At 59.9% G+C, this 51577-nt stretch carries 50 protein-coding genes; 23 read left to right on the top strand and 27 right to left on the bottom strand.

From position 1 onward, the window contains the following. Positions 1-402 precede the first annotated feature (402 nt). From chrA to AB9K35_RS20305, 4 genes are all read right to left on the bottom strand, one after another. The gene (gene chrA, locus AB9K35_RS20320; RefSeq protein WP_009175531.1) at positions 403-1695 is read right to left on the bottom strand and encodes a chromate efflux transporter; all 1293 of its coding nucleotides are present in this window, start codon (positions 1693-1695) and stop codon (positions 403-405) included. 3 nt (positions 1696-1698) lie between these two features. Then, a complete protein-coding gene (locus AB9K35_RS20315) occupies positions 1699-2517 on the bottom strand; it encodes a sulfurtransferase/chromate resistance protein (protein ID WP_009175426.1) in 819 nt (272 codons plus the stop codon). Between the two features lie 653 nt (positions 2518-3170). Further along, positions 3171-3809, bottom strand: coding sequence for a hypothetical protein (locus tag AB9K35_RS20310; RefSeq protein WP_009175410.1), 639 nt, complete (start codon positions 3807-3809; stop codon positions 3171-3173). A gap of 19 nt (positions 3810-3828) precedes the next feature. Then, entirely contained in the window at positions 3829-4551 is a 723-nt protein-coding gene (locus tag AB9K35_RS20305; RefSeq protein ID WP_009175342.1) for a HupE/UreJ family protein, read from the bottom strand. Between the two features lie 494 nt (positions 4552-5045). On the opposite strand from AB9K35_RS20305, the gene AB9K35_RS20300 reads away from it, so the two are divergent. The 4 genes from AB9K35_RS20300 to AB9K35_RS20285 all read left to right on the top strand — a co-directional run bounded on the left by AB9K35_RS20300 (position 5046) and on the right by AB9K35_RS20285 (position 9334). Beyond that, on the top strand, positions 5046-5306 hold the full coding sequence (locus tag AB9K35_RS20300; RefSeq protein WP_009175446.1) for a metal-sensing transcriptional repressor: 261 nt from the start codon (positions 5046-5048) through the stop codon (positions 5304-5306). 7 nt (positions 5307-5313) lie between these two features. Continuing rightward, positions 5314-6639: an MFS transporter gene (locus AB9K35_RS20295; protein WP_009175485.1), complete on the top strand. Its 1326-nt coding sequence runs from the start codon at positions 5314-5316 to the stop codon at positions 6637-6639. 1 nt (position 6640) lies between these two features. Beyond that, complete coding sequence (locus AB9K35_RS20290; protein WP_039982078.1) at positions 6641-7069, top strand: YqaA family protein; 429 nt, start codon at positions 6641-6643, stop codon at positions 7067-7069. A 1329-nt stretch (positions 7070-8398) separates the two neighbouring features. Next, the gene (locus AB9K35_RS20285; RefSeq protein WP_369928951.1) at positions 8399-9334 is read left to right on the top strand and encodes an Abi family protein; all 936 of its coding nucleotides are present in this window, start codon (positions 8399-8401) and stop codon (positions 9332-9334) included. A 73-nt stretch (positions 9335-9407) separates the two neighbouring features. On the opposite strand, the gene AB9K35_RS20280 is transcribed toward AB9K35_RS20285, so the two are convergent. The 5 genes from AB9K35_RS20280 to AB9K35_RS20260 are packed head-to-tail and all read right to left on the bottom strand — an operon-like array spanning position 9408 to position 16166. Next, positions 9408-10589, bottom strand: coding sequence for a GIY-YIG nuclease family protein (locus AB9K35_RS20280; RefSeq protein WP_369928949.1), 1182 nt, complete (start codon positions 10587-10589; stop codon positions 9408-9410). After that, the gene (locus AB9K35_RS20275; RefSeq protein WP_369928947.1) at positions 10582-12624 is read right to left on the bottom strand and encodes a DEAD/DEAH box helicase; all 2043 of its coding nucleotides are present in this window, start codon (positions 12622-12624) and stop codon (positions 10582-10584) included. The genes AB9K35_RS20280 and AB9K35_RS20275 overlap by 8 nt, the downstream gene beginning before the upstream one ends. Positions 12625-12637: 13 nt before the next feature. Continuing rightward, positions 12638-13165: a HEPN domain-containing protein gene (locus AB9K35_RS20270; protein ID WP_369928945.1), complete on the bottom strand. Its 528-nt coding sequence runs from the start codon at positions 13163-13165 to the stop codon at positions 12638-12640. Then, the gene (locus tag AB9K35_RS20265) at positions 13162-15891 is read right to left on the bottom strand and encodes a class I SAM-dependent DNA methyltransferase (RefSeq protein ID WP_369928943.1); all 2730 of its coding nucleotides are present in this window, start codon (positions 15889-15891) and stop codon (positions 13162-13164) included. The genes AB9K35_RS20270 and AB9K35_RS20265 overlap by 4 nt, the downstream gene beginning before the upstream one ends. Then, positions 15888-16166, bottom strand: coding sequence for a HigA family addiction module antitoxin (locus tag AB9K35_RS20260; RefSeq protein WP_369928941.1), 279 nt, complete (start codon positions 16164-16166; stop codon positions 15888-15890). The genes AB9K35_RS20265 and AB9K35_RS20260 overlap by 4 nt, the downstream gene beginning before the upstream one ends. A 311-nt stretch (positions 16167-16477) precedes the next feature. On the opposite strand from AB9K35_RS20260, the gene AB9K35_RS20255 reads away from it, so the two are divergent. Together AB9K35_RS20255 and AB9K35_RS20250 are read left to right on the top strand one after the other, a co-directional pair. Further along, a complete protein-coding gene (locus AB9K35_RS20255) occupies positions 16478-18619 on the top strand; it encodes a DEAD/DEAH box helicase (protein WP_369928939.1) in 2142 nt (713 codons plus the stop codon). Next, positions 18616-19287 carry a DUF2290 domain-containing protein gene (locus AB9K35_RS20250; protein WP_369928937.1) on the top strand — a complete coding sequence of 224 codons (672 nt, stop codon included), beginning with the start codon at positions 18616-18618 and terminating at the stop codon, positions 19285-19287. Before AB9K35_RS20255 ends, AB9K35_RS20250 begins: the two co-directional genes overlap by 4 nt. A 126-nt stretch (positions 19288-19413) precedes the next feature. Here the strand turns inward: AB9K35_RS20250 and AB9K35_RS20245 are convergent, their stop codons facing one another. From AB9K35_RS20245 to AB9K35_RS20230, 4 genes are all read right to left on the bottom strand, one after another. Next, positions 19414-20013, bottom strand: a complete 600-nt coding sequence (locus AB9K35_RS20245) for a recombinase family protein (protein ID WP_369928935.1) — start codon at positions 20011-20013, stop codon at positions 19414-19416. A gap of 207 nt (positions 20014-20220) precedes the next feature. Next, the gene (locus AB9K35_RS20240) at positions 20221-20589 is read right to left on the bottom strand and encodes a hypothetical protein (RefSeq protein WP_369928933.1); all 369 of its coding nucleotides are present in this window, start codon (positions 20587-20589) and stop codon (positions 20221-20223) included. Beyond that, entirely contained in the window at positions 20586-21815 is a 1230-nt protein-coding gene (gene repC / locus AB9K35_RS20235) for a replication initiation protein RepC (RefSeq protein WP_369928931.1), read from the bottom strand. The genes AB9K35_RS20240 and repC overlap by 4 nt, the downstream gene beginning before the upstream one ends. Positions 21816-22135: 320 nt before the next feature. Then, positions 22136-22900, bottom strand: a complete 765-nt coding sequence (locus tag AB9K35_RS20230) for a hypothetical protein (RefSeq protein ID WP_369928929.1) — start codon at positions 22898-22900, stop codon at positions 22136-22138. Positions 22901-23196: 296 nt separating this feature from the next. Between AB9K35_RS20230 and AB9K35_RS20225 the strand changes: the two genes are divergently transcribed. The 15 genes from AB9K35_RS20225 (at position 23197) to AB9K35_RS20155 (ending at position 36711) form a co-directional block, all read left to right on the top strand. Next, on the top strand, positions 23197-23466 hold the full coding sequence (locus AB9K35_RS20225) for a hypothetical protein (RefSeq protein ID WP_211785601.1): 270 nt from the start codon (positions 23197-23199) through the stop codon (positions 23464-23466). A gap of 115 nt (positions 23467-23581) precedes the next feature. Further along, entirely contained in the window at positions 23582-24154 is a 573-nt protein-coding gene (locus AB9K35_RS20220) for a lytic transglycosylase domain-containing protein (RefSeq protein WP_369928927.1), read from the top strand. 12 nt (positions 24155-24166) lie between these two features. Next, positions 24167-24454, top strand: coding sequence for a TrbC/VirB2 family protein (locus AB9K35_RS20215; RefSeq protein WP_369928925.1), 288 nt, complete (start codon positions 24167-24169; stop codon positions 24452-24454). Between the two features lie 19 nt (positions 24455-24473). Beyond that, positions 24474-24803, top strand: coding sequence for a type IV secretion system protein VirB3 (locus AB9K35_RS20210; protein ID WP_066013902.1), 330 nt, complete (start codon positions 24474-24476; stop codon positions 24801-24803). Further along, positions 24803-27157: a VirB4 family type IV secretion/conjugal transfer ATPase gene (locus tag AB9K35_RS20205; RefSeq protein ID WP_369928922.1), complete on the top strand. Its 2355-nt coding sequence runs from the start codon at positions 24803-24805 to the stop codon at positions 27155-27157. Before AB9K35_RS20210 ends, AB9K35_RS20205 begins: the two co-directional genes overlap by 1 nt. Continuing rightward, a complete protein-coding gene (locus AB9K35_RS20200; RefSeq protein WP_369928920.1) occupies positions 27154-27870 on the top strand; it encodes a type IV secretion system protein in 717 nt (238 codons plus the stop codon). Before AB9K35_RS20205 ends, AB9K35_RS20200 begins: the two co-directional genes overlap by 4 nt. A gap of 9 nt (positions 27871-27879) precedes the next feature. After that, positions 27880-28143, top strand: a complete 264-nt coding sequence (locus AB9K35_RS20195; RefSeq protein WP_369928918.1) for an EexN family lipoprotein — start codon at positions 27880-27882, stop codon at positions 28141-28143. 30 nt (positions 28144-28173) lie between these two features. Beyond that, positions 28174-29067: a type IV secretion system protein gene (locus AB9K35_RS20190; RefSeq protein WP_107978587.1), complete on the top strand. Its 894-nt coding sequence runs from the start codon at positions 28174-28176 to the stop codon at positions 29065-29067. A gap of 46 nt (positions 29068-29113) precedes the next feature. Beyond that, entirely contained in the window at positions 29114-29314 is a 201-nt protein-coding gene (locus AB9K35_RS20185; protein WP_369928916.1) for a hypothetical protein, read from the top strand. Further along, positions 29311-29997, top strand: coding sequence for a virB8 family protein (locus AB9K35_RS20180; protein WP_369928914.1), 687 nt, complete (start codon positions 29311-29313; stop codon positions 29995-29997). The genes AB9K35_RS20185 and AB9K35_RS20180 overlap by 4 nt, the downstream gene beginning before the upstream one ends. Further along, positions 29994-30845, top strand: a complete 852-nt coding sequence (virB9, locus tag AB9K35_RS20175; protein WP_369928912.1) for a P-type conjugative transfer protein VirB9 — start codon at positions 29994-29996, stop codon at positions 30843-30845. The genes AB9K35_RS20180 and virB9 overlap by 4 nt, the downstream gene beginning before the upstream one ends. A gap of 2 nt (positions 30846-30847) precedes the next feature. Continuing rightward, a complete protein-coding gene (gene virB10 / locus AB9K35_RS20170; protein ID WP_369928910.1) occupies positions 30848-32014 on the top strand; it encodes a type IV secretion system protein VirB10 in 1167 nt (388 codons plus the stop codon). Between the two features lie 32 nt (positions 32015-32046). Then, positions 32047-33048 (top strand): P-type DNA transfer ATPase VirB11, encoded by a 1002-nt coding sequence (virB11, locus tag AB9K35_RS20165; protein WP_369928908.1) that lies wholly within the window; start codon positions 32047-32049, stop codon positions 33046-33048. Further along, complete coding sequence (locus AB9K35_RS20160; RefSeq protein ID WP_369928906.1) at positions 33045-35171, top strand: type IV secretory system conjugative DNA transfer family protein; 2127 nt, start codon at positions 33045-33047, stop codon at positions 35169-35171. The genes virB11 and AB9K35_RS20160 overlap by 4 nt, the downstream gene beginning before the upstream one ends. Further along, entirely contained in the window at positions 35164-36711 is a 1548-nt protein-coding gene (locus AB9K35_RS20155; RefSeq protein WP_369928904.1) for an LPD7 domain-containing protein, read from the top strand. Before AB9K35_RS20160 ends, AB9K35_RS20155 begins: the two co-directional genes overlap by 8 nt. A gap of 274 nt (positions 36712-36985) precedes the next feature. On the opposite strand, the gene tcmP is transcribed toward AB9K35_RS20155, so the two are convergent. Together tcmP and AB9K35_RS20145 are read right to left on the bottom strand one after the other, a co-directional pair. Next, complete coding sequence (tcmP, locus tag AB9K35_RS20150) at positions 36986-38125, bottom strand: three-Cys-motif partner protein TcmP (RefSeq protein ID WP_369928902.1); 1140 nt, start codon at positions 38123-38125, stop codon at positions 36986-36988. A 12-nt stretch (positions 38126-38137) separates the two neighbouring features. Then, positions 38138-38893: a DUF5131 family protein gene (locus AB9K35_RS20145; protein WP_369928900.1), complete on the bottom strand. Its 756-nt coding sequence runs from the start codon at positions 38891-38893 to the stop codon at positions 38138-38140. 51 nt (positions 38894-38944) lie between these two features. Between AB9K35_RS20145 and AB9K35_RS20140 the strand changes: the two genes are divergently transcribed. Further along, positions 38945-39208 (top strand): hypothetical protein, encoded by a 264-nt coding sequence (locus AB9K35_RS20140; RefSeq protein ID WP_369928898.1) that lies wholly within the window; start codon positions 38945-38947, stop codon positions 39206-39208. Positions 39209-39258: 50 nt separating this feature from the next. Here the strand turns inward: AB9K35_RS20140 and AB9K35_RS20135 are convergent, their stop codons facing one another. From AB9K35_RS20135 to AB9K35_RS20100, 8 genes are all read right to left on the bottom strand, one after another. Further along, positions 39259-40440 carry a relaxase/mobilization nuclease domain-containing protein gene (locus AB9K35_RS20135; protein ID WP_369928896.1) on the bottom strand — a complete coding sequence of 394 codons (1182 nt, stop codon included), beginning with the start codon at positions 40438-40440 and terminating at the stop codon, positions 39259-39261. Next, positions 40437-40991, bottom strand: coding sequence for a hypothetical protein (locus AB9K35_RS20130; RefSeq protein ID WP_369928894.1), 555 nt, complete (start codon positions 40989-40991; stop codon positions 40437-40439). The genes AB9K35_RS20135 and AB9K35_RS20130 overlap by 4 nt, the downstream gene beginning before the upstream one ends. A 243-nt stretch (positions 40992-41234) precedes the next feature. Next, a complete protein-coding gene (locus tag AB9K35_RS20125) occupies positions 41235-41522 on the bottom strand; it encodes a hypothetical protein (protein WP_211785581.1) in 288 nt (95 codons plus the stop codon). A gap of 12 nt (positions 41523-41534) precedes the next feature. Continuing rightward, on the bottom strand, positions 41535-42575 hold the full coding sequence (locus AB9K35_RS20120; RefSeq protein ID WP_369928890.1) for a ParB/RepB/Spo0J family partition protein: 1041 nt from the start codon (positions 42573-42575) through the stop codon (positions 41535-41537). A 3-nt stretch (positions 42576-42578) separates the two neighbouring features. Further along, on the bottom strand, positions 42579-43319 hold the full coding sequence (locus AB9K35_RS20115) for a ParA family protein (protein WP_211785583.1): 741 nt from the start codon (positions 43317-43319) through the stop codon (positions 42579-42581). Continuing rightward, a complete protein-coding gene (locus tag AB9K35_RS20110; protein ID WP_146178904.1) occupies positions 43294-43482 on the bottom strand; it encodes a hypothetical protein in 189 nt (62 codons plus the stop codon). The genes AB9K35_RS20115 and AB9K35_RS20110 overlap by 26 nt, the downstream gene beginning before the upstream one ends. A gap of 234 nt (positions 43483-43716) precedes the next feature. Beyond that, entirely contained in the window at positions 43717-44601 is an 885-nt protein-coding gene (locus tag AB9K35_RS20105) for an ArdC family protein (protein WP_369928887.1), read from the bottom strand. A gap of 432 nt (positions 44602-45033) precedes the next feature. Continuing rightward, complete coding sequence (locus AB9K35_RS20100; protein ID WP_369928885.1) at positions 45034-45186, bottom strand: hypothetical protein; 153 nt, start codon at positions 45184-45186, stop codon at positions 45034-45036. A 1012-nt stretch (positions 45187-46198) separates the two neighbouring features. Between AB9K35_RS20100 and AB9K35_RS20095 the strand changes: the two genes are divergently transcribed. Beyond that, positions 46199-46498 (top strand): hypothetical protein, encoded by a 300-nt coding sequence (locus AB9K35_RS20095; RefSeq protein ID WP_369928883.1) that lies wholly within the window; start codon positions 46199-46201, stop codon positions 46496-46498. Between the two features lie 183 nt (positions 46499-46681). Here AB9K35_RS20095 and AB9K35_RS20090 read toward each other — a convergent pair whose 3' ends face one another. From AB9K35_RS20090 to AB9K35_RS20075, 4 genes are all read right to left on the bottom strand, one after another. Beyond that, entirely contained in the window at positions 46682-48526 is a 1845-nt protein-coding gene (locus AB9K35_RS20090; protein WP_369928881.1) for a ParB/RepB/Spo0J family partition protein, read from the bottom strand. A 110-nt stretch (positions 48527-48636) separates the two neighbouring features. Beyond that, positions 48637-48888: a hypothetical protein gene (locus tag AB9K35_RS20085; protein ID WP_369928879.1), complete on the bottom strand. Its 252-nt coding sequence runs from the start codon at positions 48886-48888 to the stop codon at positions 48637-48639. Between the two features lie 400 nt (positions 48889-49288). Further along, positions 49289-49894, bottom strand: a complete 606-nt coding sequence (locus tag AB9K35_RS20080) for a hypothetical protein (protein ID WP_369928877.1) — start codon at positions 49892-49894, stop codon at positions 49289-49291. Beyond that, positions 49891-51231, bottom strand: coding sequence for a DUF3560 domain-containing protein (locus tag AB9K35_RS20075; protein WP_369928875.1), 1341 nt, complete (start codon positions 51229-51231; stop codon positions 49891-49893). Before AB9K35_RS20075 ends, AB9K35_RS20080 begins: the two co-directional genes overlap by 4 nt. Positions 51232-51577: the final 346 nt, after the last annotated feature.

Here is a 51577-nt window from a genome sequence, read left to right as displayed (position 1 = left end):
TTGCCGTGTGGCTTGTTGCGTTGATCTGACATTCCATTCGGAAAATCAGGGCTGATTTGCAGGTTCAGTCGGCGAAGCCGCCTGTTCCTGCTGATCTGCCACGTGGCGAACGCGGGAGGGGGCGAGGCAATGCTATTCGACCGGGTAGGTGCGGCCCGCAGGCGTAGCCGAGGACACGGCCCGGTCTAATCGGATTGCCCGAGGGGGAGGGCAGCGCCCTCTCCCTGACGGCCAGGGGCGTTTGGCTTGTCCAAATCCCGCTGGCCCACAAAACAGAAGCGGCGGGGCCATCAGCCCCGCCTCCGTGTTGCGATCATTCAATATTGAAAACTGAGTTCACAGGTTTGGGACATAGTTAACTTACGCCGCGCCCACACCAAAGTCCGGATTTGGGTTGGCGCATCAGAGCAGTAGCCTAAGCGCTGCGCCCATAACCGAGGCGACAAGCAGAATTCGGATGATGCCCCAGTGCAGTCGAAAAGCCAGTAGGCAGCTCAGGCCAAATAGTAATAAGGCGAGCCATTCGATGGTGGCAAGCTCCGGCATCCACAGGGTGAATGGCCCCCTCTGTTCGCGGGTTACGGTGGTAAACAGCACATGAAGTGCAAACCAGACCGAAAGGTTCAGGATGACGCCAACGACCGCCGCGGTGATCGCCTTGAGGGCACCCTGCAATTTGGGCTGGTTCGATATCCACTCGATGTAAGGGGCACCGGCGAATATCCACAGAAAACATGGCGCGAACGTCACCCAAAGTGCGACGATTGCAGCGATCACTCCGAGACCGAGCCCCCCGTCCTTGAAACCAGCAAGGAAGCCCACGAACTGTGTCACGAGGATCAGCGGGCCGGGCGTGGTCTCTGCCAGACCCAAGGCGTCGATCATCTCGCCTGCGCTCAGCCAGCCGAATTGCACCACGACATCCTGCGCCATATAGGCAAGGACTGCGTAGGCACCACCAAAGGTCACGATGGCAAGAGTGCTGAAGAACCTTCCGACTTGGATAAGGAGGTCAGGCGCGCCCAACCAGGTAAGCGCCAGCAGCGGAAGTAACCAGATCGCAAGCCAAAGGATGATCGTACCGACCGTTTTCCGGGCCGACACATGGGTCATATCGACCGTATCTTGCGACACGCGCGCGGGTGCCGTGATCAAACCATACAGACCTGCCATCAGGACGATCAACGGATAGGGGATGGTCAGGAAGAATATTCCGACAAAAGCGGCACCCGCGATGACCCAATGCTGCCTTTGTCTAAGCGCCTTCTTCGAGACGCGCAAAAGCGCTTCAACAACGATCACTAGAACAGCGGCCTTGATCCCATAAAACAGCGCTTCAACGAGCGGGACATTCCCGAAAATACTGTAGATTGCCGCCAATGCCATGATGACGGCGACTCCTGGGATAACAAAGAGCAATCCGGCAATCAGACCGCCAATTGTTCCGTGAAGCCGCCAACCGGCATATGTTGCAAGCTGCATGGCTTCCGGCCCCGGAAGCAACATGCAAAAACTCAATGCATTCAGGAACTGTTGTTCAGACAACCACTTACGGTCGTCAACCACCTCCTTATGCATGAGTGCGATCTGGGCAGCTGGACCGCCGAAAGACAGAATTCCGATTTTCCACCACACGCGCGTCGCGTCGGCGATAGACGGAACCATATCCGTCTGGATATTACTCGTACTGCTCATGATTTATGCCTTTGTCGAAGCTGCTGGCCAATCATGCCCTTCGTTCGTCGCGTCACGTGCCCATCTATAGAATGCATCGTAAAGCAACATGCCGGCGTCGAGCTGTTGCAGATCATCGCGAAACATGCGCGACAGACCCAAGGATGCTGCCAGAAGGCCAGCGGCCTCCGGGGCGAGATCATGTTTGTTGGTGTCGGCCCCCCGCACAATCATGGCTAGTCTTGTCAGTGCGTCATGTCCAACGCCAAACTCTTCGATCATTGTGTCGAAGGTGCAGATTTCGGCCCGATGGCTCCAGAAGACGTCTTCGATATCGAAGGGCGTCGCGTTGAAGCGCTCTGCCACATTACTCACTTGAGAGGCTGAAACGAACAGAATTTGGGCCTTCGGGTCGATAAAACGACGAATGAGCCACGGACAAGCAATTCGGTCGATTTTCGGGCGATGGCGCGTGACCCACACGGTGCGGCCAGACGAGTCCAACGGCGGCAGTTTGGTTGTCGTGACCATTGGGAGCTTCGCATCTCTCCATGCGAATTGCCCGCCTTCGAGAACTTCTGCTTGCACTCTGGATGCACGAAGAAGTGCCGCCGCGCCCTGGCTGATCTTGAGCCCCTTCTGACAATAAACAACGACCGAGCGGCCCTGAAGCTCATTCGCTAAATCGGGAACATCTTTGAACGGATAGCGAAATGCGCCAGGAATAAACCTTGGATCATCGTCAAAGTCTTCATCAATGCGCACATCAAGAAGCACTGGACAGTCGGGGGTCCCGACCAGGCGAGCTAGAGCAGATACCGAAATTTCATTGTACGACGCCATGAAGCATCCTCCTCGGAAAGTAAGGGAATTGGAAGGATGCAAGATTGGGCTGGCGCCTCACGAGGTTCTTGCGCACCCCTGAGCTACAGAACTAAATTGAAATGCCTCTACTGTCAAACACAGGAACAGCCATTGGCTGCGTCGCAGAAATTTTGAAGTATGGGCTGATTGTGTTGAAAACACTCTGTCATGGCACCTGACAGGCAATCATTGTAGGATAATGTTCTGAAGGCGCTTCAAAGTAGCCAAAAATACGGCGCCCGGCACGTGCATTGAGAACATTGTTCTGCATTTCGGAGAGCGCTGAGAGCTTCAAGGACTTTTTCAACACAATCGGCTCTTCGCCAGCATCCGCCGAGGTCCGCTTGAATGGCCGCTGTCGATTTTGGGTCAGAAATGCTTGGCATCTAGTGTGGAAATGCCTGACTTTCTACAGCGGCGGGGCCATCAGCCCCGCCTCCGTATTGCGGTCATTCCATTTTGAAAACAGAGTTCACTAGTTTGGGACTGAACCGCCCTTTCTGGTGCTGGCATCGATGGCCGCAGCCAGCACACACGCGACATTCATACTGCACTTGCAAAAGATGGCCTTGCCCACTGCCCGGGCGGAGCGCTGCCGTTCGCCGCGCGGCCTACGAACGGCAGTTTCGATGTCAGCTTGCGTCTTTGAACTCGGCGTATTCGCCGCGGACTTGGACTGTCACTGTAACGTCCGAGCTGTCGCGGTTGCGCCAGAACCAGCCGTGTTCACCGTTGAATTCGGCGACTATTTCACCCTCCGCGCCGGTAGAGCCGCGCCCCTTTTCATAGGTGACTGATTTGCCGCCGCCATGGCCGTGCAGGTCGAAATTGACCTTACCGCCCTCGACGACCATTCGGTATTGTGCAGTCTGGCCCTTCTCCATTACCAGTTTCCACTCAGCGGAATCACCCGGAGCAAGCGTGAAGGTGGTCTCGTCACGCCATGTTTCGGCGGTTACGGAAGTGGCGTCCTGCGCATAAGCGGCTCCGACAAAAAGGCCAAGCACGTCGTTCAACAAGCTCGACTGTTCTTCGGCGGCCTGCTCCATCAGCCGGTCAGCCTCTGCCTCGTCTGCGAGCTGGGTCTTAATCTCACCCATTTCCTTGAGACCGATGGCACGGCCTATGCCGGTCGGGTCGATGTTGTATTCGGCGGGTAGCACCACGGTAACGAGGATCGCCACCGCCGAAACACCGGCGATCACCGTAGAGCGAATAAGCTGTTTCGAACTGGGGAGTTGATCGAGACTCGGTTTTTCTGCGTTGAACATAGGGAAATCTCCTGTCGGTTCAGGCGGCCACGAAGAGGCCGGTGAGCTGGTAGCCCGTGAGAATGAAGCCAAGTGTCATCATGATGACGTTGGCGGTGTAGGCTTGCGCGAAAAAACGCGGAGAGCGGCGCCAAAACCCCATAACGATAAGGATCACGGCCAAGGCCATGAGCTGGCCTAGTTCTACCCCGACGTTGAAGGCCAGCAAGTTGGCCAGCAGTCCGTCTGAGGCGATGTCGTAGTCGAGAATCTTGGTGGCCAAGCCTGTGCCGTGGAAGAAGCCAAAGATCAGCGTCGCCAGCTTGGTATTAGGCTGGAAGCCGAACCATCGCTGGTAAGCACCGAGGTTGTCCAGGGCCTTGTATACTACCGAAATGCCGATGATGGCGTCGATGATATAGGCGTTGATGCCCCAGCCGAACCAGACGCCGAGTAGCATCGTGGTCGAATGTCCGACGGCGAAGAGGCTGACGTAAATGCCGACGTCGCGCATCTTGTAGAGGAAGAAGACGACGCCGAGCAGGAACAGGATGTGATCGTAACCGGTCACCATGTGTTTGGCACCGAGATACATGAAGGGGATGATGTTGACCCCCCAGATCTCCTGAATATAGCCGGCATCGCCCTCCGTGACGTTGTGGGCTGCGGCCTGCGTTGCGCCGAGTGCAAGCAGGATAAGAATTGTCAGGAACACCGGCTTGCGCAATGCGGCGCGGCGCGTGTCCCGAAAGACTGCGGTCATGTTGATCTCCGAAAAAAGTGTGAATTCTGCGTGGTGGCCGCTTCGGGCGGCACCAGTTCACACGCGCGGAGGTCTTTCGTGGCGATACACCAGACCCGGTCGCCAGAAATGCCGAGCTGAGAAGCCTGCCGCTTCGGGGACGTCCCAAGTTGCGACGTAGGAGCCGCGCAATAGAAGTGCCGGGCTGTGGTCATGATCGGCAACATCATGGCTGTGGCCGTGTAGCGCCCAGGCGAGATCTACCTCGAACCCATGGCTATGGCCATGAGACTCGACCATCTCCGCATGGTCCTGAATAGTGGCAAGGACATCTGGGATGTGGGACGTGACCGGCTGGGATGACCAGAACACAAGACACAGGCAGAGGAGTGCGGCGAGGCCTCGCTGCATCAATCCCGTCCATTTCTTGGCAATCCTTACCTGCACCATGTCCCTGCTCGTGGCTCGCTAAACGCCATCTTGCTTTATCCTCCCTAGGGGGATAACTCGTTCTTATGATAGAACCACACCGGCATGCAAGCCACCCCAAGCTCTCCGCACGGCTGAAACGCGCCGAAGGGCATCTGCGCTCAGTCATCGACATGATCGAGCACGGGCGCCCCTGTCTCGAAATCGCGCAGCAGCTTCAGGCGGTGGAAAAAGCCGTCCGCAACGCCAAACAGGCGCTGATCCATGACCACATGGATCATTGCCTCGACGGAGAAAACTCCGAATCGGACCGGGCCGAACTCAAGGCCATCTCACGTTACCTTTGAGGCAATCATGATGGACATCCTGTCTGACCGCACCTACCGGCACCTCTTCCTTGCCCAAGTTGTTGCATTGCTGGGAACGGGCCTTGCGACAGTTGCGCTTGGGTTGTTGGCCTACGATCTGGCAGGAGACGGCGCAGCAATGGTGCTGGGCACGGTCTTCACCATCAAGATGGTGGCCTATGTGGGGATTGCCCCGGTTGCAGGTGCCTTTGCGGACCGGGTGAACCGCCGTCGGCTGCTTGTTGCGCTGGACCTGATGCGCGCTGCCGTGGCGCTGGCGCTGCCCTTTGTAACCGAGGTCTGGCAGGTCTACGTGCTAATCTTCCTGCTACAGTCTGCCTCGGCGGCCTTCACGCCCACTTTCCAGGCTACGATCCCCGATGTGCTGCCCGACGAGGCGCGCTACACCCGTGCGCTTTCGCTCTCGCGTCTGGCCTATGATCTGGAAAACATCATCAGCCCGACATTGGCGGCGCTACTGCTTGCAATGATGAGCTACAATACGCTTTTCCTAGGAACTGTGGCGGGCTTTGCCGCTTCAGCGCTTTTAGTGGTTTCAGTGATACTGCCGAGCCCTCAGGCCGCGGAACCGCGGGGAATTTATGACCGCACAACGCGTGGAATGCGCATTTACCTGGCAACCCCGCGATTGCGCGGCCTACTTGCGCTCAACCTTGCGGTCTCGGCAGTCGGGGCGATGGTTCTGGTCAACTCGGTCGTTCTGGTGCGCGGCCTGCTCGGCCTGCCGGAAAGCGCGCTGGCCTGGACGATGTTCGCATTCGGCACAGGCTCCATGGCGGCGGCACTGCTGCTGCCAAGGCTTCTGGACCGGCTTCCCGACCGCCCCGTCATGCTCTCGGGTGCCTGCCTCATGATCCTCTCCTTGCTTGGACTCGCGGGAAGCATCGCCGCTTCGGATCTGCACTGGGGAGCTCTGCTTCTCGCCTGGCTGATTGCGGGCTTCGGCTATTCCGCAGTGCTGACCCCCTCTGGTCGGTTGCTGAAGCGTTCGGCGCATGCCGAGGACAGGCCCGCAGTGTTTGCTGCACAGTTCGCGCTGTCGCATGCCTGCTGGCTGGTCACCTATCCGCTGTCCGGCTGGCTGATGACACAGTTGGGTGCCATCCCCGCGCTGGTCACCTTGGCCGCGCTGGCGGGAATTGGGATCATGGCCTGTCTGCTGCTGTGGGCTAGCGGAACGACTGGGGAAATCGAGCACACGCACGACGATCTGCCGCTTGACCACCCGCATCTGCGGGATCACGGGGTAACCGGGCACAAGCATGAGGTCATCATCGACGATCTGCACCGCAGCTGGCCCATGCGCTCCTGACATGCTGTCCATCGCCGGTCTGTTTACGGCGGCTTTGGTGGCTGCAACGCTCGTGCCTGCACAGTCAGAGGCTGTGCTCGCTGGGATAGTGGTTGTCGGCAGTCACCCGGTATGGTTGCTCCTGGCGGTTGCAACATCAGGAAATGTCCTGGGTTCAATCCTCAACTGGGCGGCCGGGCGGTATCTAATGCATTTCTCGGATCGCAGCTGGTTCCCGGTATCTCGTGCGCGACTGGATCAGGCAGCGGCTTGGTACGGCAAATATGGGCGCTGGAGTCTTCTCGGGTCTTGGGTGCCAGTGATTGGAGATCCACTGACGCTGGCGGCAGGTCTCCTGCGCGAACCGCTTTGGCGCTTCGTGCTTATCGTGACCATCGCAAAGGGCGGACGCTACCTTGTTGTTGCCGGCGTTGCATCCGCTGCCGCCTGACTCGGGTCAACTTGCAGTCAGACGGCTTGCGTGAACTGGACGATTGCAACGACGAGCAAGATCACCCCGGTCAAAAAAGCGCGACACGGGATACCCGACTTGCTCCAAGCCAGGGTTGAGTGGGGCGCAATGTCCAGTCCGGCTGGTGGCATCGCGGCATAGCTGGTTGGACGAAAGGTCGGCTTAGGGCCGTTCGCGCGCCCATGCTCCCGGTCAGGCCCGGATTTTGCAAATGTCGCTATCTGCGCTTCGCTTCTATTCGAGCGAAGCGCAGCATTTGGTAAAGTGGGCTCTTCGCCAGCTTTCGCCGCGATCGGCATGAATGGCCGCTGTCGATTTTGGGTCAGAAATGCTTGACGTCTGGGTCAGAATTGCATGACGCGGACGAGTTGTTCCCTCAGGTTTTGGCCGCTGATTGGGTCAAAGGTGTTCGACGTTCCACAACGGACAGTCAAAGGATCGGAGCCGGGGGGTGGTGCGGCCCGCAGCGCGTAGCGCGAGGACACGGCCCCCGGCGGAGACGACGCCGCAGGCGGCGCTTGTCTTTTGACTTTCCGGGGCAGGTCTGTTGGGCGGACAAAAAACAGGATCATGTCAGACTGGGGGTGAGCGGGCGTAGCCCGTCGATCCCCCGGCATGTCCCCTGAACTCATGCGAGACGCGCGCCCCGCGCGGCTCTCTCAATCCTCAAAGGCCAGAGCTTTCCAGCCCGATCCCGGCCCAGGGGACGGGACGGGCCTTGCATGTCGACGAGCTGGACGCGCCATCACACAGCGAAGGATAGCGAGGCAACTTGTGGGAAGGTCTAGCCCTACTCAACCTCCCATCCGGTTGCCCACAGGCCCTTGCTCAATACTTGGGGTCTCGCGCGGACCTGCTTCGGCCCCGCACCTGCACTCCCGAGGTCGTTCCGGCACGCGGCTGGACAACCGGACTACCCGTGCAAGCGATCGTCACCCGAATGGGCCGAGACTAGGCCGCTGAACCGACTATTGCGCCCCGCGCGGACTGGCTCGGAACGAGACTGACCGGGCGGGAGAAAGCGCAAAGGAGGGGCAGGGGGATAGGCTCGGGTGGAAGGCCGGTACAGCCGGCCGGAGACTAGAGCGCGGTCCTGACCGTTCGTGACCCCGCGCAGTGGCGCGCGGACACGAACGGTCAGGATGGACCATGCAGTTTGGCCTTCTTGCACTACCGTTCGCACATACCCTTCGGGCGCACATACGTTGACATTCACCCAAACCGAACATATAGTTCCCTCAACAACACCCCCCAGGCGACCGGTCGAGAGGCCGAGCTCAATACCGGGGGGTTACTTATTTTAGGGGTATGCTCAATACTTTGAAGTTCACGAAGACGCCTTCAAGCATCGAGCAACAACTACAGCTCCTCATCCAGCGTGGCATGGATGTCGGCGACCATGACACTGCAAAGCAGTGGCTTGAGACAGTTGGATACTATAGGCTGAGCGCCTACTGGCTCCCCTTCGAAAAACCTCCCGAAAACGGAAACGCGCGCAGCAAGGTCTTCGAAAGCGGAGCAACCCTCAGTGCAGTAACCGATCTGTATGTCTTCGACCGCAGGCTGCGCGTTCTGGTACTGGAGGCAATCGAACGTGTTGAAGTACATGTAAGATCGCGTTGGACCTACCATATGGCACATGCCCACGGTGCCCATGCTCATCTGGATCACCGCCTGTTTTCTGGCTTTTTGAACCATGCCGAACAGCTCGTCCGTCTCGCTCGGGCCGTGGAGAAATCCGAAGAAACCTTCATTTTATACCACAAAGGCAAGTACACGGACCCTTATTCCCCACCCCTTTGGTCAGCAACCGAATTGATGACGCTTGGCGAACTCTCGAAGTGGTTCCAGGCAACGAAGGACAATTCAATCAAGTCGCAGGTGGGACGTGATCTGGGCTTGCCGACCAAAGAGACCGTGGAGGGAACTCTACAGGTCTTGGCGCTGACCAGAAACATTTGCGCACATCACGGACGGCTGTGGAACCGCCGGACGGTCAAACGACTACCCAAGATCAAACGCTTCAAAAAAGACCTGGTACTGGTGACTGAAGGCCAGCAAGAAGAGAATGACAATCGGCTGTATAACATATTGGTCGTTCTACTTCACATGATGGACAAGCAAGCGACGGACAGCACTTGGCGAGATCGGCTGCGGAATCTTGTCGAAGCACAATCTGATTCCGACCGATCGAAAATGGGTTTCCCCACAGACTGGCGGACACGACCGGTCTGGAACCCATAAACGGCCACTTCCTAAATGTTCGCCCCAAAGGGGCGAACATCAAATCGCTTCCAGAGCTATAGCAACCCACTCTTCAGCTGGAGACGAGGCTGGCCTTCTCCGGGTCATAGCGAAACTTGGTAATCGTCCCGTCTTTGATCTTTTGAACAGCCTCGTCGATGACGAAGAGCGGTACCAGGAACCACTCTCGGGGCGTTATCGGACGACCAAACCGATCCGGAATTTCGATGTCGAGCTGTGCGGTCCCGAAAATCCGGTGGATGAGGTTTTCAAGTCGGGTCTGATTGATGTTGTAGAGCTCATAGGTCGCCACGACCTCGACCGGCGCCATCAGGAAGGTCGGTTGAAGATGCGCACCGGCAATCCTCTTCTCGACACCCAAGGTGGTCACGCCGATCTTGTGCACGAGGTCCCGGTTCTCAGACACCATTGGATGATCGGACTTGCTGCGCAGGACATAGATCGTGCCAGTGGTGCTGTCGCCCTCTTCAGGCGCGTCCGCGAACAGCGGCCCCGCGACGGACTCGGTGATCCTTCGGCCGGACTCATCCTTGTTCAAAGCCCGCTGAAGCGAACGCATCAGCATTCTGCTTTCCGTGCCGTTATCGAAAATCACGCGCAGACGGGCATCTGTCCGACCTTGATCGGTAAGAGTCTCCTCGCCCATCTCCGCGACATAGGCCTTTTGCCCCTCAACGATGAAGAAGCGGCCCCTTTGGATCTCAGCCTTCAACTCAAAGGGGCGGGTTTCACGCTGCCCGGACTCCAGTTCACGCTGCACCTTCTCGAACAGCGGTTGGAAGGTCTCGAAATCTTCACACCGCTGACGGTTTGCGATGTCCTCCGCCTCCTTGCGTTCGGCGTTAGAACGGACATGCTTCAGCTCGGTGATAGGGGAGGCTTCGACCTCGACGCCAAGCGCGGCAAGCAACGCATCATCATCCAGATCGTCGGCAACGGGCACCACCTTGGCTCCGGACAGAAGGCCATCCGCGTCCAGATCGGCAAGAAGGTCAGCGGCTTCCGGCAGCTCCCGCAGCCGTTGAAGGCGCACGGCATAAAGCCGTTCGAAAATATCGCCGTCCTCGGAATGCTGCGGCAGGCGTCCATGCTCGGCGACGAATTTCTGGATGTCTTCGAAGCCCGCGATGATCCGTTCCTCGCGGGGCGTCCGCGTGACCTGCTTCTTCTTCTCGACCTCAATCCCCAGTTCGGACAGCAGGGCATCGTCATCATCGGTGAACATGTTAACCATTCATCGCCTCCTGCTTCATTCGCGTGAGGAAGGCCACGCCTTCGGCCATGCGTTTCTCCCAGGCATCTGTGGAGGTCAATGACGGCAGCCGCCCGCGCTCCTGTTTGAACTTAACAGCACGCTTGGCGAGGTCTCGGGCTTCCTCCGGGGACAGCTTGATCTTCTTGGCCTCGATCACCGCGGCCACCTCTTTCAGGCTTTCCTCGCTCATGGTCTTGGCAAGGATCGCATAGGCCTCGCTGAACGGGTTGATCCGGTCGATCAGGTCGATGTCCAGCTCCTTGACGCTCATGGCGAACTGGCGAACGCCATCGACAAAGGCGGTGTTGGACGGCGCCTCGGTGCCATCCCCCAACAGCGTCTTCTTGGCCTGCTGCGTAAAATTCATCGCGGCAATGGCATGTTGACGCACCGCTTCCTGATCGGCCTCGTCCAGCTCGGGATACTTGTCGCGAACGATCTTGCCCATTTTCACCTGGGTCAGCTCTTCCGGCACCATTTCCTCATCGAACAGCCCGCGCTCGATCGCGGTCTTGTCCTGGACGAAGGCTGTAATGACCTCGTTCAGATCGTTCTCGCAGATACGGTTGGCTTCCGGGCTCTTGGGCTGAGTCAGACCCTTGATCTCGATCTGGAACGTGCCCTTCTGCTCGTTGAAGCCCACGTTGCACTTACTGTCGTCATAACCGTTCTCGCCATAGTCGAAGCCGTCCTGCGCCGTGTTGGCCGGGGTCTTCGGTTTGAACTCGAACTTGGGCGTCAGCACCTGCTCCATCAGCAAGCTCGCCGCGATGGCCTTCAGCGTGTCGTTGACGGCTTCGCGCACCGCTTCTTCCGAAGCATCCGGCTCCGCGATCAGGTTGGTGAAACGTGCGTGAGTCTTCCCCTTCGCATCCCGCGTGGCCCGTCCGATGATCTGCACGATCTCCGTCAGGCTCGACCGATAGCCCACGGTTAGGGCGTGCTCGCACCAGATCCAGTCGAAACCTTCCTTCGCCATTCCGAGCGCGATGATGATGTCCACATGATCGCGGTTGTTCTTCTGGCTTGGGTCCTTGAGCGAGGCGGAAACCTTGTCCCGCTTGGCCGGGTCATCATCCACCAGGTCAGCGATCCGCAGCACCTTGCCATCGGAGCACTTCACCAGCTGGAAGCCCGTGGCCGGGTCGGTGCCCTGCCAATCTCCCAAGGCGTCGATGATGTGCTCGACCTCCCGATGCTTGTCCTTCGTGCTTTCGCGCGAATTGACGTTCGGGATGTGCAGGATGGTCTTTTCGGTCGGGTCCAGCACCTTCAGCAGCTCGTCGGCATAGGACCCGCTGTAGAAGAAATACCCGATGTCGAGCGTCTTCAGATAGGTGTAACCACTGAGCTGTTCGTAATAGGTGTAGGTCACGGTTTCGAACCGCGCCTCGTCCTCGGGCGACAGAACGGCCTCGGTGTCCCCCCGGAAATACGATCCGGTCATGGCGACCACATGCGCCTTATCGCGCGCGATCAGGGTGCCCAGATGCGCGCCCAGCTTGTTGTCGGGGTTAGCCGAGACATGGTGGAACTCGTCCACCGCGATCAGCCGGTCATCGAATGCCTCGATCCCGAACTTGTCGACGGCAAAGCGGAAGGTGGCATGGGTGCAGACGAGGATCTGGTCCTCGCCTTCCAGAAACTTGCCGACCGCGCCGACCTTGCCGCTGTCGCCACCCGGAGAGTTGCAGAGGTTCCAGCGCGGCGCGACGGTCCAGTCTGCCCAGAAGCCGAACTTCGACAGCGGCTCATCGGCAAAGCTCGATCCGATCGACTTCTCCGGCACCACGATGATGGCCTGCTTCAGACCCTGATTGTGCAGCTTGTCGAGCGCGATGAACATCAGCGCCCGGCTTTTCCCCGAGGCGGGTGGCGACTTGATCAGCAGGTATTGCTCGCCCCGCTTTTCATAGGCGCGCTCCTGCATGGTGCGCATCCCAAGCTCGTTGGACTTGGTGGAGCTGCCATTGGCCGGATAGGAAACGGAAACAGAAGGAACGGACTTGGTCATACGATCACTTTCTTCAAATTCTGGTCTGGCTCAGGGCCATCAAAGCGGAATGCAGGCTTTCGGTATTCTCCAGCCAGTCGGGAAGGAGGGAGCCCGCCTCGAAAAATGCGACCTCGGTGTCCGGATAGCGCAAGCCGGTCGATCTCTCGTCCAGGCGATGCAGTTCAGAAATCCAGTTGGCCGCCCACTCGGGCAACCCTTGGACCTTGCCTGCAAGCGTGGATAGGTCGTGACCGCTCTTGGAGGAGCCGGTTTGATGTAGAACCGCCGCCTTCAGCGCCAGCTCGACCGAATGCCGGAACAGGTAAATGATCGGATAGCTGGCAACGTAGTCCTCGATCTTGTTGCCCGAAACCATCTCGCAGATCGCCCGAGATGCCTGAAAATACTGGGTGCTGAAACGTCTGAAGTCTTCCGCCTTCGGTGTTCCATCCATAGGCCAACCTATCGAAACCGACTTGGGGAAGGACCATTCGTCATCGCGTTGCCACCGCTCATCAATCTCTTCAAACAGCTTCTGACCAGACAAGACCTCGCTCATGCCGACACCTTCGTCGTCATCTTGGTGTACATGTCGAAGAGCTTTTCTAGGCGTTCGGTGTCGTTCTTGAAACGGCGGCCGATGTAGATGCGTTCCAGGGTCTCGTCGTTGCGGTCATGGGCCGCGCGGAGGTTGGCGGGCATCTTTTCGGGGTCGTAAAGGTCTGCGATGGTGGCCGGGAAATGCGCCTCGCGCGCCAGAAGGATGTCTTCGGCGCAGCGGGTCAGGTCTTCGCGGTTTTTCTCGGTTAGTTTTGGCAACGGGAATGTATTCCAACCTAATGTGTTGGAATACGAGTAGTCGGTCCTCAGCCTCCCACAAATTGTATCAATCCACGACAGATGAAGCTTCGAGCAAATTACGGAAACAGCCCATAAGGGAGCGCCAGGCATATAAAATGCCTTATTGGTGGGGATTACTGTTTCATCCGCGACGCCTGCAGGGAAATACTCGCGATTTTCCGATGAAACAATAGGAATGAATACCTTGAAAGATTCATCACCTTTGCGCTCTCTAAACTGATGCGGTCTCTGCGCCAGCTTATTCACCGCAGCATCCGTGGTCTCCAGCCTATCGGCTTGCACCGCATCTATTCTCTTGGCAACGCTAGCGACGAGTGAGGCTTCGTGTAGCTCTGCGTCGTCGATCCATAGACAATACCGCTCCTTGCCATTTATGAACTCGCTCGACCCCAAGAACCGGCGAACAAATTTTGCATTGAGACCATCATTTAATAACTCATCTTTCTCCTGAGGATCTAGGATGAGACCGGCCGACTTAGAGTAATACACACCGTACTCCATTGGAGTTATGGTGAATTTTGGACGGCGCGATGCTGGCACAACCGATATTTGATGTTCAGTCAGGTAAGGGTTGATGTTGGCTACCTCCCTGGTCACTCCTTGTGTAGTAATAGTGCGAACCCCGCCGACAATATTGTCAACGCCCGTCACAACAACAGTCACGCCCGCCTTATTCGAGGCAAGGTTAGACCAAGTAAAGGAAGTGTGCGCAAATCGAATCTTGAAGCCGCGCTTCTGCAAAATATCCCAAGTGATCGGCACCTGCTGACCTTGGCAGATGCTATTAGTGGAAACGAATGCGAAAGGTGCGGCGCTAGCCTCATTATATAACGCCGCTTTCATCAACCATGCGCCAACATAGTCAACATTCTTCCATTTGCTGGTGACGCTGCCAAAAACTCGTTCCAAATCCTCCTTTTCATATGGCTTTTGCTTTCGCGTCCCCTTGAAAGGGGGGTTCCCACAAATATACGTCTCACCACCCTCATTCTCAAAATCAATCTGGGCTTGATCAAGCGGCGTCTGAAAAAGGTCATCTGCCTTTACCGTCACACCCGTCCCCGTGGGCGGACAGATCGACAACCAGTCCAGCCGCAGCGCGTTGCCGCAGGTGATCCAGTTCTGGCTATCCAGCGGCAGGAACTCGGCCAGTGCCTCCTTCTGGCCGCGATAGGTTACGTCACACTGGTATTCCGCGATGATCAGCGCCAGACGGGCGATCTCGGCCGAGAAATCCCGGATTTCGATGCCGCGGAAGTTGGTCAGGGGGATGTCCGTCTTGCGATCGGCCTCACCCCGGCGGCGGTTGATCTCGGCCTCGATCGCGCGGAGCTGCTTGTAGGCGATGACAAGAAAGTTGCCCGACCCGCAAGCCGGATCAAACACCCGGATCTTGGCGATACGGTTCCGCAGGTTCAGCAGCTTGCGGGCGTTGTCGCCTGCCTCCTCCAGCGCCGCATTCAAGTCGTCGAGGAAGAGCGGGTTCAGCACCTTCAGGATGTTCGGCACCGAGGTGTAGTGCATTCCAAGGTCTGAACGCTCCTCATCGTCCGCAACAGCCTGTATCATCGAGCCGAAGATGTCGGGGTTGATCTTGGTCCAGTCCAGCCCGCCGATATGGCTGAGGTAGCGCTGCGCGATCTTGGAGAAGCGCGGCACCTCGGTCGAGCCGGAGAACAGACCGCCGTTCACATAGGGGAAGGCATCGGCCCAACGAGGAAGGTTGGCGCTGGCGCGGTCCGGCAGCGACACGTTCATCGCGCGGAAAATTTCGCTGATGACCTCATGCGTGTTTGTGCCGTCGCGGTTCGACATACGGTCAATCGTGCCGGTGAACAGGTCTTCGGTGGTGAAAATGTCGGTGTCTTCCGCGAAGAAGCAGAAGATCAGCCGTGCCATGAAGTGGTTCATGTCGTGCCGACGTTCGGCCTTGCCCCAATCGGGGTTGTCCTTCAGCAGCTCGACATAGAGGCGGTTCAGTCGGCCCGTCGCCTTGATGTCAAAAGCGCTTTCCTTGATCTGCTTGACGGTCGAGATGCCCGCGAGGGGAAGGAAGACGCCAAAACTGTCGGGGAAGTCCTTGTAGGCACAGGCCACGGTGTCGCCGCCGACCAGGTCCTCGGCTTCGAAGGTCTGGCCGTCAGTGGCGAGAATGAACTTGGCCTTGTGTTTGGTCGTGGCGGGGCTGTCCTTCAGCGCGGCGAGGGTCTGGGAGACTTCGCCAGGCGCGCAGGTTGCCATGTGGATGTTGTTGCGTTGCAGAACCCCGCCCAGGTCCGACTTGTTGGTGTCGCCCTTGCGCAGCTTCTTGATCTCGGTCGCCTTGCGCCCAAAGGCCTCAAGGAAAGCATAGGGAAATTCCGCCGCATCAAAGGGGGCCTCGGCGAGATCGGAAATGGCCTGCTCGATTTCAACGGGGTTCATGGGGTCTGCCTCGTAAATGGCTGGATTTCGATCTCATGGGCGCGCGCCATGACGGTCTCCAGCTCGTGGTTCATCTGTCGTTCCATCCAGGAGCGGGCGGAGGTGCCGAACGCCTTCTCAAGGCGCAGCGCCATCTCTGGCGAGATGCCAGATCGCCCGTTCAGGAGGTTGCTGAGGGTCTGACGGTTGCATCCGAGCACCTGTGCGGCGTCGGTTACGGACAGGCCGTTGGGATCAAGGCATTCTTGGCGAACAAGGATTCCGGGATGGGTCACTTCAGCTCCTGCAGTTGGCGTGACTGTAGGGTGACAATTGACAGTTATCAATCCAACTTGGATTCATCCGGGAACCTTGGATAACAGCCTGTCTGCGCAATTCACTGCCCGCAACGGTTCAGGGGATCATGATCAGGCTAGCTGATGGCGACGGGGCATCTGTTGCGCTAAAGCGCAAAGACGATCAAGATACGTAGGTCGCACGCCGTGCCGAAACTGCGACACAAGGCGCAGAGGTCTCTAGGCGGGCTGCCAAATTGATGAAATAAGACGCTACTAAATATATACTGGCCAACTCACTAGGACTCCCAATGGAAATCATCCGAGGCACAACACAGAAGCCTGCAACGTCCGAGCTCCTCGCTGCAGTTGCTACCGATGCCTTCGGCTCCGAAGACGGCGTCCTTTACATCGGCTATCCGATTTTATCCTCCGCGGATGGCCGGGAAACGATCGACGCGCTATGGATATCCAAGGATCGAGGCCTGATCGCAATTCAGATGGTAGAAGGTCGTGAGGTAGGAAACTTTGAAGAAAGCCAAGATGAATTGGCCAGTTTGCTTGAGGCAAAATTATTGCCTCATCGCGCCCTGAAGGCTGGTCGCCATCTGAAGTCTCCACCCAAGACAATTACGTTCGCACCTCTCGCTACTGAATTTTATTCGGATGACAATTATATCCTGGCAAACAAAGAAACGATAATTAAGGCGATCAAGGGGATCGAGTGGACGACACCCGAACTCTACGAGCCAAGTCTTTCTATAATTCAATCAATCTCGACAATTCGAAAGACTTTGTCACCACGAAAGATTACGAGGGAGCAATCACATGGGAGCGCACTTAAAGCTCTTGAAGATTCAATCGCAAACCTAGACTCTAGGCAGAGCCAAGCCGTCATTGAAACGGTTGATGGAGTGCAACGTATCCGTGGGCTCGCAGGTTCCGGAAAAACTATTATCCTTGCACTGAAGGCCGCATATCTCCACGCTCAAAATCCTCACTGGAAGATCGCTGTTACTTTCAACACACGATCTCTCAAAAATCACTTCAACCACCTCATTGACACGTTTGTCCGAGACCAAACCGGATCAAGGCCTAACGAGAACCTTCAGGTCATAAACGCATGGGGTGCGCCCGGTGGTGCGACACGAACTGGTATCTATTATCAGTTCTGCGCCGAAAATGGTGCGACCTATTTTGACTTCAGGAGTGCGAAGGCAAAGTATGGTTTCGATGGAGCTTTTCGAGGTGTGGTGGAGGCCGCACTCAACGAAGTCCCGCATCCGCGCAAGCTCTTTGACGCGATATTGGTCGATGAGGCGCAAGACTTTGATCCCGCCTTTTTGAGAATGTGTTACGCTTCTCTAGATGAAAAGCGACGTCTCGTTTTTGCCTACGATGAGCTTCAATCACTTACAGAGAGCAGTCTTCCTCCTGTAGAGGAAATCTTTGGCCTTCGGGAAGATGGAACAGCTGAAGTTGCATTGCCGTTCAATGCAGATGGCTCCTCGAGCCATGATATTATTCTAGAAAAATGCTACCGCAACTCACGTCCCATTTTGACCACCGCCCACGCGCTAGGGTTTGGCATTTACCGCGATGTTGATCCGAAATTGGGAACTGGCCTTGTTCAAATGTTTGATCGGCCTGAACTTTGGGAGGAGGTTGGGTATGAGGTCGAGGCAGGAGCACTGCGTGATAATAATCAAGTGACGCTCGTTCGCCCCACTCGTTCCAGTCCCGAATTCTTGGAGGCGCCAGGTCAAGTTGAACCCCTATTGCAGAAAATACAATTTCCATCTGAGCTTGATCAGGCTCAGTGGGTAGCATCCCAGATAGAAAAAAATCTGCGTGAAGATGATCTTCGGCCAGAGGACATCATTGTAATCAACCCGAACCCACTGACTACGAACAAGCAAGTCGGCCCGATCCGAAAAATTCTCTTTGAAAGAGGAATCCAAAGCCACGTTGCCGGTGTCGATACGGACTCAGATATTTTCTTCAAGCCAGAAGAGGGTTCCGTCGCCTTCACTGGAATTTTTCGAGCTAAAGGTAATGAGGCGGGTATGGTTTATATCGTGAACGCCCAAGATTGCTTTGAATCGTTTAGCGGTGTGGGGCGCGTGAGGAACCAGCTTTTCACGGCCATCACGCGAAGTAAGGCATGGGTTAAGATACTCGGACATGGGCCAAACATGGCTAAGCTTACAGAAGAAATTGAAAAAATTGAGGCGAACGACTTTAAGTTGAAATTCAAGTATCCGGATGCTCCACTTCGGAAAAAATTGCGGGTTGTAAATAGAGATCGCAGCGCAGATGAGCAACGTGCTCTCAGGAGGAGTAAAAGCTCCTTGTCTGATATGGCGGCCGACCTGGCCGCGGGTAGACTGCAGCCGGAAGACTTCTCGAAGGAAGATATCGACCTGCTCAAGAAACTTCTTGGCCCGCAATGAATTATGCGAAGGCTGTGGAGGCCGAAATCTCACACATTACGTCTAAACTTGTAGAAGTGGGACTTTGCGCAGATCAGAACTGGCCGAGCGTGCGTACTGCGAACCACGAGGACGGTCAGATTTCTATTGTCGGAATTGATGAAGTCGACAGCCTCTCTTTCGCTTTGAAGAATGTCGAGTATCAGGAGACTTACGAAGAACTCAAGCGGCGTCGATGCTACAACTTCTCAATGGTCGACGGCGGCCTCGTGCAGCTCATGTATCGTTTCCAGAAAAATGCATTGATCTCTCACACTGTGGGTTTCTGGCCGTCGCCTGACTTATTAGACTTTCAAAATAATGCCGAAGTCTATCAGGAAGATGTTTTGTATTCTGAAGTTATTGAGAGGAACATAGTCGTAGCGCCGCTGCGCATCGACTTTGATCCACAAAACTTTAGGGAATACCATCACCCACGCACTCACCTAACAATAGGGCAGTTTAAGAACTGCAGAATTCCAGTCTCTGCTCCATTCACTCCTTATCAATTCATGAACCTTGTTCTACGAGCATTTTACAATACGGCATTCAATTCATACTGCGCCACCTTGACGCCGAAAGCTCCCCATTTTGAAGAGTGCATAACTGCTTTCGAGCAGTCCTTTCCACACCTCCGTTCTTGCGTTTGACCCAGAAGGCATCCACTTGACCGCGGCATGCGTTGGGGAAGTCGGTTTTGCGAAATGCTGCCGTTCATGCTCTCCGCCCTTCCGTCAAGACCTCTCGCAATCGGGCTATGGGTCGATCCGTTTCAGCTATAGTCTACCTACTGATACCTCAACGCTCGACGTCCGTTGCAGGACGCGATAGACAGTTGGCCGCGAAACGTCGAACAGTTCTGCCAAATCGCTGATTGAGTAGTCGCCGGTGTCATACATGCGCCGTAGCTCTGTCTGACGGCGATCCGACAGCTTTGGCTTCTTTCCCTTCAGTTTTCCTTTCGCGCGGGCAACCGCCATGCCCTCTTTGGTACGCATGCGTATCAGGTCAGCCTCGAACTCGGCGAAGGTGGCGAGGATGTTGAAGAACATTTTTCCCATTGGATCGATTGGATCATAGACCGACGACCCTACGGCAAGCTTAACCCCGCGCTTTGCCAGCTCGTCAGCGATGGCACGAGCGTCCGGAACCGATCTCGCCAGACGGTCGAGTTTTGGCACCACCAGTGTGTCGCCGGCTCTTACGGCGGCCAAGGCCTGCGCTAGCCCTGGCCGCTCTCGGTTTGTCCCGGTCAAGCCATGGTCGGTGTACATGCGATCCTCAACCACACCGAGATTGAGAAGGGCGACCTTCTGTGCAGCGAGGTCCTGTTTGTCGGTCGAGCACCGGGCATAGCCTATGCGGGTATCAGACATGGTGCATCCTTCGTGCGAAGTAGGATTTGAGCCGCGCCAATTTGTAACGCAAAAGGTCCGTTCAATGATAATATCATCGTACCAGGTAAATGAGAATAATTTTTACCCTCTAACACAGTGCGTGACTTGGAGGCTGTGCAATGTCCGTTAAACGATCCCCTTTCGGACAAGTCAGCCAGGCAAATCCACGTGTCGCCTTGCCTGCCGTCACGGCGTACTCGGGCGGTAATCCAAGTACAGCTCACCAGTGTCTTTCATCTCGACACTTGGAGGCGAAAATCCATCAGCTTCCTGATCGGCCCGGCCAGGTTCCGTCGTTTCCAACACATGTTGGTAGTCATAGGCAGCGGCGCGCGCGTCATCCCTGATCCGACCTGACGTTTCGTTCAGGCAATTCAGATAGTCCTCGACCTCGTTGAAATAGCGTCGAAACTCCGTCCGGACCTCGCCTCCGGAAAATCCAGCATCGAGAAGGTGAGCAGCCTCTGGCCTGATGGGCTCGATACAAAGCTCTTGGGCGGCCGCAGGCACGGCAAAGCCCCCCACGATGGCAGCGGCTAAGATAAGTGGCTTCACTGGCGCCTCCTGCTCCGCTCGTTCAGGCCGATCAGGCTTCCCATGATGTTCAGAGAGCCAGTCCGCTGCGCCCGCACCATCCCGCGCAGATAGGCTCCCGCGGAAAGGATGGTGACCTCTGGATCGGCAACTTTCGCATCGGTGATCAGCACGCAAAGCATCGCGGCATCCTCATCCAGAAGGTCTACGGCTTCCTCCCAAGCAGATGGGTGGATGCCCAGTTCAGGCAAACGTTTCTGCGCGGCGATCACGAAGGAATGGAAATCCAGCCTGCCCCGCTTCTGGCGCTCGATGTCGAGCCACATCTTCATCTCTTCGGAACAGAGGCCATATAGACGATCACTGCCTAGGTTCTGAATGAATTTGGACTTGTGCGCCTCGCTGGCCGCCCCATTCTGGCTTTCTAAGCAATGGACGCGGCCGTCAGGCTGCGGCCTTTTGTTAATCGAGTGCGTGGGCTTGCCCACGCTCCGCATATCGACAGGGTCGTTACAGATTACTTCGTTAGAATCTTGAGTTGTATCTTGTATATGAGAGCGCTCGTTTTCGAGCGGTCGATCATGCGTTTGATAGAGCAAAGCAGACGCCGAAATCGTCAGTGCTTCGGCTTCAGCCTCATGGCTCTGAAGCTCTTCGAGGGACATCCGATGAAGCGCCTGGCCTGACGGCCACTCCGCAAACATCTGATGGATGCGCTCGACCTCTGCTGTCAGGCCCTGGCGCTCGATCAGCTCGCACAGGATGCCTTTCAGATGTCGCTTGTGCGAACTGCGCTGCCCACGCAGACGGGCATGAGCCCTGCGATCTGCCTCGATCTCGTCACGCAGGGACAAAAACTCGTCGACGCGCGCGATCGCCACGCCGAAGAAGACGCCACAACCGGAAAATCCGGACCGCGCACCATTCGCCATCGTCCGCTTTTCGATGAGCCCTGCGCGGACAAGAGCCGCCTCATGCTCTCGGATGCGGCAAGCCGTGACACCACGCTTATGCGCAATCTCGTTCTGGCTGAGATAGCAGCACGGTTCGTCCGGGCCGCGCTTGAACGCGCTCGGCCTGGTCGACGCGATCATGGTCCGAAAGGTCATCATCGCCGCAGCACCAATGCCAAGGCTGGAAGCAACCGCATCGACAAGCGCGACAAAGCCGTCGCGCTCCATGCCGCGTGGAAGCGTTGGTTTGACGGCCTCACACCGTCGGGCAGGCAAAGCCTGGGATACATGCATCTGTTCGATCCTCGTTCGTGTGAAGCGAGGCGGCGGCAGGCAAACTTCTACTGGTCGCACAAATGCGTTTTTGACTTGCCTGCAATGTGGGGAAGCTGGTAGAACCAATCTTGACTAGAGACGTTTTCGGGCTTGCCGGCCCTAGGTCCTACAGCCCCCCGTGGAAGGTTGCCGCCTTCGCGGGGGCTTTAATTTTTGGGGTTCCTTACTGCTCCTTTCCTCGTCACGACTCTCTCGGTCGCATTATTGTGTCATTAGGCATACAGGGTTTCGTTTGAGGCCGCAATTCTGGTAGTCCACCGCCAGCGCCGCCACTACGATTAGTAATCCACCTGCTCATAGCCATATTTTCCTTGGTAGTCGGTCCAGTCGATGAAGACGGACCGCTGATAGAGGCTCGGGCAGCTCTCCCCCCAACCGGCAAGACCTTCGAAAGCATCCGGCAATGATGCGACCGAACTGCCGGACCAGCGGAAGTCTCCCTGCACGCCATAGGTGCCGACGCGGACCTTCTCGCTCCGGCGGCAGTCACCATTGTCACCACCGCTTTCACGCTGACGGGCATACTCGACGTTGTAGACGCGGATGGAGCGGACGAAGTCATACTCTGACCCGCTGATGTCGATGTCAGCCACGCCGTTGTCGTCGGCATAGTCCGCGATCAGGGCCAGCATCTCATCCTTCTCGGTCATCGGCAGAGGCAACCCCTCCAAGACGGCCGAGAATGGTTGCGGAGTCAAAGGCACCGGCGTGCTCGAAGCTTCACGCAAAAGCGGCAGAGGGCTCTGGCCCTGAGGCGGGCGGTAGGACACGCCCAAGGGACAGTTCCAGATCTGCAAGGGAGGCTCCACCGGCCAAGGCGTGATCCTGCTGATGAAGACGGATCGCGCTTCGTTGCATTCGGTGCTGCCGGGCCAGCCTCCCGCCAGACAGATCAGGATCGCACAGTCGACCTGATAGGCTTGTGCAGCCGGAGGAGCCGCCAAGGAGAAACCCGCACAGGTCAAGGCAGTCGCGGCGGCGCGCCGCATCGCATGTCCATCCAGGATCAAGGCCTCTGCCTCCTTCGCATCTTCGATCGGCATGTCCCCGCCGGTGTCCCGCTCGCGCGATGGTCACAGCGGGGTGATCATCCTATAGCGGAGCACGTCAGGAATAGCGCCAAAGCACCAAATTTGACGCCAAACTTCCAGAACAAGCGCCTATTGTCAAATCCGCTAAGTGCACGTTTGGCGCTTTTTTTTAACTATAGGCGATTTTTAGTCCTTTGGCGCTTTTTTTAAAAAAAGGCTTTAAAGTTGAAAAAAGTCGTGATTCAAGGATACGCAGCACCTGTCCAGAAATTCCCAACGACAGGTGTCAGCCAATGTGGAACCCACGCGTGATTACGACTGATGCAGTGCAAAACTTCCTTGAGAAGGGTGGCAAGCTCGACTACCGCCCGATTCACACCCCAAAAGGATGGAACTGGGAGCTCTGGGCTGTTCAGTCGAACGGCGCGGCCAGCCCGGTCATTTCCTCGAAGACTGGCGAAGCCCGCGTCTTCAAGTCTTCCGATGCGCTGGTCAGCTTCCACATGCGCATCTTCCCTGACGCCGAAGGCGTTTGGGTGCCTGCCCCGAAATCTGGACAAGACGAAGACACCGAGTGATCGCCTCGGCGCTCTGCGCTGGCTGATCCTCCGACCGCTCTGCGGCCCTCTCCTCTCCCTCTCGATCCTTTCCGCATTCACCGTCGGCTCACCGCGCCTCGCGCAGGCTGAGCCCATGAATGCCACCGCGTTCCGGGCCGTCGCCGAAAACTGCGCGCCCGGTGTCGCCCCCTCCATCATGGAAAAGCTCGTCGCCGCCGAGAGTGGCTTCAACCCGTTCGCCATCGGCGTGAACGGCCCGGATCGCGCGTCCTATGCGCCGCGCTCCGCCAATGAGGCAACGCAAATCGCTGCCCGCCTGATCGCAGAAGGCAAGTCCATTGACATGGGCCTCGGACAGATCAACAGCGCCAACCTATCCTGGCTCGGGCTGACGCCCGCCACCGTGTTCGATGCCTGCCGCAACCTGACGGCGGCGGAAACCGTGCTGCGCGATGGCTATGAACGGGCACGCGCTGCCGGAGCGGACCAGACACAGGCCCTGCATCAGGCGCTTTCTTCCTACAACACCGGCTCTTTCACGCGAGGTTTCCACAACGGCTATGTGGCCCGCGTGCTGGGAGAGGGGTCCGTGACCGCCCCCTCGATAGAAAAGCGGTCGCCCTCCCTGAGTGACGACAAGGACAGCGCGAAACGATGGGACGTGTTCGGCGCGGCCACCGGATCGAACGCCTTGGTTTTCCAATAGAAGGACGCAACCATGAAGACCTTTCTGACCCGCCACCGGAGCATCGGTGCCCCGTTGTTTCTGGCTGCGGTCCTGACCGCAGCGGCACAGCCCGCCGCCGCCGCAGGCTTCACCGACTTCCTGAATAACATCCTCGACGAGTTCGAAAGCGCCAAACAGCCCATTGCCCTGATCGCCCTCATGTTCATCGGCGCGGGCTGGCTTTTCAACTTCGTCGATCTGCGCCGTGCCGCCTGGGCCGTTGGCGGCGTCGTCCTGATCTACGCCTCCTCCGAGGTGCTGAGCATGATCACCGGCTGACCGGCAGGGAGGGCACCTAATGGAAAAGGTGAAGATGAACGAGGACGTGCTGTTCCTCGCCCTCACGCGCCCGGCGATGATCTTCGGCATCCCTGTCGAAGCCTTTGCCATGTGCTGCGGAATCGGGGGGCTGGCGATGATCGCCGCGGACTCGATCTTCTACCTGCCCATTGCGATCCCCCTTCTCGGCGTCTCCCGCCTGATCGTCGAGCGCGATCAGAACGCTTTCCAAATCCTGTTTCGCTGGCTGGACACAAATGCCCGGTGCCGGAACCGGAGCCTCTGGGGGGGATCATCGACATCCCCCCTGCGTCTCCGCCGCCTCTACAAGATCGAGGAGATCGACTGATGGGCCTGCTGGACAAGATCAAGACGGAGAACACGGCAGACCGCTACCTTCCCTTCATCCGCCATTCGGACGCGCACACGATCATCACGCGCAACCGGGGTGCCTTCCAGATACTGAAGCTGGAGGGCGTCTCTTTCCGCACGGCGGATACCCAGCTGATCAACACGCTGCACAACCAGCTGAGCCACGCGCTGCGCAACATCGCCGACGACACCGTCATGGCCTATGTCCATGTGGTCAGGGCCACCGATGACGACTATCCGTCCGGCACCTTTGTCACAGACCTCGCCCGCTGGATCGACGAAAGCTACCGCAGCCGCATCGAGGCCAAACGCCTCTTCCGCAACGATCTGTATCTGACCGTCTACATGCAGCCCCGCAGCCTGCCCGGTGGTCGGCTGGCAAAGGGCGTCCGTCGCGCCCGAACCAGCCAGATCGAGGTGGACCAGGATCTTCTGGACGATCTCGACGACAAGACCACGCAGCTGACCCGCAGCCTCAGCCGCTTCCGGCCCCGGAAGCTCTCGATCATCCGGGACCACCGCGACCTGCTGATCTCCGAGCCTGCCAGTGTCCTGAAGCAATTGATCTCTGGCCGGTATGAGCCGGTCCCGTTGGTTCACGGGACCATCGGCAATGCGATCTACACCGACCGGGTGATCTTCGGGCGGGAGGCGCTGGAAATCCGCCATGCCGCCGCCAGCACCTATGGCGCGATGTTCGGCATCAAGGAATATCACGCCCGCACGCGCCCGAACATGTTCGACAACCTGCTGACGGCCCCCTTCCGTTTCGTCCTGACCCAGTCCTTCCGCTGCACCGCGAAGAACGAGGCCATGCGCCAGATGACCCTCAAGGAAGGACGGCTGCGCAACGCGAATGACCCCGCCGTGTCCCAGGCGGACGGGTTGCGCGACGCCCGCGACGACCTGATGTCGGGCGAGTTCGTGATGGGCGAGCATAACCTGTCCCTGACGGTCCTGACCGAGGACGCCAAGGAGCTGAAAGCCCGCGCTGCCGATGCGCATAACTTGCTGTCGGAATCCGGGGCTGTCGTTGCCCGCGAGGACATGGCGCTTGAGCCGCAATTCTGGGCGCAGCTTCCCGGCAACCATGCGCATCGAGCGCGGGTCGCGATGGTGACCAGCCGCAACTACACGGCCATGTCGCCGCTGCACAATTACCCGACCGGCCACCGGCACGGTAACGAATGGGGCGATGCGGTCAGCAAGCTCCAGACCAGCGCCGGAAGCCCGTTCTACTTCAACTTCCATGTCGGCGATCTCGGCCACACCTTCATCTGCGGCCCCTCCGGCTCTGGTAAGACGGTGGTGCAAACCTTCCTGCTGTCGCAGCTGGAAAAATTCGGAACCAAGCGCGTCCTATTCGACAAGGATTACGGGGCCGAGATCTTCGTCCGCGCCTCCGGCGGCTCCTATCTCGATTTCCAGTCCGGTCGCCCGACCGGCTGCGCGCCGTTCATGGCAATCAACCTCGATGCCGACGGTCAGGCCTTCATGGTCGAGCTGGTCAAATCCATGCTGGGCGGCGAGCGCACCACCTTCTCAGCCGAAGACATCCGGCGGATCGAGATGGCCGTCGCGGGCCTGTCCAACCTGCCGCGCACTGGCCGCACCGTCTCTGCCCTACGAGAATTGCTGGGGTTTGGCGGCGGCGCGGAAGACATCGGCAACCGGCTGGATCGCTGGCTGAGCAACGAACGGCTCGGTTGGGTCTTTGACAATCCCGAAGACACCATCGCCTTCGATGCAGATCTCGTGGGCTTCGACATCACGGCCTTCCTCGACGATCCGGAAATCCGCAACCCGATCATGATGTATCTCATGCGCCGGGTCGAAAACCTGATCACCGGCCAGCGCATCGCGATCTTCATCGACGAGTTCTGGAAGGCCCTGTCCGACCCCTATTTCTCGGACTTCGTGAAGAACAAGCTGAAGGTCATCCGCAAGCAGAACGGCATCATCGTGGCCGGGACGCAATCGGCCTCCGACGTGGTGAACAGCCCCATTGCCCGCACGATCATCGAGCAATGCGCCAGCCAGGTCTTCTTCGGCTCCGACCGCGCCAGCCGCAAGGACCTGGTCGACGAGTTCGGCCTGTCCGAGCGGGAGTTCCAGATCGTGCGCGACGAGCTGCCCCTCGGCCATTTCCTGATCAAGCAGGCGCAGAACTCGGTGGTCTGCGACCTCGACCTGTCGGGCCTCGATGACGTGCTGACCGTCCTGTCGGGCCGCACCGCCACCAACGCCATCATGCACGCGCTGATGCAGGACCACCCTGCCCCGAAAGACTGGCTCCCCCGCCTGTTCCAGAAAAGGAAGGATCTCCGATGACAAGGCTTCTCATGTCCGCCGCTGCGCTGGCGCTGTCCCTCTCGGCCACGGCTCATGCCCAAGGCGTTCCCGTGGTCGACACGGCGGCCATCGCCAACGCCAAGGCCGAGTTCGTCAAGGAAATCGCCCAGATGGTCGAAGAGCTGGAACAGGCCAAGGCGCTCTATGCCTCGATCAACGGCCTGACCGACATGGATTCCATCGTCAGCGCCCTGAACTCGCCCGATGTCCGCGAACTGCTCGGGCCGGATGCCATGCAGATTGCCAGCGACTTCGACATTGACCTCGATGACCTCGGCGATCTGGCAGGCAAGGCGCAGGATGCGGCCGACTTCTCCGCGCTGGATGGGGCCGACATCGACGCCGACGATTTCTACCAGAGCGAGCTGGACCGCATCCGCAACCAGTCGGCCCGCGACACCGCTGTCGGGGATCGGATCGTGTCGCTGTCCGATGACCGGCTGGCGGGGCTTGAACAACTGCGCAGCAAGATCGGCTCTGTCTCCACCCAGAAGGAGGTGGACGCCCTGAACGCCCGGATCGCGGTGGAACAGGCCATGCTCCAGAACGACACCAACCGCATTCAGGGTCTCGCCATGCTCCAGCAGGCCCAGGCAAAGGTCGAAGAGCAGCGCCAGACCGAAGTCGCCGCACAGCGCCGCGCCAAGGAAAGCGCGGCCTTCACCAGCATCTACGGCGACGACAGCTTCTGAGGAGACACCATGCACCTGCCCCTTCCCCTGATCATCACCCTTGCGGCTTCCGCGTTTCTCGCGGGCTGCAAGGAAGAGGCCGAGAACCACACGGTCGACTACTTCACCGACAATCCCGCCGAACGGGCCGCGATGCTCGAAACCTGCGAGCTGTCCGACCGCGCGATGGACGACGCCAACTGCGTGAACGCCCGCAAGGCTGCCCAGAAAACCCAGACGCAGAAGGACCGTGAAGGTTCGGACCGCCTCTTCGGAGACCCGTCCTTCAACTGATCATCGCCGCCTCCCGGAAAGGGCCGTCCCATGCTGCAAGCGCTCTACGACAATTTTGCTGACAGTCTCACCGACAAGATGAACGACATCAGCAGCACCATCTCTTCCGAGCTGACTGCACCGCTGACGGCGGCCCTGACGATCTACCTGTTTCTTTATGGCTGGGCGATCATCCGTGGCTCCATCCACGAACCGCTGATGGATTTCACCCTGCGCGGCGTGAAGCTGGCGATCATCTGGACCCTCGTGTCCAGCGCCGGCGATTACTCGTCCTGGGTCGGGGACACGATCCTCAACGGCATCCCTGATTTCGTGGAAACGCTGACCGGCGGCTCGACCGACCTGCCCTCTGATCCCGTGATGGCGATGGCGGGCCGGATCAGCGCCGAGGTGCAGGACCAGTACGGCTCGGGCATCGCGGGCTCGATCTATGGCTATGTCCTGTCGATCGTCGTGATCATCGCCGCCGTGCCCTTTGCCGCGATTGCCTTCGTGATCAGCCTTCTCGTCCATTTCGGGCTGGCGCTCATGGCGGCGATCGGCCCGCTCTTCGTCGCCTTCGCCCTCTTCGATGTCACGCGCGGCTGGTTCTTCGCCTGGCTGGGTCAGGCACTGAACTTCGCCCTGCTGAAGCTTCTGGTCATCGTCCTCATGCTGGTCGTGACCTCCTTCATCGGCGACGTCTATTCGAGCTTCAGCATCGAGGATGGCGCGGCGGCAGTCTCTGCATTCCTCGTCGCAATGGCCTGCGGCACGATCTTCTTCTTCCTGCTTCCCTCCATCGCGGCGGCGCTGAGCGCCGGGGCCGGTGCCTCGACCGGTGCCGCGCAGCGCTTCGTGGAGCGGAAGCTTCTGGGAAATGCGGCACCCCGGCAGGGAGGCAGCACGCCCCCTTCCGGCGGCTCCGCGACACGACAGAGCTGAGGCGGACAAATCCACCTCTTCCACGATTAGACTCCAAGGTTACGCGATGAAGAAACTTGCCCTCCTGATGGCCGTCCTCAGCATTTCGGCCTGCGCCACGACCACGCCGCTGCCGGATGTGAAAGGCTCGGTCGTCCGGCCCCTGAACCCGACCAAATGGGATTATCAGGCCGCTGTCCTCGAAAAACAGAAGGAAATCGGCGTTACGCCCCAGATCGCGGACACGCGGGAGGGGGACGACGCATGACGGTATCGCAGGACAAGGACCTTGCCGCCTATCTGAAGGAGGCCCGCAGCTTCGATTATGACAGCCGCCTCGCCGCCGAACGCTCCAAGCGGACGGCCTGGATCATCGCCGGGGCCGCCAGCGTCATGGCGCTGACCAGCGTGGCCGCTGTCGGCTTCATGGCCCCGCTCAAGGAAGTGGTGCCCTTCGTCATCCGGGTCGATCAGGCCAGCGGCGTGCCCGAGGTCATGACCCGGCTGAGCGACGGCGAAACCACCTATGACGAGGCCGTCACCCGCTATTTCCTCGCCCGCTATGTCCGCGAACGTGAAGGATACACCTATGCCGAACGGGAGGCGATTTTCCACGAGGTCACGCTGATGTCCTCTCCCGAGGAACAGGTGCGCTTCTCGACCTATTACAACGGCTCCAACCCCAAGAGCCCGCAATACGCCTATGGCACCGACACCAAGGCCGAGATCAAGATCCGCTCGATCTCCTTCCTGAATGACGGGCTGGCCCAGGTCCGGTTCTACAAGACCGAGACCAACGAGCGGGAAAACCTGACGACGCAAAGCCTCTGGGTCTCGACCATCGGCTTCGACTTCGACGCAGATGCGGAGATCAGCACCGAGGATCGCACGATCAATCCCTTGGGCTTCATCGTCAGCACCTATCGGGCCGACCCGGAGGTGACGGAATGATCCTGCGTATAGCCCTCATCATCTGTCTGACGCTCAGCTCCGCCGCGCCTGCCTTGGCGCTCGACATCCCGAACCCGTCGCGCTCCGACAGCCGCGTCCGGTCCGTCAGCTACAACGAATGGGACGTGGTCCGTGTCGTCGGCACCCTGCGGACCTCCGTGCAGGTCGTCTTTGCCCAGACCGAGGAAATCATTGACGTGGGCAGCGGCGACACCGTCGCCTGGGAGATCGTGCCGCGCGGCAACATCCTCTATCTCAAGCCGCGCGAGGCCAACCCTCCGACCAACCTCCAGATCGCGACCATGCGCGAGGACGGCACCACCCGGACCTATTCCTTCGAGCTGATCGTCCGGGACGGCGCGATCACCAACAACTCCAAGGATGTCTATTTCCAGATCAGGTTCGCCTATCCGACCGACGAGGCCAACCGCCGCCGCGCAGAAGCCGCAGACCAGAAAGCCCGGGCGCAGGAAGAAGCAGCCAAGGCAAGGCTGGCGGAATCCGTGGCAACCTCCGGCTCGAAGAACTGGCGTTATCTGGTCGCCGGGTCGCATGACCTCCAGCCGTCGCAAGCCTACGACAACGGGGAAATGACGGTCCTGACCTTCTCGCGGATGAACCGGATGCCCTCGGTCTTTGTCGTGGACAGCACCGGCACCGAGCGCATGGCGAACACCACGGTCCGCAAGAACCAGATCATCGTGCATGACGTGGCCCCCGAAATGCGCCTGCGGCTCGGGAACCAGGTCACCGCAATCTACAACATGGGGCTGGGATCTTCTTCTGGTGGCTACACCGGCACCGGCACCACCAGCCGCTCCGTGCAGCGCGAAATCATCGGACAGTGATCATGACAACCGAAGAGCAAGCACCGCAGGACGGTGCACCCGAACCAATGGAAAACGGCATCGAGGGCGAGCGTGGTATCTCCTCGATCACCAGCGCGAAATCCGCCGGGCTGAACGAGAAGAACAAGAAATTCCTCGTAGCCGCTGGCCTTGTCTTTCTTGGCACGATGGCCTTCCTCCAATGGCCGTCCGACGAAGAGCCTGCGCCACCCGAAGAAACCGAGCGCCAGCAGACCACAATCCGGCCCGGTCAGAACTTCGAGCCTGCGGAACTGCCCCGAGAACAGGAGCAGCAGGCCCAGCCGGAGGTGGCGGACCCCGAACCCGACGCGCCGGTCGGCCCGATCGAGCGTGTGCGCCGGGAAGAACAGCTGGCCCCGGCGGAACCGAGCGAGGCCGAACAGCTTTACGAGTCCTCGAAGCGCGCGCCTGTCATGGCCTATCAGGGCAACCTGACGGGCCTTGCCGGATCGGCGGCCCAGGCAGGCACCGATGCCGGGGCCAATCTCTTCGGCGGCTCGGCCGAGGGCGCGGGCGGCAAGCTGACCGGGCTGGCGGCCGAGCTTGTCACTAGCGACCGGCAATCGGAAAAAGCAACCGTCCTCGCCCATCCGAACCTGACCGTGACGCAGGGCACGACGATCCCCTGTTCACTCGATACGGCGATGGACTCGACGGCCCCCGGCATGGTCCGCTGCACCGTGACCGACGATGTCTATTCGACCACGGGCGCGGTGATCCTACTGGATCGCGGCACCCGTATCGTCGGCGAGTACAAGGGCGGGATGCAGCGGGGCCGCAAGCGCCTCTTCGTGATCTGGACCCGTGCCGAAACACCGAACGGCGTGATCGTGAACCTGGGTTCGCCCGGTGCCGATGCCCTTGGTCGGACCGGCTTTGACGGCGACATCGACACTCAGTTCTGGACCCGCTTCGGTGGCACGATGATGCTGTCGATCATCGACGATGCCCTGATCGTCGCCACCACCTCCGGCGACGGCGATGATGACTCCTATGAGAACTCCCGCGCGGCGGCGCGCAGCCTCGCCCAGACAGAGCTGGAAAACACCATCGACGTGCCCGTGATCCTGCGGAAGAACCAGGGCGAAGAGGTCTCGGTCATGGTGGCCCGTGATCTCGATTTCTCCGGCGTCTACCGGCTGAAATGATGGAGAGGCCCATCCTGCCGCAAGACAGGCCCGTGCCCCCGGCACTGGCCTCTCACATGGCCCCGCTGTCGCCCTTCCTTGAACGCCACGACGTTCTGGAAATCTGCATCAACCGCCCCGGCGAGGTCTTCGTTGAATATGCCAACGGGACCTGGGAAAGGGTCGAACTGCCCGACCTGACCTATGCCTTCCTGACCGGCCTCGTCGCGACCGTGGGGACCTTCTCCCGACAGAAGGTCAACGAGACGACGCCGCTCCTCTCCGGCTCCCTGCCGCAGGGTGAGCGCATCCAGATCGTGCTGCCGCCTGCCGTCCCGGCGGGCACGGTCAGCATCACCATCCGCAAACCTGCGCAGCGGACCTTCACGCTCGACGAGCTTCTGGGTCAGGGCATGTTCGAAGGCGTCACAAACGCCCCCTCAGCCTTGTCTGGCGAGGATGAAGCCCTCCTCAGCCATCACCGCAACGGAGACTGGAAAGCCTTCCTGAACGCAGCCGTGCTAGCGAAGAAGAACATCCTGGTCTCCGGCTCCACCGGCTCGGGCAAGACGACCTTCTCGAAGGCGCTGATCCCGCTGATCCCGACCGATGAACGACTGATCACCATCGAGGACACCGTCGAGCTGGAGCTTCCGCAGCCCAACGTGGTTCGGATGATCTATTCCAAGGGTGGTCAAGGTGAGGCCAAGGTAACCGCCCGCGACCTGCTGGAAAGCGCGCTCCGGATGCGGCCCGACCGCATCTTCCTGCAGGAGCTTCGCGACGCCTCGGCCTTCTACTACCTGCGCAATGTCAACACCGGGCATGGCGGGTCGATCACCACCATCCACGCCGACTCCGCCACGCTTGCCTTTGAGCAACTAGCCCTTCTGGTGAAGGAGAGCGAAGCCGGGCGCGACCTCAAACGCGATGAGATCAAGGACATGCTCTACCAGATGGTCGACGTGGTCGTGCAGATCAAAAAGACCGCTGCCGGGCGCAGGGTCACCGAGGTCTATTTCGATCCCCGCAGAAAGCTTGGGGGTGCCGCATGATCGTCCAGAACTGGCATCGCCTTGGCACACCCGCGCGGGCTGCCGCCATCTCGGCCGCGGTCGTGTTCGCCGTAGCCGGGGGGCTCATCACCGCCGCTTATGTCATGCAGTGGGGGCTAAAGGTCCCGCTCCACCTGCCCCGCGACCTGTTGCTTTGGCCGCAGGCGGCGCTGGCCGGATACAGCGATCCCGAGACGGTCAAATGGATCAAGCTCTCGGGCTATGCCGGGCTGCTGCCGACGATCGTGATTGCCGCCGCGATCCTGAAAGCGCAGCCGAAGCCGGACGTGCATGGCCGCGCGGAGTTTGCACGCGCCCGCGACATCCGGCAGGCAGGTATGAGGTCGAAGGCCGGTCTGATCGCGGGCTTCACCGGCTCCCTGCCCTCCCGCCACTATGGCAAGCCGGTCGACAGATGGGGCCGCGCAACCGAGCAAGGCGGCGCGGTCAAGATCCAGAAAGCCGGACATCTGACCCCCAAAAACTTGCTGATGTATGGCGGCGACGAACACGTCCTGCTCTATGCCCCGACCCGCTCAGGAAAGGGCGTCGGCGTGGTGATCCCGAACCTTCTCAACTGGCCGGACTCTGCCGTGGTCCTGGACATCAAGAAGGAAAACTGGACCCTGACAGCAGGCTTCCGCAAGGCAGGCGGCCAAGAAGTGTTCCTGTTCGATCCCCTCGATCCGGGCGGTCGCACGCATCGCTGGAACCCGCTCTCGACGGTTCGTCGCGGCACGGATTACCAGATCGAGGATCTTCAGCGGCTGGCCGACCTGTTCATTCCGGTGGCCTCGAAAGACCCGTTCTTCGACCGGGCGGCACAGACGGCCTTTGTCGGCGTCGGCGGCTATCTGGCCGAGACGCCGGAACGGCCCTTCACCTTGGGGGAAATCTACCGCCAGCTCACCCTGACCCCGGACTTCGTCCAGACCTTTCAGAAACGGATCGAGGACAGGAAGGCCTCGGGCCGTCCGCTGTCGCTTCAGACCGTCTCGACCCTCAACGACTTCCTCTCGAAGAGCGAGAACACCTTCGAGAGCGTGAAATCCACGATCACCGCCAACCTCGGCCTCTTCGCCAACCCGATGCTAGACCGGGCAACAGCCGCCTCGGATTTCGCCTTCGCCGATCTGCGCCGCAAGCGGATGACGATCTATGTCGGCATCACGCCCAACAACCTCGGTCGCCTCGGACCGCTGATGAACCTCTTCTTCCAGTCCTGCGTCGACGCGAACATGCAGGAGCTGCCCGAGCACAATCCAGCCCTGAAACACAAGATCCTGCTCTGCATGGACGAGTTCGCCTCGGTCGGGGAGCTTCCGGCCTTCAAGCGCGGCATCGGCTATTTCGCGGGCTACGGGATGAAGGTGCTGACCATCGTCCAGACCCCGGCCCAGCTGGCCGACATCTACGGTCAGGACGGCGCCGATGCCTATATGGACAACTCCGGCGTCAGCATCGTCTTCACCCCGAAGGGGGTGAAAGAGGCGCGCAACCTCTCGGAACGGCTCGGCACGCATGGCGTGGAGGCCCGCAGCGAGTCCAAGTCCAAATACCTTGCCAACCGCAAGGGCACGACCGTCAGCCACAGCGAACAGAAGCGCTCCCTCATGCTGCCGCAGGAGCTTCTGCAAATGGACCAGAGCGAGGCACTGGTCTTCGTCGCCGGACACCCACCGATCCGGGCGAAGAAGATCAGGTTCTATGCCGAAGCGGCGCTTCTCGAACGCTCCAAGGTGCCGCCGCCCGTGGTCCCCAAGATCGACCGCCATGCCCTAGCGGAGGCCGTGGCCTCCCTGAGAAACGAGAATGCGATGCTGCGAGAAAGCGTCTCCACCCTTCAAACCAACTTCGACAAGCTGGCCGGTCTGAAAGCCTTCCAGGCCGCGAACGTCGCCAATGGCGAACCTGCCGAAGTGCCGATGACCGACGAGGAGATCACCAACCCCGACGGCATCTCCTTCGACCGGCTGGCTCTCAGCGGGCAGAAGGCACAGGCGAAAATCAAGGAGCTGAACAAGGCCGGACAGGTCGGAACACGCAAGGGCGCGGCGGACATCCTCGCCGCCCTCGGCTGTGACGTCGCCCCCGCCAAAGCCGAAAGGAAACGGAATGCCTGAGACGGATAAGAGCACGAGCTTCACGCTCTCCTACGCTCATAACGACAAGGAAGAGCGCTTTGCCTCGGCCGCCGCCGCAGGGCGTGCCTTCGCGGATGCCGACGCCAGCCAGCGCCCTAGCGTGATCGAGGCCACGGACAAAAGCGCGCGCACCGTCGCCCGCACGGTCACCATCGGCACGGACATCCAGAAGTCCGTGCCCACGCTCGACAGCGTTCGCAAGGATCTCACCGACCTCAACCGCGATGGCGCAGCCCCTTCCCGCATGACGCAGACCAACATGGACTTCTGGACCGGCTATCATGATCGGGTCGCGGAGAAGGCCAGCCCGGAAAAGCAGCCCAAGGATCAGGGTTCGATCTCGCCAAGTGAGAGACAGAAGGCCAAACCGGATCAGGATCACTTTGACCTGCCTACCAGCTACCACGACAGGTTTCTTGTCACGAAGGCGAAGGGTCAGCAGGACCTGTACCGATCCTATGATGACGCCCGACCTGCGATCATCGACAGGGGAGACCAGCTCAGCACCCGAAATGCGGATCGCGGAACAGCTATGGACATGATCGAGCTGGCCTCGCATCGCGGCTGGCAGAGCCTGAAAGCGAAAGGGCCGGAGGAGTTCCGGCGCGAGATGTGGATCGAAGGCACTGCCCAGGGCCTGAAGGTTCAGGGCTACCGCCCCACGGAGAAGGATCAGGAGGAGGCCAACCGCCGATCGCAAATGATCGGAGAACGTGCCATCGAACGGACGGACCGTGCCGCCCAACCCGCCAATGCCAAGACGACCGACCGCGAAGACCAGCAGGCCGCGCCGCGCCACAGCTATTCTGACGGTATCTCCGGCAAGATCACCGACATCGGCACCGCCCCCTATCGCAACCGCGAAGGGGCTGATCCCGTGCCCTTCGTCGCTCTGACCAGCAAGGCTGGCAAGGACGAGCACATCTGGAGCGTCACCCTGCCCGCCGCGCTCGAAAAGCATGACCTGAAGGTCGGCGACCGCGCGACCTTCTTCTCTCCCGGCGTCGAGCCCGTGACCTACAAGACCAAGGATCAAAAGACGGGAGAAGAAGTCGACCGCCAGGGACACCGCCGCCTCTGGGACGCCAAGGACATCGAGCGCCAAGCACAGCCGCAACGCGCGGCACGGGGCAAATCTGCCGCGAAGGCAACCACCGAGGAGACGCCGATGGCAAACAAACAGCGCGAGCAGGACACCAAATCCGATCGGCTCGAAGACCGCATCAAGCGATACGAACCGGGCGACCATGCCGCCAAAGGTCCGGCCAGCGTTCTGGCTCACATGGACGCGCAGCTCCGAGCTGAAGGGGTTTCGGAGAAGGACCGAGAGACCGCCCGCGATCACGCCGCCAAGCTGCTATCCCAAGGGATGAGGGCGGGAAGACAGGTTCCCGTCCAGAAACTCGCAAACGTCACCAAGGAACAGGAGGCTCAAGTGCGTGGAGCTATCGCCAATGAGGTGAGACCTACTCCTGAACGTCAGATGTCAGATCAGACCAAAGGCAGCCACTCAAGATAGCGCCTAGAGGCAGGAATGCGGACATTTCCGTCGTTTGCCGCAGCGATCCGATCTGTGTCGCGATTGCGAGACGTTTTACCGGAAGGGCCGATGTTGTTGAAAAAATCGGCTGAAATCGTCGATTTTGGAGCTCGTCGTCGCTGAGCCAAGCCGTTGCATTCACGCGATCGCCCGTTCCTCTGCCTCAAGGCGGTATGATGGCCGTTCAGCTCATTCTGCGACCTCCTGTTTGATGCTTCGCGGGCGGAGTGAGACATGCTCTGGCGTGGGCGGCTCAGACCAAGGAAATTGCAGTATTGGGCTGGGGAACTCGCTTAGGGGCCGGAACCTCGAAACGAACAACGCCCCGGTCCCGCATGTCTATGAGGACCTTGTTCAGATGCGTGCGACGGATCGGAACTTGCTCCATCGCCCGATTGAAAATCGGCCCGGGAAACGCCTGCATTCTGCCTTGCAGGAAGTCGACGATGATCTCCTCGGCCCGCGCTCTGTTCGCTTTGCAGCCGACACCTTTCTGTTCCTGCTGAAACGCCGCAATGTCAGCAGACGAGAACAAACTCACCTGCGGGCTGTCCCCTTCTCGAAGGTTGTGCCGCAGCTCCAACTCCTGTTTCTCGACCTTTTCCTGAACGTCGCGGAAGACCTCCAACCCGGACGGGCTGTGCGTTCCGAGTATGAGGCGCATCTTCACCCGCTCGCGCCTCGGTACCATAATCGAGAAATCTGGCAGGTATGATGCCACCTTGTTTGCGCGCATCGTGGCTTTCATCAAATGCAGCATCTTCCGCTCGTTGCTCCATTCGACTGGTAGGCGCGCAAACTCGTCAGCCCATTTGGCATCGGCGAGGAACCGACCGAACGATGCTGCCACCTCGTGATACTCTGCATGTCGGTTGATGTGGTCCGACATGAAATTCAGCATGAACTCGCCGTTCTGTTTGCGCAAAAAGCCAAACACCTCCTCGTTGCGGATGTTCCATCCGGTCGGGTCTATGAAGGTGAACGTGAAGCCGTCGGTCAGCTTGGCGGCGATGGCATTGAGGTTATCTTCGAATGCGCCTTCGAAAACGTGTATCTCGAACCGCCCTTTCGAAGCGGCGTATTCCCGAAGGCGCGCAACTGCCTCTGGGCGCTGTTCGCAGAAACAGAAGCGTATTTTCAACCCACCTACACCGCGCTTTCCGAGATCGGCGCGAACGGCTTCCAGCGTGTTGATTGCCTGATCGAACGAAGCGTCTGAGTATTTGGCGTCATCTGATACGCGCCAAGGTCCGGCAAAGGCATCCACGAAATTGAATGTCGGAGAATGGCCTTGTAACGTCTTGTAAGCCGCTGCTTGAAGGTACTTCGTTAGGAATTGGTGCTTGATGAACGACTGTTCGCGGTCGCGGTAAAGGTCTAAATCTGCTGCCATTCGTTTCTTTCGCTATTGCAATTCCGCCATGATCGCCTTCGGTACGATCTGCCACGGGAACCCGTTCCATTCTTCGCCTTCGAGCAGACGACCGCCGGATTTCGGGCGCGCACCGCCCCACTGTTTGAAGAAGAACGCCACGTCGTATCGCTCGCAGGCGACGCGCAATTCGGTCGCCCAAGCCGCTTCCATAGGACGCGCACCCGGACCGCTCTCGCCGCCGACAATCGCCCAGGCGACCCCGCTCAGGTCGACCTCGCCAATCCGGCCAAGCAGCGGTTCGAATGAGATGAAGCGCGCGTCTGAGTTGATCTGCCGAAGGTGTTCGATCCGCCCTTTGTGGGTGGCATCTTCGACGGATACGCCGAGCCAAATGTGTGTCGGCACTCGCCCGCCGTCGTAGCGGCGGCGCACGTAGTTGCGCATCAGCGACGACCGTTTTGTCAGCACCTGATAGACGTGCCAGTCTGCGGCTTCCATCGCATCGAATACTCGGTCGATGAACTCACGCGGAATGTCTTTATGGAACAGATCGCTCATCGAGTTGACGAAGATCATGCGCGGCTTCTTCCAGAGCGCGGGCTGCCCGAGGCGCGATGGCCAGAGGCGCATGTCAAAGCCTTGTTCGTATGGATGCCCTTCGATGCCGCGCCAACGTTCCGCGAACCTTTCTGCGTAACAGTGGTCGCAGCCGGGACCGACTTTCGTGCATCCCGTCACGGGATTCCACGTCGCGTCGGTCCATTCGATTTCAGATTTCTGTGCCATCCTGCTCAACCTATTATTCTGCGACCAGCATTACACTGAAGTAGACAAACGATGAACAGCTATCCGTTCACTTGGCTGGGTCCAAAGCGGACTTTGTTGGATAAGTTCAGAGCGACAACTTCGTCCGCAGTGCGGGCCTCAAGCTGGAAGGCGATGCTGTGCATTGCCACCAAGAACCGGTTTGGGGAAGCCGCGTTGCGGCGATGGACAATGAACGCACGGCAGGTGAGGGCCGAATTTCCGGTGCGGATTCTCTACACCTGCAAAATGCTGCGTCAGCTGGTCGCCACAGATCACTCGAACGGCCGGTTTTGAAGTTTGCGAGGCCGTTGAAGGGTTTTGGCCCTCGCACACCGGAACAGCATCTATCGTTGACGACCGCCCCTGTCAGGGCTCCCCTTCGACAGATCCTGCTCATGTTCTGGACTATCGACCGCGTTTCCACGTCCGCGCGGTACGGAGCGCGTGGCACTATGCCCCGTCAGAGACCGGGCGATCTCGGCGCGTTGCGTCGTCGTCTCAGTCAGTCGCGCCGCAAACCGTTTGGTTTCCCGCGCAAGGTCACGGTCCCTCGGGTCGGTTGATCCGGCCAAGATCGTCGCAGCCTGGTCATAGGTCGCCATCACCCTGTTGCGCCGCGCGATCAACGCGTCATCCCATGCCTTCTGCGGCAAGCGCCCGCCGTTGTCTTCGAGATCGCGCAGAACTTGGCGTATCTTCCGAGCATCGGCCAAGGGCTTACCGCCCCGTTGCCTGATCTTGTAGACCGGCGTCATCTCTCCCCGGCGCGTCACACCTCGGGCATGTCGAGGGGTGGATTCCGCTTCGATCCCGCGCGTCCGTAGCTTCTCCGCAAACGTGTCTCGCAGGCGTTGTAGATCGGCTTTCCGCAAGTTCAGCTTCTGACCGTCTTCGCCAACGGTGCGCAGCGTCAGGTGCACATGGGGGTGATGCGTATCCGTGTGCAGGGCCATCGCATAGTCGTGCCGCCCTTGGAACTCCTGCCTTGCCAGCGCCCTGACCGCGTCTTTCACCGCTTCCGCATTTGCCGTGCCGGGCATCGAGAACACGATACTGGTCGTGATCCTCGTCCGGTCAGTCGCGGAGCCTTCGCGGTGATCCTCGTCGTGCTTCTCCATCCATTCGCGATAGATCACACCGACCTGCTGCCGCCCCGAAAAGGTCTCGCCCCGGTCGTTCTCGACCTCGATCTTTCCATTCCGGCTGATGTAGGCGAGATGCTCTGAGGCCCTGACCGCTTCCGATGCTCGGGTGACCTTGATCGGATTGCCGGACTTGTCGTTCTTGGCGGGCTTGGACACCTTCACCATGACTTCCGGCGCACCTTTGACGACACGGGCCAGCCGCGCCTTGTCTGCCGCTGAGATGGTCTGCGCTTGGGCAGCGGAACGATCCGGCTGTTCAGCACCAGCCTTAGGTTTTCGAGGACCGCTGCCGACTGATCCTCCTGCCGGTTTGTTCAGCTCCTTGTTGGCCGATGACGACCAACAGTCCTGAAACCCCAACTCCGACTTGAAGTCGCTCATGGCTGTTCACCTTCCCCGGACTGGAACTGAAAGCGGCCCTCCGCATAGACGCTCAACGCCATGCGTAATTTCGCGATGTCCTGGCGCAAGCCCTCGACTTCAGCTTTTGTCAGATCCGCACCGGCACCCGTCAGGACACCTCGGTTCAGTGCGTAGGCAATCTGGTTGGCATTGACGGCCAAGCCGCGAAGCTGACGGTAGGCGGCACGGACTCCCCGCCTCTCGCCCGACACCATCTGCGGTGCATTTCGCATCCGGGCCGACAGCAGAACCGCTGCCCAGGTCGATGCCGTGACACCTTGGGAGCGCGCCTCCCCTTCCAGGTCCTGCCGCACATCAGCAGCCAGGCGAACCGTTACCTTGCCCTCCCGCCGGGCGCGGGAAAGCGGGCGGCGCGGCTGAACGGGAGCTTCTTCTCCATCCAGCGCCAGATCAATCAAACGCCCTAAAAGGACTGACACAGTCTGTCCTTCCGAAGCGGCCAAAGCCTCAAGCTGGGCATGGCGCTCCGGAGGCAGATACGTCTTGGCGGCTTTCTTCTGTGTGGGCATTTTTAACTCAAAAGTAGGCTACTTGCTGGCGATTAGCCTATCCTGCATTAGTCAAAATCCCAACCCTAAACGTGGTCCGGGACCACGTTTTCCGCGCCCATCGTTTGGTCGCTCGAAACGGAGCAACGCGCTCGAAATGTGGTCCCGGACCACATCGAAAAGCCGAACCCGACGCGGCAACCAAAGAAAAACGCACCGTCCGCAGGCGGTGCGTCTCAGTTCTTCAGGTCTGATTTTCGAGGGCTAGCCCCAAAGGAAAAGCAGCCGATTGCGCGGCGTGACGCGGAAGACAAGGCTATCGAGATAGAAGGACAAAGCGCTCAGGATGACAAAGACACCAGCCATCAGAACCGGAGCAATGAGCCGATAGACGAACGGGATCTGATCTACCGCTTCGACGCCGTAGCCGGTGAAGATCATGACGGCTCCGGCCACAGCGGCAACCAGATGCAGGACCATCAGCACCGTGAGCAACGCCTGAACAGGCGTGCGGATCAGCAGCATTGCATTCCAGAGCGCGATCTTCACCATCTCCCGTCCTCCTCAGTCCCGCAGCAGCTCCACCAGCTCGACCTCGGCCAACAGCACTTCTGCCACCCGGTCATCCTCCTCGAAGCGAATGAGAACAGACTTACTGTTCGAGGCAGGCTGATCAAGCAAGGCTCGTCCAAGTTGCCCGCCGTGGCGGACCAGAAGAGTCGGAGACGCGGTTGCAGCGCGAGGCCGGGGCGATTGCGGAGAAGCGACCGTAGGCGCTTCACCCGGCTCGTCCCCCTGCCCTGCTACATCCGCAATCTCGACGTTTGCATCGGGAGTGTCCTTCGGACCCTCAGCGTGAGGTGCCTCGGGTGCGGGTTGAACCGAAGTCCCCACTTCGGGCGCGGCTCCTTTCCCGTCGATTTCCCCGCGCAGACGCTCGACCGTCACGCGGGAAATATCACTCGCCTCGGTCTCGCTGAGAAACTGCCGAACGGCGGCCTCGTCCTTCTTCCAGAGCGCGTTCAAATCCGACAGGGCGCGGATGGGTGCGTTCTGTGCGGCCGCGTCGCGCAACTCATCCGGCATCTTGGCCAGAGCCGCGAAACGGGACACCTCCCCTTCATTCCAGCCAAGCGCCTCGGCAATCGCGCTGCGCGACTGCCCTGCGGCCCGCATTGCAGCAACGGCCTCGGCCACCTCCAAGGTCGTCAGATCAGCCCGCTGAACGTTCTCGGTCAGCTGCGCCATCCGGAGCGCATCGGTCATCTCACGAACGACTGCGGGGATCTTGGTAAGACCCGCCAGCTTTGCGGCTTGGAAGCGCCGCTCACCCATGATCAGCATGTGCTTCCCGGCATCATCGGCAGGCTGCACCGTGATCGCCTGAAGCACCCCTTGGGTCCGGATGCTCTCCGCCAGAGACGCCAGCTGATCCTGGTCGAAGTGGCGACGGGGCTGTTCCGGGTCCGGCATGATATCATCGAGCGGGATTTCACGTTGCCCGGCCTGCGCCGGTTTGTTCTTCCGCGTCAGGGCCGACAGATCGCCGCTCTTCTTGAGGCGATCCAGCGTCTGCATCGTGCTGCCAAACTTCTTCTCGGCCATGGCTTAATCCTCCTTCTCGACGGTCTCGATGAACCAGTCGAAGAACTCACCGAACTCGACGGCTGCATCCTTGCCGCTGGCAGTCGGCACCTCGAAAACCGGAATGCCTTCCGCCTCAGCCGTCTCATAGCCGACGCGGTTGCGGATCGCATGAGGCACCAGAAGGTTGGAGTAGGACTCGGCAACAGCTTGCAGGGTCTCGCGCTCGTTCTGCTTCACCGCATCGAAGCGGGACGGCAGCAGGCCAAGGAACTGGATGCCTTCGTTGATCTCCTGGACCTGCACGAAGGCTTTCAGAACGCCCTCGACCCCGTCCAGAGAAAACCGCTTCAACTCGATGGGCGACAGCATGAAGTCTGCCGTCAGAAGCGCCCCGTAGACCAGCGCCGAGAATGTCGGCGGCGTATCAATGACGCAGAAATCCGCGCCCTCAAGCCCGTCAAGCGCCGCCACGGTGCTTTGCAGAACCGCATCGTCGGAGCTGACCGGAACGTCTCGATCCCCTTCGATCAGCACAACTTCACCAGGATCGACAGAGAAGCTCGGGGCCTCACCGCTCTCGATCATCTGCAACGCGTTCCCGACCACCCGCTTGCCGTTCAAGGCGCTGGTCAGGTTGCGCTGCCCATCTAGGTCAACGGCGATGACGGAATAGCCTGCGCGACCGAGGTAGAAGGCGATCTGGGTCGCAACGGTCGTCTTGCCGACACCGCCCTTGTTATTCGCGATTACGATCGTCTTCACGGCCTGCTCCTTCCTCGTTGGTCTGTTGAGCGATGCCCCATTGCTTGAGCGCATCGAGGACGATTTCGCCCATTGTTGTTTCTCGTTCGAAGGCCTCGCGCTTGAGCGCGCGATGCACGTCGACCGGCATATTCATGGAAAACATGCGTGTTGGGTTGCTCATATACCTCTCCGCAAGATGCACCGGATTTCCGGCCGACATAAGCGCGGCGCCCTGATCCTGGGCGACTGACCTCGGCCACTTGCGGCCGCGGCGAGACGCATGTCTCGGCGCGGCAAATTTTCTTGGCCCAGGCCGCGTGCCTGTAATGACATACATACAGCCATACATAAGTACATTTTTCAAACAGAAAGAGGCCCGCATCTGCGCGCCCCTTTCAAGGTGTTGCCGATGTGCTCAGGCGGCGATCTCGCTTGCGCCTCCAGCGGCGGCGGCCTCCAGCACAAAATCTGCGGCCTTCTGCGCAGCGCTTGCGGCCTTGAAGATCGCGCGCTTGTCCTCTTTCAATACCCCGAGCCAGCTATCGAGATAGGATGCGGCTTCGTCGATGGTCGGCTCTACGCCAATGCGCGCCCCAAGGAAGCAGCTGCCGATTTCCGCAATCAGCTCCTCGCGGGCATAATCTGCTTTCGTGCTTCCCATCTTGAAGCGGTCCAGCCGCGACCGATGGCCTGTCCAATGCGTGACTTCATGGCAAAGCGTCGCCGTGTAGTGCTGCGCGGAAATGAAGGCGGACACGGGCGGCATCTGGATACGGTCCTCCGCGGGGACATAGCACGCCCTTGCACCGCCATGTGTGACGCGGGCACCGACCGCTTGAAAGAACGCGTCGACCTCCGGCAGGGGCCGGGTGCCAAGATCCTCCTGAACCTCGGGGCGGCGGTAGAACTCTTCCGGCAAGCCCTCAATCTGGTCGGCGTTGAAAACACGATAGGCGCGGGCATAGGGGATCGCGACCGCCTCGCCATCGTCATTCTCCCGCTCGACGGTCCCGTATTTCACCACGGTCGACGACTTCTGGCCCTTGCGCACATGCGCGCCCAACTCCTTCGCCTGCTTGAAGGTGAACCAATGCGCCGAGCCGAACCCGTTGGCATGGGCTGCAAGCCACAGCATCAGAACATTGATCCCGCGATAGGGTTCGCCATTCGACCGCAACGGGAACGAGACGCCTTGTTCCCCGCCGGACCAAGGTTTGCGCCAAGGCGAAACGCCCGCTTCCATCGCCTCGATGATCTGGTTGGTGACGTGCTGGTAGATGTCGAAATCCGATTTTGCCATTTGTGGCCTCCTTCAAAGTGAGACGGGGAGGCTTGGTGCCCTCCTTCCGCCGATGGGCTGCGCCTCGGCCACCTGATCTGACCGAAAACGCATGTTTTCGGCGGAACAGAGTGGGGGAGGGCGAAGCCCGACCCACGGGCCTGAACCGGACAGTCAAAGGATCGGAGACGAGGTTGGTGCGGCCCGCAGGCCGTAGGCCGAGGACACGGCCTCGTTGGAGACGACGCGCCTGCGCGGCGCTTGTCTTTTGACTTTCCGGGTCAGGTCTGTTGGGCGGACCAAGAAAGAGAAAAAAGCCAGGACGGGGGTGAGCGGGCGTAGCCCGTCGATCCCCTGGCCTGACCTCTGATTGGATGTGACCCGCGCAAGCTGCGTGGGTCTCTTCTGTTTTCTAGGAAAAGGGCAGGGGCTTAAGGCGCGCCCTTGGGACCGTCAGCCCTTCTCGGGCGGCCGATCGAGGTTGCGCGCATAGCTAACCTCGACCTTCAGGAAGCCGGGGACGCTGAGCGCAATGGAGATCTTGAGGTTCGCTTTTGTGGTGAGGCTTCGCAGGATTGAGCGCAGACGGGCGATGATCTTGTTCATTGTGGTGCTCCTTTCGGTGTTGGACGATTTCGGGAGATCACCGCGACGGCCCAGATCGGACGGGTGCACCGCTTGCGGTCGCAACGAAGCGAAGCGCAGTGGAGAAGGGCTTGCCCTTGCACCAGGACGAGGCCGGCGCACGCTCTCCCAAATAAATCGCCACACCGCGAAGGCGCTTCAGCGCAATGACGGATACTCAAAGCCGCGCGCCCATTCCTGCGTTGCCTCACCTCGAAGCGACCGCGAAATGCGGGCCAGACCTTTGGCCGAGACGGATGCGCCTGAACGACCATTCGGCCGCGCTGCGGGTTGGCTCGGAGAGACAATCCGCAACGCTTCAGGCCGAAGGGAGGGCAGGGGCGTCCGGCTCGGGGTGGAGACCGGCCCTGCCGGTCGGAACCTCGGCACGCGGTCCCGCGTCTGCGCGGGATTCGCCCTGCTCAAACGTTCCGCCGCGGTTTCCCACAGGCCCCTCTCTCGATACTTGACGTCTCGTTCGGGGCCTGCTCCGGCCTGAAACTCTGCTCCCAAGGTCGCTACATTTCAGGCTGGAAAACCGCTCAGCCCCAACCGCTCGCCAAAGCCCTTCCTGCCGGAAAATGTGGTCCGGGACCACATTTGGAATTTGCCGCAAGATCCAAAATTGCGCGCAAAAGGGGAACTGTCACGCCCCCAGAAGGCCGCGACACATTCAAAAACGTATCTTCTTTCAAGACGTTGCCATGACGCGGATTGGCGTCTTTCCGCGCAAGGTTCGAACAGCAAGGTTCAACCACAGACTGTTTCAAAGTAGCAATTACGGGCTTGGTTCTTGGTGGGTGAATGACCGCGACGACCGTTTCCTTGAAGGCTTTGAAGAGGCTCAGGAAATTGAAGTCATGGGCTCCCGACCGGGAGCAGGCACCCCGTTCTCAGCCAACCGCTTCCCCCAAGCGGCGAGCCGACACGACCTGTTGTGCCGCCGGTCTCTGATCCTGTGGCGCGACACAGACGGACCAAGAAGGAGGTACAAATGGCCCAAACAAGCGAGGCTGTCCGACAACCGAAGCGCGCCCTTTTGCTCGGCAGCAGGGTGCGCCAGTTCATCAAACGCGGTGGCCGCCTGCGCTACGAACCCCATAAAGACCCGGCGAACGGCAAGCTCGTCTGGGTGGTCATGGGCGTCTTCCCTGACAAGACGGAAGAGCCAGTGTTCACGACGACATCAGGCGAGCACAAGCACTTCCGCTCGGCAGATGCCATGATCCAGTATCACCGCCAGATGTGCCCGGATGAGGATGTTCTGATCGTTCCGATGCCCACGAGCCATTAGCTCACGGATTGGAATGGCCCTTCCTGGGGCCATTCCGCCGCGCCAGCGGCTCCCGCGCGGATAGCGCCAGTCCTGCCAGGGCGGGGCCTCGCGCCCTGACGTGGCAGGACATCAGAAGGCCCCAGCTACAAAAAGACCCCGCCGAAGCGGGGCCAGGTCGTCCTTCACCACAAAGAACTCTTTTCACTCCATGCCTTCGGGCAGCCATACTGCGATCTCGTCTGCCTGCGCGCCGGTGACCCCAAGAGCATTGCGCAGGTCGCGATCACCACGGAACAGGGCTTCGAGCTTCGCGGCCTTCTCGCCCTTTTTCAGCTTGTCGAAGCTGGTGGCAGTCGGATGATCCGCAGGCAGGTCCAGCAGATCGCGCCAGAGGTCCGACATGTAGGGGCCTCCCACGCGGCCAAAGAAGTTGGCTGCGGTCGGGGTCCAGACTTCGCGAGTGTTCGGCTGTGTCTCCTTCTCGATCAGCGCCATTAGCTTCTCATCACCGCCCCGAAGCTGCGCGGCAAGAAAGCGCACCAGTTCGCCGCGAATGTGATCCGCCCCTTTCTGACGGAACGCGCGGAAGCTCTTGCCAAGGTCCTTGCCATACATATCGCGCGGCGGGTTCTCGGTCAGGCGCTCGTCCAGCGCGTAGCCATCGGCCTCAGTCGTCGGCCAGTTGGGCACGTCCTCGACGGACAAGCCGAACGGCTTGGACCAATAGAGGTTGTGGCTGAGTTGGTAGGCCAGCAGGTCGATCAGCAGATCAGGGTCACGCAAGGCGGCATGTTGACGGGCACCGCGCGAGACGCGGCCAAGATCATCGCGGAGTTTCTGGGAAATCGGGCTCTTGGGCGCATCATCGGCGCTTTGCTGCGACTTCGCCAGAACGCCCGCCGCAACCGCCTCGGCCTTGTCGGCCTTGCGGATCAGGCCCTCATAGCTCTGCACCTCGCCGCGCGAGTCCACATAGATGATGACGCCGGAATGCGCGCGCTGCATCTCGGTGTAGTCGCCTTCCGTGATCGCATTGAGGGCGGCAAACTCTTCCTGCCCTGCCTCGTCCAGCGCGTTGGCTTCGGCCTGTTCCGTCAGTTCATCGAACCGCTCGGACTGCTCGGGGGAAAGCGTGCCTGTCACCCTGTGGATGCGCTCGAAACCGTTCTCTTGCAGGAACCAGTAGCCAAGATAATCGGCGTGGCTCACCTCAACCCACTTCCATCCGTCGCGCTTGTGGCTGTCCGCGACCTCGGCCAACCGATCTGCGAAAACCGCATCGAGAATGTCGGCATCATCCAGCAAGGTTTCTTCCGCGAAAAGATCACCGCCAACACGACCACCAGCGGCCTGATATGCCTCGATGCCCACGAATTTCGCGCGGCGGTCGGTGTCCTTCACGGCGTCGGGCTTCAACGCCTTCTTGATCTGATAGTCGGACAGGGTGTTGCCCCGGCACTGTTCCAGCACTTCAAGGCTCCGCGCCTCGTCGGTGCTGATCGTGAAACAGGCTGCGGCACTGAGGTTGATTTCATTTGCGGCCAGCGCGTCGATCACGGCTTCCGGCAGACCAGCCAGCGCGAGGCGGCGGTAGACACTTTTTTCAGTCACGGCGAAGGCGCGGGCAATCGCTGCTGGGGTAGCGCCATTCCGCTCCATCTTGCCATAGGCCCGGATTTCATCGGCGGGGTGAAGGTCGCGGCGGGCAGAGTTCTCGGCCACCGCCCACGCCTGCGCGGTGCTGTCATCGGGCGCTAGGCGGACCGGCGGATTTGCCAGTTCGGGGCGAACCTGGGCAAGATCGGCGTGGCGCTCGGCCAGCAGTTGCAGCGCCCGCAGCCGACGGCCACCAGCGACGATTTCGGCCCCGCCCTTACCGTCCATGATCCCGGCAAGGTTCTGGATTAGGCCAGCGGTCCAGATGCTTTCGGCCAGTTCCTCGACCTCGGCGGCGGGCACGTTCTGGCGCGGATTCATCGGAGAAAGAACCAGATTCGCCAGAGGGAAACGGGCTTCGTCGGCGGCGATCATGCTCTGTTTGGTCATTGGGACATTCCTTGTGGTGTGTTTAATTTGGTAAGGGGGCGTTAGCGGCCTCCTTCGGCCTATTCGTTTGGCCAGCTTCCGCGTGGGGTGGGGGAACTCTGCTGCCGATTTCAGAAGGACAGTTCCGCGTAGGATGCGGCGTCCTCGTAGCGGATGATCGGTTCGCCATGATCGGTGGTCCCGCCCCAGCACGGACCATTGAAGCCCGTGATTTTCGGCTGGCCCTGAAGCTCCGGGCGAGTGCGCGGGTTCGAGGAAAGGCCGGTGATGCTCGCGCCCATTTCCTCCGCCCATGCTTCGATGTTGTCGGGGAAAATGGTGGTCATGCCTTCCTCGGTCATAACGACAATCTCAAAAGCCATTTGTGGCCTCCTTTGTGGTGAGGACGGGGGGGCTTGGTGCCCTCCTTCCGCCGATGGGCTTGGCCTCGCCAATCTGATCTGACGAAAACCATGTTTTCGGCGGAACAGAGGGGGGAGGGCGAAGCCCGACCCACGGGCCTGACGCGGACAGTCAAAGGATCGGAGCCGGGGGGTGGTGCGGCCCGCAGCGCGCAGCGCGAGGACACGGCCCCCGGCGGAGACGACGCCGCAGGCGGCGCTTGTCTTTTGACTTTCCGGGGCAGGTCTGTTGGGCGGACAAAAAACAGGATCGTGCCAGGGCGGGGGTGAGCGGGCGCAGCCCGTCGATCCCCCGCCCTGTCTTCTGGATCAATGCGAGCCGCGCGCCTCGCGCGGCTCTCTCTGATCTTCGGATCGCCACCTAGTCGCGGCGAACCCGTATGATTTTGGTGTGAACGCGCGCCAAGCTGAATGTTTCGGGCGGCAGGGTTTCCAGATGTTCGGCCTCGGGATGCTCGAACGTCACGGGCACCAGCGCGACCAGCGTTGCTGGTTCGGCGTGACCGGCTCGACCAAGAAGGGAAAGCGCGGCGGCGATATGCTTCCGCACCTCGCGGAAGGGGGGATTCATGATGATCCGGGGGAACGCTGCGCGCCCCTTCACCTCGTCGGCGTAGTCGAGAAAACAGCCGTGAACCGTTGGGCCGATCTTGTGCACCATTGCCGCAAGCCGGTGGTGCCGTTCTATCATCGTCAGTTCGTGCGGGCTGTGCCCGGACGCCAGAAGCGCCCGCGCAAGCTGGCCGGTTCCGGCGCTCGGCTCAAGGGTGAGATAGTCGCCCTGGGGGCCGAGATAATCGACCATCCGCCCCGCTACATCGTCGGGAGTGACGTGGCATTCGGTGGCCCGGTCAACCGCGATGATTTCGGGAGCCTCGATCTGCGCCAACGGCGCGATGTCCCCGCGCTTGCGCACGGGGATCGTCAGGGGCTTGTTCGGACGGGAATAGATCGCCGGGCGGGTCACTGTGCCGCCTCCGTCTGGCGCAGGGCCTCGGGAATTTCGTGCTGCTTCTGGTCGGTGATGAAGATTGCCGCCCAACCAGCTTGATAGCGCGGTCCCTCGTGCTTCGGGTTCGGCGCAATCCGCACACGATATTCGCCGCAGGTCGAAAGCCGGGTTCCGCGCTGTTCGCTGTAGATCGCCGCATATTCGGCCTTCGTCAGCTCGACTTGCGGCAGCTCGTCAGCCTCCCGGCGATAGGAGTTCTGAACCGAGACTTTGCCACTCTTGGCTTTGAAATTGAGGATCGGCGGTTTCGCCGGTTTCTTGGCCGGAGGGACGTAGCCGCAGGACTGCATAAGGTCGCGCCACTCGTCGCCGGACAGTTCCAGCGCCTTGCCGTCTCCGATATGCAGGGGCAAGGGGGCCTCACATTCGACGGTGAAAAGGTCAGCGTCGACCTTTGCGCCCTTGGGCTTGTCGGCCCCATGCGCTCGAACAAACATCTGCAACAGGGTCTGGGTGATTTCGCCAGCGAAGCGCGGCACCTCGCCCAGCATTTCGCGCTCATAGCTCAAGCGGTTGAGCGTGTGGCTGATACAGCGGGCGCGGTTCGGCCCTTCAATGATCTGGCGGCAACCGTCCATGACAGCGGCCTTTGCCTCGAAAGCGTCAAGTTTGCCGCTCTCAACGTCGCCCCAAAGACCATAGCGCGCGAGCGATGCACCGTGACCGAGAAAAGCGGTGATCTGCTCGGCGGTCTGCATCTTCTCCCAAAGTTCGAGCGCCTTATGGGCAGAGTTGATCCCGCGTTGAAGGTCGCGGAGTTCGGCCAGAAGCTTTTCGATCCGGCGGGCGCGGACTCGCGGGTCATTCTTCCGGTTCGCGTGGCGCTCGACGCTCTCGGCCCGGAAGTGCCAATAGCCGATTGCCTTGTGCGCCTTGCTGGCCTTGTCCATGGCGCTGTGCATCCGCTCTTGCGTCTTGCGGGCCTTCCGCTCGGAATGGTGCCCGACAAGGATCGGCTGGCCCATGTAGAAGGCTTGCGACAGTTCGTCAGCGGCGCGGGAAAAGGCGGAAGCCTGCGCCGCGCGCTTGTCAGCGATACCGTCCAGGCGGTCGGCCTTCATCTGCGCGCGCTCGGCAAGGGTCATTTCCTCCGGCTCGATCTCGCCCGCCAGTTCCAGCGCCAAATCTTCGCGGGCACAGCTCCATGCAGGGGCAACGAAAAGCTCCTGCTTCGGTGCCCATTTGAAACCGGCCTCTTTCACGCGCTGGAAGGTCTCGGCATCAAGGCGGCTCGACGCATACAGGCGGAGCTTGTTGTCTTCGGGCGAGTAGGTCGCGGAAATCGTGGTCATCTGTCTTTTCCTTCGTGGTGAAGGCGGGGGGGCTTGGTGCCCTCCTTCCGCCGATGGGCTTGGCCTCGCCAATCTGATCTGACGAAAACCATGTTTTCGGCGGAACAGAGGGGGGAGGGCGAAGCCCGACCCACGGACCTGACACGGATGTTGAACGTCAGACGAAATTGACCTAGGCGTCATAAACTGACCCAATCCACTGTTTTTGCCGTGTGGCTTGTTGCGTTGATCTGACATTCCATTCGGAAAATCAGGGCTGATTTGCAGGTTCAGTCGGCGAAGCCGCCTGTTCCTGCTGATCTGCCACGTGGCGAACGCGGGAGGGGGCGAGGCAATGCTATTCGAC

The sequence above is a fragment of the Leisingera sp. XS_AS12 genome (assembly GCF_041224635.1).
Lineage (GTDB): Bacteria > Pseudomonadota > Alphaproteobacteria > Rhodobacterales > Rhodobacteraceae > Leisingera.
Note: the sequence above shows the minus strand (reverse complement) of the source record. Positions and strands in the feature narration are given on the sequence as shown.

Coding starts and splice junctions, on each gene's coding strand:
- virB9 (WP_369928912.1), top strand. CDS start 29,994: ATGATCCTGCGTATAGCCCTCATCATCTGTCTGACGCTCAGCTCCGCC.
- AB9K35_RS20300 (WP_009175446.1), top strand. CDS start 5,046: ATGATAGAACCACACCGGCATGCAAGCCACCCCAAGCTCTCCGCACGG.
- AB9K35_RS20135 (WP_369928896.1), bottom strand. CDS start 40,440: ATGAGCGACTTCAAGTCGGAGTTGGGGTTTCAGGACTGTTGGTCGTCA.
- AB9K35_RS20180 (WP_369928914.1), top strand. CDS start 29,311: ATGACGGTATCGCAGGACAAGGACCTTGCCGCCTATCTGAAGGAGGCC.
- AB9K35_RS20230 (WP_369928929.1), bottom strand. CDS start 22,900: ATGCCGATCGAAGATGCGAAGGAGGCAGAGGCCTTGATCCTGGATGGA.
- AB9K35_RS20285 (WP_369928951.1), top strand. CDS start 8,399: ATGCTCAATACTTTGAAGTTCACGAAGACGCCTTCAAGCATCGAGCAA.
- AB9K35_RS20155 (WP_369928904.1), top strand. CDS start 35,164: ATGCCTGAGACGGATAAGAGCACGAGCTTCACGCTCTCCTACGCTCAT.
- virB10 (WP_369928910.1), top strand. CDS start 30,848: ATGACAACCGAAGAGCAAGCACCGCAGGACGGTGCACCCGAACCAATG.
- AB9K35_RS20295 (WP_009175485.1), top strand. CDS start 5,314: ATGATGGACATCCTGTCTGACCGCACCTACCGGCACCTCTTCCTTGCC.
- AB9K35_RS20195 (WP_369928918.1), top strand. CDS start 27,880: ATGCACCTGCCCCTTCCCCTGATCATCACCCTTGCGGCTTCCGCGTTT.
- AB9K35_RS20315 (WP_009175426.1), bottom strand. CDS start 2,517: ATGGCGTCGTACAATGAAATTTCGGTATCTGCTCTAGCTCGCCTGGTC.
- AB9K35_RS20085 (WP_369928879.1), bottom strand. CDS start 48,888: ATGGCTTTTGAGATTGTCGTTATGACCGAGGAAGGCATGACCACCATT.
- AB9K35_RS20245 (WP_369928935.1), bottom strand. CDS start 20,013: ATGTCTGATACCCGCATAGGCTATGCCCGGTGCTCGACCGACAAACAG.
- AB9K35_RS20305 (WP_009175342.1), bottom strand. CDS start 4,551: ATGACCGCAGTCTTTCGGGACACGCGCCGCGCCGCATTGCGCAAGCCG.
- AB9K35_RS20140 (WP_369928898.1), top strand. CDS start 38,945: ATGAACAGCTATCCGTTCACTTGGCTGGGTCCAAAGCGGACTTTGTTG.
- AB9K35_RS20090 (WP_369928881.1), bottom strand. CDS start 48,526: ATGACCAAACAGAGCATGATCGCCGCCGACGAAGCCCGTTTCCCTCTG.
- AB9K35_RS20210 (WP_066013902.1), top strand. CDS start 24,474: ATGGAAAAGGTGAAGATGAACGAGGACGTGCTGTTCCTCGCCCTCACG.
- tcmP (WP_369928902.1), bottom strand. CDS start 38,125: ATGGCAGCAGATTTAGACCTTTACCGCGACCGCGAACAGTCGTTCATC.
- AB9K35_RS20185 (WP_369928916.1), top strand. CDS start 29,114: ATGAAGAAACTTGCCCTCCTGATGGCCGTCCTCAGCATTTCGGCCTGC.
- repC (WP_369928931.1), bottom strand. CDS start 21,815: ATGCATGTATCCCAGGCTTTGCCTGCCCGACGGTGTGAGGCCGTCAAA.
- AB9K35_RS20160 (WP_369928906.1), top strand. CDS start 33,045: ATGATCGTCCAGAACTGGCATCGCCTTGGCACACCCGCGCGGGCTGCC.
- AB9K35_RS20075 (WP_369928875.1), bottom strand. CDS start 51,231: ATGACCACGATTTCCGCGACCTACTCGCCCGAAGACAACAAGCTCCGC.
- AB9K35_RS20120 (WP_369928890.1), bottom strand. CDS start 42,575: ATGGCCGAGAAGAAGTTTGGCAGCACGATGCAGACGCTGGATCGCCTC.
- AB9K35_RS20215 (WP_369928925.1), top strand. CDS start 24,167: ATGAAGACCTTTCTGACCCGCCACCGGAGCATCGGTGCCCCGTTGTTT.
- AB9K35_RS20220 (WP_369928927.1), top strand. CDS start 23,582: ATGAATGCCACCGCGTTCCGGGCCGTCGCCGAAAACTGCGCGCCCGGT.
- AB9K35_RS20205 (WP_369928922.1), top strand. CDS start 24,803: ATGGGCCTGCTGGACAAGATCAAGACGGAGAACACGGCAGACCGCTAC.
- AB9K35_RS20270 (WP_369928945.1), bottom strand. CDS start 13,165: ATGAGCGAGGTCTTGTCTGGTCAGAAGCTGTTTGAAGAGATTGATGAG.
- AB9K35_RS20280 (WP_369928949.1), bottom strand. CDS start 10,589: ATGGTTAACATGTTCACCGATGATGACGATGCCCTGCTGTCCGAACTG.
- AB9K35_RS20265 (WP_369928943.1), bottom strand. CDS start 15,891: ATGAACCCCGTTGAAATCGAGCAGGCCATTTCCGATCTCGCCGAGGCC.
- AB9K35_RS20190 (WP_107978587.1), top strand. CDS start 28,174: ATGCTGCAAGCGCTCTACGACAATTTTGCTGACAGTCTCACCGACAAG.
- AB9K35_RS20095 (WP_369928883.1), top strand. CDS start 46,199: ATGGCCCAAACAAGCGAGGCTGTCCGACAACCGAAGCGCGCCCTTTTG.
- AB9K35_RS20125 (WP_211785581.1), bottom strand. CDS start 41,522: ATGGTGAAGATCGCGCTCTGGAATGCAATGCTGCTGATCCGCACGCCT.
- AB9K35_RS20200 (WP_369928920.1), top strand. CDS start 27,154: ATGACAAGGCTTCTCATGTCCGCCGCTGCGCTGGCGCTGTCCCTCTCG.
- AB9K35_RS20130 (WP_369928894.1), bottom strand. CDS start 40,991: ATGCCCACACAGAAGAAAGCCGCCAAGACGTATCTGCCTCCGGAGCGC.
- AB9K35_RS20110 (WP_146178904.1), bottom strand. CDS start 43,482: ATGAGCAACCCAACACGCATGTTTTCCATGAATATGCCGGTCGACGTG.
- AB9K35_RS20100 (WP_369928885.1), bottom strand. CDS start 45,186: ATGAACAAGATCATCGCCCGTCTGCGCTCAATCCTGCGAAGCCTCACC.
- AB9K35_RS20250 (WP_369928937.1), top strand. CDS start 18,616: ATGAATTATGCGAAGGCTGTGGAGGCCGAAATCTCACACATTACGTCT.
- chrA (WP_009175531.1), bottom strand. CDS start 1,695: ATGAGCAGTACGAGTAATATCCAGACGGATATGGTTCCGTCTATCGCC.
- AB9K35_RS20105 (WP_369928887.1), bottom strand. CDS start 44,601: ATGGCAAAATCGGATTTCGACATCTACCAGCACGTCACCAACCAGATC.
- AB9K35_RS20145 (WP_369928900.1), bottom strand. CDS start 38,893: ATGGCACAGAAATCTGAAATCGAATGGACCGACGCGACGTGGAATCCC.
- AB9K35_RS20275 (WP_369928947.1), bottom strand. CDS start 12,624: ATGACCAAGTCCGTTCCTTCTGTTTCCGTTTCCTATCCGGCCAATGGC.
- AB9K35_RS20255 (WP_369928939.1), top strand. CDS start 16,478: ATGGAAATCATCCGAGGCACAACACAGAAGCCTGCAACGTCCGAGCTC.
- AB9K35_RS20310 (WP_009175410.1), bottom strand. CDS start 3,809: ATGTTCAACGCAGAAAAACCGAGTCTCGATCAACTCCCCAGTTCGAAA.
- AB9K35_RS20290 (WP_039982078.1), top strand. CDS start 6,641: ATGCTGTCCATCGCCGGTCTGTTTACGGCGGCTTTGGTGGCTGCAACG.